Here is a 55,331-nt window from a genome sequence, read left to right as displayed (position 1 = left end):
CCCGTCGAGCGGTGTGCCTCGAAGGCCCAGCGGTCACCGGCGGTAGGAGGCCCCGCGGTGGTCGTCGGCCAGACGCGGACCGGCCCCGGTCAGCGCCTCGCGCAGCGTCCTGCCGGCGGGGACGGTGCCGGGTTCCGGCAGCAGGCCCCGGCGCCGCAGCTCCGGTGACACCATCGTGCTGAACCGCTCCAGGTCCGCCGGCCGCACGGCAGCCGAGATGTTGAAGCCGTCGACTCCGGCCTCCTCGCGCCAGCGCTCCAGCTCGTCCGCCACGGTGCCGGGGGCGCCGGCGATGACGGGCCCGCGGCCGCCGATGGCCACGAACTCGGCCAGGTCCCGCACCATCCAGGTCCGGTCGGGGGACAGCGAGGTGAACGCCGCGAGCGCGGACTGGTTGGCGTCGGTGGCCGCGTATTCGAGCGGCGCCTCGGGGTCCGCCCCGGAGAGGTCCACCCCGGTCCAGCCGCCGAACAGGGACAGCGCCCCCTCGATGTCCACGTGCCGGCGGTACCCCGCCAGTCTGGCGTGGGCCTCCTCATCGGTCTCGGCGACCACCACCGTGGCCATGGTGAAGGTCTTCACGGCGTCCTCGGCCCGCCCCCGCTCGGCGAGCTCGGCCCGGACCCCGTCGGTCCACCGGCGCACGAGCTGCGGGGTGTTGCCGATGAAGAAGATGGCCTCTGCGTGGTCGACGGCGAACTGCTGTCCGCGCTTCGAGGCGCCGGCCTGGAACAGCAGCGGGGTGCCCTGGGGCCCGGGGTGGGTCAGCGCGTGGCCGGGCACGGAGAACCAGGTCCCCTCGTGGCCGACGGGGTGCGCGAGGTCGGGGTCCACGAAGACCCCGGCGCCGGCGTCGGCCTTCACGGCCCCGGGTTCGAAGGATCCCTCGAGGAGCTTGTACATGACCTCCATGTACTCGTCGGCGCGGTCGTAGCGCTCGTCGTGCGGGATCTGCCGGTCCATGCCCAGGTTCCGGGCGGCGGAGTCCTGGTAGGAGGTGACCACGTTCCACGCCACCCGGCCGCGGGTGAAGTGGTCCAGGGTCGCGAAGGTGCGGGCCAGCAGGTAGGGGGCCTCGTAGGTGACCGAGGCGGTCACCCCGAAGCCGAGCCGCTCGGTCGCCGCGGCCATCGCCGGCACCGCGACGAGCGGGTCGAGCAGCGGGTACTGCACTCCTCCGCGGGCGGTGGCCTCGGTCCCGCCGCCGTACACGTCGTAGACGCCGGGGATGTCCGCCAGGAACAGCGAGGCGAAGCCGCCCTCCTCGAGGGTGCGAGCCAGGGACGTCCAGTACTCGAGCGTGTCGAACCGCGTGACCCCGGCCTCGGGGTGGCGCCACAGTCCCGGTGACTGGTGCACGGGCACCATCATGTCGAAGGCGTTCAGCAGCAGGGGGCGGCTCATACGGTGCTCCTCGCAGGGGTTGTCTCGGGGGTGGTCCCGGGGGTGGTCCCGGCGTCGGCGGCTCGGGTCGCGCCGAGGGCGCTGCGGATGTCGTGCAGGTCGGTGAGCTCGGTGCCGCGCTGCTCGCGGGCGGGGTCCTTCGCGGCCAGGGCGGCGACGATCGAGAGCACCGCCAGTCCGGAGAGGTAGCCGGCGATCAGCCACGGGGTGCCCCCGCCGGCGGCGAAGAGCAGGGCGGCGATCATCGGCATCAGCCCGCCGCCCAGGACGGTGCCGACCTGGTAGCCGAAGCTCACCCCCGAGTAGCGCACGTGCACCGGGAACTGCTCGGCGAACCAGGCCGCCTGCGGCCCGTAGATCGCGTCGTGGACGAGGTTGATGCCCAGGATCACCACGAGCGGCAGCAGGGCGAGCGGGCCGGTGTCGAGGAAGGCGAACAGCACCCAGCCGAAGACGCCGATCGCCGCGTAGGCGGTCACCGAGACGACCTTGCGGCCCACCCGGTCGGAGAGCCAGCCCCAGAACGGGGTCGAGAACAGGCCGATGGCCGAGGCGATCATCACCGCGGTCACGCCCGCGGCGCTGTCCCCGCGCACGTCCCGCAGGTAGGTCAGCATGTAGACCGTCACCAGGTAGTAGACGGCGTTCTGGGCCAGGCGCAGGCCGATCGTGACCAGCAGTGGGCGGCGGTGGTGGGTCAGCAGCTCCCGCAGGGGCGCGGTGGCCACGTTGCCCGAGGCCCGGTGCGCCAGGAACTCCGGGGCGTCGGCCACGCCGAGGCGGATCCACAGGCCGATCGCCACGAGCAGGGCGGAGAGCAGGAAGGGGATGCGCCAGCCGTAGGCGGCGAACTGCTCCTCGCTCATGACGTTCTGCACGATGAAGAACGCCCCGGTGGCCAGCAGCATGCCGGCCGAGGAGCCGATCTGGGTGAAGGACCCGAAGAACCCGCGGTGCCGGGCCGGTGAGTGCTCCACGCTCAGCAGCGCGGAGCCGCCCCACTCGGCGCCGGCGGACAGGCCCTGGAGGATGCGCAGGACCACGAGCCCGACGACGGCCCACCAGCCGATCACCTCGTAGGTCGGCAGCAACCCGATCAGGGTGGAGGCCACGCCCATGAGCATCAGGGAGGCCACCAGCAGGGCCTTGCGGCCGATCCGGTCGCCCAGGTGCCCGGCGATGATCCCGCCCAGGGGCCGGGCGATGACCCCGACCGCGAGCGTGGCGAAGGACGCGACGATGCCGCCGACCTCGGTGGCCATGGGGAAGAACTGGACGTTGAAGACCAGCGCGGCGGCGGTGCCGTAGAGGTAGAAGTCGTACCACTCGATGGTGGTGCCGGCGAAGGCCGAGGCCAGGACGCGCTTCTTGCCGTGGACGATGCTGCTGCGGCCCGCGGCGGCCGTGCTCGTGGTGGTCATGGGTCAGGCTCCTGGGGTTCGGTCGGCGGGGGTCTTCGCGTCGCCGATGGCGTTCAGGCCCTCCGGCAGGGTGCCGTTGATGAGGTAGTCGCCGAGGGCGCGGGCACGGAAGGCGATCGGGTTGTGGGTGGCCACGGTCTGGGCGTTGCGCCAGTGCCGGTCCAGCCCCTTGGCCGTGGACGTGGCGGAGGCGCCCACGGTGAGGAACAGGTCCTGGGCCGCGCCGAGCGCCAGCTCCGGCACGGTGACCTGGGCGTGCTCCACGGCGATCTCGGACTGGTGCAGCGCCGCCGGGAGGGTTCCGGTGAACTCCGGCCGGTCGGCGCCGGCCGCGGCGGCGGCGGCGATCCCGGCGTCCAGGGCACGGGCGGCGTGCAGCACGGTGGCCTCCGCGGCGAAGGCCTTGGCGGAGATCCGTCCGGTGGCCTCCTGGATCAGCGGGTCCTCCCGGAACGGCAGGCCGAGCCCGGTGTTGAAGGTCCGCCGGCGGGCGGCAATGGTGTCCACGGCGTCCCGCCGGGCGGCCCGGGCGATGCCGGCCAGCACGGCCAGCAGCACCAGCTGGAAGAAGGCGGCCTCGTGGACGGCCTCCGCGCTGCCGGCGGTGCGGTCCAGCACGGCGTCGTCCGGGACGCGCACCCGGTCGAAGACCGCGGTGCCGGTGCCGGTGAGCTTCTGCCCGAAGCCGTCCCAGTCGTCCTCGAGCGTGACGCCCTCGGCGTCCGTGGGGACGACGGCGAAGCGGCGGCCGTCCTGGCCGTCCAGGGCGGCCGAGACGCGGGTGTAGTCGGAGAAGACCGAGCCGGTGGCGTAGTACTTCCGGCCGGTGAGCTCCCAGCCCCCGGCGGTCCGGCTCAGCACGGTGTTCAGGGTGCCGAGCGCGTTGCCGCCCTTCTCCGTGGAGGCGTTGCCCACGGTGGCCCCGGCCAGCACCCGCGGGTACCAGACCTCCTGGAGCTCCCGGGGCAGGAAGCGCAGGGACTCCACGAAGCCGGCGTGGGAGCGGTAGAGGTGGGCGATGTTGGAGTCGGCCTCGGCCAGGTCGATCAGCAGCCGGGTGAAGTCCTCGAGGCCGACCTCCGGACCGCCGTGGGCCGCCGGGACGCGCAGGGCGCCGAAGCCGGCCCGGTCCAGCCGGCGGACCTCCGCGTGGGGCAGCACGCGTTGGAGGTCCCGGTCCAGGGAGCCGGCGGCGATCTCCGCGAACAGGGGCCGGAAGTGCTCCTGGAGCCCGGCGTAGTCCCGGGGCAGGCCGGCGGCGGGGTTCGTGCCGGCGCGGGAACGGACAGCGGTCCTCTCGTCCGTGGTGCGGGTCATGCGGTGGTCCTCTCGGTCGCACCGAGGAGTGCCGGTCGCGCCAGGGTCCGGCCCGGTGACGGCAGCGCCGGGCGCCGACGTCAGGGACCGGCTGCAGATCCGGGATCTCCATCGGTTCTGGCCTTAGCACCCTGGCCCCGGGGGAGGGCGGGTTGCTGCGGCGTCGTCGAGCCAGATCTCTCAGCCGCTCTGAATGGGACGTCCGACATCGCACCAGACCACCCGGGTCCGGAGCCAGCCGATGACCTGTGCGCGTCATCGGATGTCACGACGGCGTCACAGACGGTCATCTCGTCCGGAGTGGTGTATCGACCCGGTCGTCCGCCCGGGGAAGGAGGGGAGTGCGGCGGACCGCCTCAGTAGACCTGCTGGTCCGGGGCCACCTGCTCCACCCAGGCGAGCACCCCGCCCTCGAGGTGCCGGACCCGCTCCTCCCGCCCGGCGTAGAAGGGCCGCAGCGCGGCGAGCGCGGTCGCGGAGCGGGCCCCGGCCTTGCAGTGCAGCACGAGGTCCGCGCCGCGGGCCTCCGGGGGCAGGGCGTCCGCGCCGCGGTCCAGGATCTTCTGCAGGGGCACGGGCACGGCGCCGTCGATGGCCACGAGCTCCCGCTCCCAGTCCTCGCGCACGTCCACCAGGGCGAAGGACGCCTCTCCGCGGGAGCGGCGCTCGAGCAGCCGGGCCAGCTCGGCCGCCCCGACGGTCTCGGCGGGGTCCGCCCCGGGCAGCGCGCAGCCGGCGGCGGGCCGGGCCACCGCGGTGACCGGGGCGGCCGCGGGGTCCGCGGTCAGGCGCATCTCGCGCCAGGTCATCGCGAGCGCGTCGTGCAGCAGCACCCGCCCGAGCAGGGGCTCGCCGGTGCCGGTGACGAGCTTGACGGCCTCGGTGACCATGACCGAGCCGATGGTCGCGGGGAGCATGCCGAAGACCCCGCCCTCGGCGCAGCTGGGCACTTCGCCGTCCGGCGGGGCCTCGGGGTAGAGGTCCCGGTAGGTGGGTCCGTGCCCGGCCCAGAAGACGCTGACCTGGCCCTCGAAGCGCAGGATGGAGCCCCACACGCAGGGGGTGCCGGTCAGGGCGGCGGCGTCGCTGACCACGTAGCGGGTCGTGAAGTTGTCGGCGCCGTCCAGGACGAGGTCGTACCCGCGGATGATGTCCACGGCGTTGTCCGCGTCCAGCCGGACGGGATGGGTGCGGACCTCGACCAGCGGGTTGAGCGCGGTGACGGCCTCGGCGGCGGAGACGGCCTTGGGCCGGCCGACGTCGGCGGTGGTGTGCACCACCTGGCGCTGCAGGTTGGAGAGCGCCACGACGTCGTCGTCGACGATCCCGATGGTCCCCACCCCCGCCGCCGCGAGGTACTGCAGGGCCGGGGCGCCCAGTCCCCCGGCGCCGACGACGAGCACCCGGGCGTTCCCGAGCCGGCGCTGGCCCAGCGGCCCGATCCCGGGCAGGGTCAGGTGCCGGGCGTAGCGCTCGAGCTCCTCGCGGGTCAGCTCGGGGCCGGGTGCTACGAGCGGGGGCAGCGGGCTCACGGCCGCTCCCCCACGGGTGCCCAGTCACCGCGCGGGACGTCGGCCGAGCCGGCGGCGCGCCCGTCGTCGGGGGCGTCCGTGCCGACCCGCCCGGCCATGGGCGAGGACGCGTGGGCGTGGCGGCGGGCGGGGATGCGCCCGGCCCCGGCGGCGAGCCGGCCGGCGAGCACGGCGTGGCGCATCGCGGTGGCCATCGCCACCGGGTCCTGGGCGCGGGTGACGGCGCTGGCGAGCAGCACGGCGTCGCAGCCCAGCTCCATGGCCAGGGCGGCCTCGGAGGCGGTGCCGATCCCGGCGTCGAGCACCACGGGCACCGACGCCCGGGAGGCGATGAGCTCGATGTTGTGCGGGTTGAGGATGCCCAGGCCCGTGCCGATGGGGGCGCCCAGGGGCATCACCGCGGCCGCGCCCAGGTCCTCGAGGCGCCGGGCCACGGCCGGGTCGTCCGAGGTGTAGGCGAAGACCTTGAAGCCGCGGGCCACGAGCTGCTCGGTGGCGTCGAGGAGCTCCACCACGTCGGGCAGCAGCGTGTCCTCGTCGGCGATGACCTCGAGCTTCACCCAGTCGGTCTCGAGCGCCTCCCGCCCGAGCTCGGCGGTCAGCAGCGCGTCCCGGGCGGTGTAGCAGCCGGCGGTGTTGGGCAGGATCCGGATGTCGTTGCGCTCGAGCATCGCGAACAGCGAGTCCCCCTGGCCGGGGGCGTAGCGGCGCAGGGCCACGGTGGTCAGCTCGGTGCCGGAGGCCAGCAGCGCCTGCTCGAGGGTGTGCAGCGAGCTGAGGCCTCCGGTGCCCATGATCAGCCGGGAGGACAGTTCCGTGCCGTCGAGCACCAGCGGGTCGTGTATGGGGTGGGGGTGCGGGTGGGTCACGTCAGCCTCCTTGGACAGCGGTGATGATCTCGACGGCCTGGCCCTCGGCCACGGGCGTGCGGGCCCAGCGGCTGCGGGGGACGACCGCGGCGTCCACGGCCACGGCGACGCCGAGGCGCCCGCCGTCCCGCGGGGCGCCGTCCGGGCCCAGGGCGCGGCCGACGGTCTCGGCGACGAGGTCGACGACGGTGGCGTCCTCCGCCGCCGTGTGCGGCCGGCCGTTGAGGATGATGGCGGTCATCGGGTGCTCCTGTTCCCGGGGCCGGGCCCGGCGGCGGCCGGGGCGGGGTCCCCTCGACGGGCCTCGACGGGGCGGTCGAAGCGGTGCGGGTCGGTGGTGGCGAGGTGCTCGGCGTCGGCGCCGGGGTCCGGCCCGGCGCCGCCGGCGACGAGCTGCGCGGCGAGCCGGGCGGCCAGCGGGGCCAGCAGGACGCCGTGGCGGAAGTAGCCGGTGGAGACCACGAGCCCCGGCACGGGCGTGCCGTCCGGGTCGCGGACCCGCCCCAGGTACGGGATGTCGTCCGGGGTGCCGGGCCGGGCGCGGGCCAGCACCTCGACGAGCTCGAGGTCGGCGACGCCGGGCACCAGCGCCTGGGCGTCGCGCAGCAGCCGGAACACGCCGCCGGCGCTGGGTCCGGCGAGGTCGTCCTCGCGGGAGGTCGCCCCGATCACCACGGTCCCGTCGGTGCGGGGCACCAGGTAGACGGGTGTCCCGTGCACCAGGCCGCGGACGGTGCGCTCGAGCAGCTCGGGCGCTCCGTCCGGGGCCCGGGCGCGCAGGATGTCCCCGTGCACCGGGCGCAGGGGCGGGTGCCAGCCCTCCGGCAGCTCCTCGAAGTCGCCGAGGCCGGTCCCCGGGGCGAGCACGGTCCAGGACGCCGAGACCATCCCGCCGTCGGCCAGGCGGACGCCGGTCACGGCGCCCTCGGCGCTGCGGCGCAGTCCCGTGGCGCGGCCGTGGACGAGGCGGGCCGGGCCGCCGTCGCGCCCGCCCGGGAGGCCGGGGAGCCCGGTGCCCTCCGGGGACCGCGGGGGCCCCGGAGATTCAGAGGATTCCGGGGATTCCGACGAAGCCGGGGTCCGGGAGGATCCCGGGGATGCCGGGGGCTCCGGGGGCTCCGGGGGCTGAGCGGACTCGGAAGGCTCCGAGGGTTGCGGGGCGGTGAGGGCGGCGAGCAGTCCGGCCACGAGGCCGCGCGGGTCCACCTGGTGGTCGTCGGGGATCCGGAACGCGGCGGACAGCCGGGGGCTCAGGGCCGGTTCGAGGGCCCGGGCGGCCCGCAGGCTCAGCTGCTCCACGGTCATGCCGTGCCGGGCCTGCAGCTCGCGGAGGTCCGCCAGGGCCTGCCGGTCGGCGGCATCCACGCCGCAGACCAGGGTCTCGGTGGCCCGGTGGCCCACCGTCCCGCCGGCGGCCTGCTCGAGGGCGGCCACGAACGCCGGGTACTCGGCCGCTGAGGCGGTCATGAGGGGGTAGAGGGGCTCCTGCTGGTACTGCACCTCGCTCACCGGGGCCAGCATCCCGGCCGCGGCACGGCTGGCGCCGGAGCCCGGCTCGGGGTCCACCACGGCCACGGAGCGGCCGCGGCGGCGCAGCTCCCAGGCGGTGGCCAGGCCGATCACCCCCGCGCCGACCACGACGACGTCGGCCCGGACGTGCATGGGCTGCTCGACCAGGGGATGGGGCGCGGTCGCCGGGGCGGGGTGCGCAGACGTCACTCGGGCTGTCCTTTCCTACGGCGGCATGACCCGCATCAGGTGTGGCGGTCGGCGCTGGACGCCCTCTCAGCCCCCGGTGGGGCTCCCGCAGAACCGCTGACCTATCATCAGCGTGTGACCCAGCATACCCGTGCCGCCTCCTCCCCCGCCGACTCCGTCCCCGCCGACTCCTCCCTGCGCGACGCCCGGACGGCCGCGCTCCACGCCGCCCGGCTGTACGTGTGCACGGACGCCCGCCGGGACCGGGGCGACCTCGAGGAGTTCCTGCACGCGGCGTACGCCGGGGGCGCGGACATCGTCCAGCTGCGGGACAAGAGCATCGACGCGGACCAGGAGATCGCCGCACTGCGGCTGCTGGGCCGGGTGGCCGCCGAGTACGACGCCCTGTTCGCCGTCAACGACCGCGCCGACATCGCCGCCCTCGTGGGCGCCGACGTCTTCCACGTGGGCCAGCACGACCTCTCTCCCGCGCAGGCCCGGCAGCTGCTGGGCCCCGACGTGCTGATCGGGCGGTCCACCCACGACCTCGGTCAGGCCCGGGAGGCGCTGGAGGATCCGGACGTCGACTACTTCTGCACGGGCCCCGTCTGGGCCACCCCCACCAAGCCGGGGCGCCCCGCCACCGGCCTGGAGTTCGTCCGCGCGGTCGCCGAGCTCACGGAGGCCCGGCTGGACGCGGACCCGGAGATCCTGCCCGTGCCGTGGTTCGCCATCGGCGGCATCGACGAGCCGCGGCTCCCGCAGGTGCTGGCGGCCGGGGCGCGCGGCGTCGTCGTCGTCCGCGCCGTCACCGAGGCCCCCGATCCCCGGGTCGCCGCGGGGCAGCTGCGCAGCCTGCTCCCCGCCTGATCCCTCCCCGGCTCCCCGCCTGCGCTCAGCACGTTCTGAGAGCATGGACCCACGGACGACGACGGAGGATTGGCCCATGGACCCCGAGCTCGACCCCCAGGTGCGGCACGCGGTGGAGCGTCCCGCGGAGACCGCCCGCGGCCCGGAGGACGTGCAGCTGCGCGTCCGGCTGGCCGGTGAGCCCGCCCGCCGCGCGCTCGGCACCCACTGGGAGCAGGGCGCCCCGGAGGACGCCGCGCCGGGCGACGACCGGCTGGCCGCGGCCGTGCTGCTCGCCACCCTCTTCGGCGACACCTTCTGGCTGGAGCGCGCGGCCCGGCTGCCCAGCGACGTGCCGGGGTGCCCGTCCGCCCCGCCGAGCGGGCTGCTGGAGCTGACCCGGGTGCCGGGCGCCCGGGCGGCGCTGTCCTCGGTGCTCGAGCGCCCGCTGCTGACCGGGCTCCTGGAGTGGGGCACGAACCCCCTGCCGGAGCAGCCCCCGCTCGCCGTGGCGCGGGCCGCCCGGGACCTGGGCGTTCCCGACGACGGGCGCGTCTACAAGGTGGTGCGCCGCCGCGCCGAGCGCTTCCTGGCGCGGGAGCACGACGGCTCCGAGCCGCTCGAGCAGTTCGTGACCCTGCTGACCGAGGCGGAGAAGGGCCACCGCGAGGACGGCCCCGTGCTCTCGGGCGAGGCCCTGCCGCCGACGCCGGGCCCGGTCGCGGGACCGCCGCCCGCCCCGGCGCCGCCCGCGGCGGGCGGTCCCGGCGCAGGGTCGCCGCCACCGGAGGCCCCGCCCGCGGACCCGCCCGAGGCGCCGCGGTGGGGCGTGAGTCCCGCGACGCCGGCTCCCCCGCCGCCCGGGCAGTACCCCGGCCAGGGGGCTCCCGGTCAGGGCGCACCGGGATACGGCGGACCCGGGTACGGCGCCCCTCAGTACGGCGCTCCCGGGCACGGCGCCGAGCAGGGAACGCCCGCAGGACCGGGAGCGGGTGGGCAGGGACCCTCCGGACCGGTGTTCGGCCCCGGTCCGGGCGGCTGGCCGCCGCGCCCGGCCGAGCCCGAGGAGGACGACTCCGACAACCTCAAGGCCTGGGGCATCGTCTTCCTGGTGATCCTGGGCGTCATCGCCGCCCTGATCTTCGTCCTCTGACCGGTCCTCCGGCCACGGGGCTGCCACGGGGCCGCCACGGGTCCGCCGTGGCTCCGGCGCGGCTCGGGCCGCGGCGAGCGCGGACGGCGCGGCGGCCCGGTCACGGCGCCCGCGCCCGTGACCGGGCGGCCCCCGGAGAGTCCTACCGACCATTTACTTGCCTCGGAAAGCTTCTCGGGCTAGCATTGGGGACACATCAACCAATGCGCTGCCCACGCCGACGGAGAACCCCGAGATGCCGATCTTTCCCCAGAACCCCGCCCCCGAGAGCCTGACGAGGCGTCCCGCCGAGGACCTGCTGTCCGCCGGCACCCGCATGGGCGCCGTGGAGCTGCTGGTCTGCGACCTGGGCACGATGGTCGCCTACTACTCGGATGCCATCACCCTCGACGTGCTCGCCCACTCCGGGGACACCGCGGTGCTGGGCCGGGACGGCCGGACGGTGGTGCGGCTGCGCCAGGTCAAGGAGCTGCCGCCGGCCCGCCGCGGGCAGGCCGGGCTGTTCCACACCGCGGTGGTCTTCGAGGACGAGCCCGCCCTGGCCGCGGCGCTGGCCTCCGTGGCGACCGTGGCGCCCCGCTCCTTCACCGGCAGCGCCGACCACCTCTACAGCCAGGCCTTCTACTTCGACGACCCCGAGGGCAACGGCGTGGAGCTCTACGCCGACCGCCCCCGCGACACGTGGCGGCGGGAGGCCAACGGCCTCCTGACGCTGGCCTCCAACCCGCTGGACCCGAACGGCTTCCTGCAGGAGCACCTGGTCCCGCAGGACGGGCAGCGCCCGGCGGCGCCGCCCGCCACCCTGGGCCACGTCCACCTGCAGGTGGGCGACATCCCGCTGGGCCGGCAGTTCTACGTGGACGTCCTCGGCTTCGAGGTGATGAGCGACATCGGCTCCGCGCTGTTCATCGCCGCCGGCGGCTACCACCACCACATCGCGCTCAACACCTGGCAGAGCGCCGGGGCGGGCCCGCGCGCGGCCTCCCTGGGGCTGGGCCAGGTCAACATCGACCTGCCGGGCGCCGACGACGTCGCGGCCCTCGAGGCCCGGCTCGCGGACCACCGGGTCCCCACCCGGCACGACGGCGCCGTGCTGCGCTTCGAGGACCCCTGGAACACCCTGATCCAGGTGGGCGTCGCCGCCTGAGGCCCCTCCGCGCACGGGTGTGCCCCCGGTCCTGCCAGGACCGGGGGCACACCCGCAGCAGAAGCCGGTGGCTCAGCCGCCGGTGAGGAGCACCAGGGCGAAGTAGAAGACCGAGGGCACCAGCAGCACGCCCATCCCCGTGAAGAACGTCGCGGTCATGGCGCCGTACGGCACGAGCCGCTCGTCCGTGGCGGCCAGCCCGCCGGCCACTCCGGAGGTGGTGCCCCTCAGCCCGCCGAACGCCATGGCCGACTTGTAGTTGTCGAGCTTGATCAGCGGGGCGATGAACGGCGTGCCGATCATCACGACCACGGACTTGACCAGGCCGGCGGCGACACTGAGCGCGATGACCTCGCTGCTCGCGCCCAGCGCCGTGCCGGTGACCGGGCCGACGATGTAGGTGGCCGCGCCGCCGCCGATCGTCGCCATGCTGACCGGGTCGGTGTACCCGAACCCGGCGGCGATGGCCGCACCGACGACGGCCGAGACGAAGACGCCCAGCAGCACGGCGAGCACCCCGGTGACGCCGGCCTTCTTGATCACGTCCAGGTCCACCCCGTAGGCGGTCGAGACGATGGCGAAGTCCCGCAGCATGGAGCCGCCCATGAGGCCGAGCCCGGCGAAGACCGCGATGTCCGCGAGCCCGCGCTCACCACCGGTGTGCAGGCCGCCGAAGTACGCGAGGACGAGGCCGACGGTGATGGCGATGGCCGAGCCCTGGAGCCGGCCGCGGGTCAGCCGCCGGGAGAAGTAGTTCGAGACCAGGATGAGCACCCCGACCACGAGGAACGCGAAGACGAGCCCGTTGGACTCCAGCAGTTCTGCGACGACGTCCATCAGGAGACCTCCTCCATCGCTTTGTCCTGCTCCCGGGGAGGCAGCGGGTCCGCCTGCCCCCCGATCCGGGCGAGCACCGGGACCAGTGCGGCCCCCGCGGTGAGCGCCGCGAGCCCGACCAGCAGCGCCATGGGGCCGCCGCTCACGGCGGAGACCACGTTCTGGGTGGCCGCCATGGCCACCACGATCGGGATGTACATCACGCTCCAGAAGAACACCCCGTGCTCGGTCGCCGAGGGCAGCATGCCCGCCCGGCGCATCCGGTGGGTGACGAGCACGAGCAGGACCATGGCGAAGCCGACACCGCCCACATTGGCGTCGACCCCCAACAACAGCCCCAGGAATTCACCGATGAGCATTCCCGTCAGGAAGCACCCGGCCAGTACCGCTACGCCTGTGATGATCATGTCCGCCCCTCAGCCCTTCGGTCCGGTCGGTGCCTGCTGGAACAGCGCCGCGTGCTCCTGGCGCAGCGCCGCCTTCTGGATCTTGCCCATGACGTTCCGGGGCAGCTCGCCGGCGAACTCGACCCGCCGGGGCTGCTTGAACCGCGCCAGCCGCGGCCGGATGCTCTCGAGGATCTCCTCCGGGTCGGCCGGAGCGCCGTCCTGGGGCACGACGACGGCGACGGGCACCTCCCCGAGATCGGGGTGCGGCACGCCGACGACCGCGGACTCCCGCACGGCGGGGTGCTCGTCGATGAGCTCCTCGATCTCCTTGGGGTAGATGTTGTAGCCGCCCGAGATGATGAGGTCCTTGTCCCGCCCCACGATGGCGAGGTAGCCGTCGTCGTCGACCACGCCCAGGTCGCCGGTGACGAAGAACCCGTCGTCGGTGAACTCCTCGGCGGTCTTCTCCGGCTGGTTCCAGTACTCCCGGAACACGTTGGGGCCCGCGACCTGGATCGAGCCGACCTCCCCGGCCGGGAGCTCGGCGCTGCTCCCGCGCTCGGCCACGCGGATGCTGATGCCCGGCAGGGGCGGGCCGACGGTTCCGGCCCTGCGCTCACCGGCGTACGGGTTGGAGCACATCATGCCGGTCTCGGTCATGCCGTAGCGCTCGAGGATGGCGTGGCCGGTGCGGTCCTGCCACTCGTGGTGGGTCTCGGCGGTCAGGGGCGCCGACCCGCTGACGAACAGCCGCATGGTCCGCGTGCGCTCGGCCGTCAGGTCCGGGTGCCGGAGCAGACGGGTGTAGAACGTGGGCACCCCCATGAGCACCGTGGCCTCGGGCATCAGGTCGAGGACCGCCTGCGGGTCGAACTTCGGCAGGAAGTGCATGGTGGCCCCGGTGGTCACCGACATGTTGACGGCCACGAAGAGCCCGTGGATGTGGAAGATCGGCAGCGCGTGGATGAGCACGTCGTCGTGCGTGTACTGCCACGCCTCGGTCAGGGTGGCACAGTTGCTGGCGAGGTTGCGGTGGGTCAGCACGGCGCCCTTGGAGCGCCCGGTGGTGCCCGAGGTGTAGAGGATGGCGGCCGGCGCGTCGAGGTCCACGGCGGCCGGGGGCCCCGGGCGGGCACTCCCCTGCGCGAAGAGCGTGCCGGTCCGGTGCGGGCCCATCGACAGGTAGCGGACGCCGTCCGGGCTGTCCCCGGCCAGGTCCTCCTCCTCGCCGGGGATGCAGACGAACAGGGCCGGCCGGGCGTCCTCGACGAAGTACCGGAGCTCGCTGCCGGTGTACGCCGTGTTCAGCGGCAGGTAGATCGCGCCCACCCGCAGGGTGGCCAGGTAGAGCGCGACGACCTCGGGCAGCTTCTCGGTCCTGACCGCGACCCGGTCGCCGGGCCGCACGCCGAGCGCGGTCAGGGTGCCGGCCAGCTCCTCGGTCAGCGCGTGCACCGCGGCGTAGGTCAGCCGGCGCCCGTCCGGCTCGATGCTGAGCGCCTTCTCGCCGTGTCTCTCCACGGCGTCCTCGAACAGCTGGTGGATGGTCCTCATGTCGTCTCCTCGGTGGTGGTCGGTCGGTGGGCCGCTGCCGCGGCGCGGGACGCCGGGACGGCGGCCCGTTCGGTGTCGTCCCTCGCGCGCTCGTCGCTGCCGCTGGGTGCGTCGTAGAGGTAATTGACCATGAGCCCGAAGGACTGGTCGAGAACGTGCGGCTCCGTGCTCGCCGGCCAGTTGATGCGGTCCAGCACGGCGCCGTTGCGCAGGTGGAACCGTGCCACGCGGTCCAGGGGTCTGCCGCGGCCGTCGGTGCTCTCCAGGAGGTAGCTGCGGGCCGCGGCCACGATCGCCGGCCGGACGGCCTCGACGGCGCCGGCCGGGGCTCCGGGGCGCAGGGCGTCGTCCGCCTCCGCGGCCAGGCGCCTCCCCCCGGTCCCGCCGGCCGGGCGCGTCTCGAGCCACCGGCGGAACCCCGGCACCGGCGAGAGCGTCACGAACGTGGTCACCTCCGGGTCGTGCCGCCGCACGTGGGCGATCACCTGCTTGATGAGGTGGTTGCCGAACGGGATGCCGCGCAGCCCCGGGAACGTGTTGTTGATGGAGTACAGCGTCGCCACCGTCCTGCCGGAGCCCTGCCGCGCCCGGTCGAGGTCGGTGATGAAGTCCGTGGAGGAGGGGATCTCCTCGGTCACGGCCACCTCCACGAAGATCAGCGGGCGGTCCCCCATGGAGGGGTGCAGGAAGGCGAAGCACTGGCGGTCCGCCGGCTGGAGCCGGGACCGCAGGTCCGCCCAGCCGCCGAGCGGGTGCACGGACTCGTACTCGAGGACGTGCTCCACGAGCGAGCTCGGCGAGTCCCAGGAGAGCTCGTGCAGCTTGAGGAAGCCGGCGTTGAACCAGGACCGGAACAGGTGCAGGAAGTCCTGGTCCACCGGCTCGAGCTCCGGGTGCTCGGCCAGCACCGCCAGGAAGCGCGAGCGCATGGAGACGAGACGGAAGGTGCCGTCCTCCGCGAGGTTCAGGGCGCGCAGCAGCGCCTGGCGCGGCGACTCGCTGGCCGCGTGCAGCCGCTGGGCCGACTGCTGGGAGGGCGCGTCCCGCCACCGGGCGATGGCGTCGTCCACGGCGGCCGGGGCCGCCCCCAGGTCGCCGTGGAGGTGGCGGAAGAACGCGAGCTGACCCTCGGGGCCGAGCCCCTCGAACCCGTCCAGCACGGCGGAGGCCAGGGTCGGCTTGAAGTGGCCGTCGCCGACGTCGAGCAGCGCGGCGCACTGCTCGGTCAGCCGCCTCGGCAGATGGGGTGACGCGTCCATGGTCAGCTCCTGACGGGAATGATGTGTACATCTCGAGCGCTGTTGTATATATCACGGCACTGTAGAGCATTCGTGTGAGCTGCACCACAGCTCGGCTGGGATAGATTTGGACCACTCGTCGAAGGAGCAACGATGACCGAAGCCGTGCGCGTGCGGCGGGGCCTGGAGGAGGCCATCGTCGCCGGCCGCTACCGACCGGGCGACAAGCTGGACCTGACGAGCATCTCCGCCGAGTACGGGTGCTCCCGGACCCCGATCCGCGACGCGCTCCAGCACCTCAGCAACTCGGGGATGGTGCAGATCCGGCCCAAGCACGGGACCTTCGTCTCCCGTCTGGGCGTGCGCGAGCTCGCGGAGCGGTTCGAGGTCATGGCGGACCTGGAGGGCCTCTGCGCCGAGCTGGCCGCCCGGCGGATGCCCCCCGGGACGGCCGCGGAGATGACCGCGGCGCTCGAGGCGTGCCGGCGCTTCGTGCAGGAGGGCGACCCGGACGGCTACTACGACGCCAACAGCCGCTTCCACCGGGCGATCTACGCGGGCTCCGGCAACGAGTTCCTGCGCGCGGAGGCGGAGAAGCTGCAGGGCGTCCTGGAGGTCTACCGCCGCCTCCAGCTGCGCGTGGGCGACCGGATGGCCAGGAGCCTGGACGAGCACCGGGCGATCGCGGAGGCCGTCCTGGCGCACGACCCGGAGACGGCCCGGGCGCAGGCGCGGGCGCACGTGCAGATCCAAGCAGACGAGTACACCGAACTGGTCCTGAGGAGCGAGACATGAGCAGCGGCGACGACACCACCGGCAAGGACTTCGACGAGGCCGTCAACATGACCGCCGGGCAGCTGTCGGACTGGCTGGAGACCGAGGTGTCCGCCTCGGTGGGCCAGGACGACGGCGGGGAGTCCGTGGGCCACCGCTCCGGGCGGCGCATCGTGGAGATCCTGCGGACGCCGAAGAGCGAGCGCACGGACGCCGACCACGAGCACATGCGCAAGGTCGTCGGCTACGTCCACCGCCACCTGGCCCAGCGGCCCGACGGGGACGTGCGGGAGACCCGGTGGCGCTACTCCCTCATGAACTGGGGGCACGACCCGCTCGAGGACTGAGCCGCCCGGCCCCACCCGTGCGGGCGAGCGGCCGGCCCAAAATATTGCAGTTGTGCAAAAAGTGCAGAAGTGCAAGAATATGGGCATGCCCACCGATCCTGCCCCCACCCTGCGCGCCCGCAAGAAGGCCGAGACCTGGTCCGCGATCCACGAGGCGGCCGCAGCCCTCGCGGTCGAGCACGGGGTCGAGGGCACCACGGTGGAGGCCGTCGCCGCCGCGGCCGGAGTCTCCCCGCGCACCTTCTTCAACTACTTCCCCGCCAAGGAGGACGCCGTCCTGGGCATGCGGGCCCCCTCGCTGGACCCGGAGCTCCTGGCGGGCTTCTCCCTCGAGCACGACCTGCTGGGCCAGGTCTCCCGCCTGCTCCTGGCCGTGTCCCGCAGCGCCTACGCGGGCCCGGACGCCGAGCGGCGCCGGAGGCTCCTGCAGGACCATCCGAGCCTGGGCCGCCGCCGGCACGAGCTGATGCTCGAGGCCGAGGCCCTGGTGCGCCACACCCTCGCGGAGCTGCTCGCCCGGGAGCCGGAGTGGTCCCCCGGGATCGGGGAGCACCCCGTGGACGAGGTCGCCCGGATGCTGGTGCTCCTCGCCGGGGTCCCCCTGCGCTTCGCCATCACCGCCGAGGGCTACTCCCCGGCACGCGGGCTGCCGACCGAGGACCACGAGTCGGCGCTCGCCCTCTTCCACCGCCTCCAGGAGAAGCTCTCATGACCCGCACCCCCACCCACCGGACCGAGCAGGCCACCGGCTCCCGGCACCTCGTGCTGCTCTTCGTGGGCCTCATGCTCTCCATGCTGCTGGCCGCGCTCAACCAGACCGTGCTCAGCACCGCGCTGCCCACGATCGTGGGCGAGCTCAACGGGGTCGACGAGATGCTGTGGGTGATCACCGCCTACATCCTGGCCTCGACCATCATGATGCCCGTCTACGGCAAGCTCGGGGACCTGATGGGCCGCAAGCCCCTGCTCCTGGGCGCGATCCTGGTGTTCATGGCCGGCTCCGTGATCGGCGCGCTCGCGGGCAGCATCGAGGTCCTCATCGCCGCCCGCGCCGTCCAGGGCCTCGGCGGCGGCGGGCTGATCATCCTCTCCCAGGCCGCCATCGCCGACGTGGTCCCCGCCCGGGAGCGCGGCAAGTACATGGGCGTCATGGGCGGCGTCTTCGCCCTCGCCTCGGTGGCCGGCCCGCTGCTGGGCGGGTTCTTCACCGAAGGTCCCGGCTGGCGCTGGGTCTTCTGGATCAACCTCCCGCTCGGGCTCCTGGCGCTGGCCGGGGCCGTCCTGTTCCTCAAGCTCCCCCGGCACAGCGGCCGGCCGCGCCTGGACATCGGCGGCATGGCGCTGCTGGCCGTGGCCACGACCTGCCTGGTGCTGTTCGCCACCTGGGGCGGCGGCAAGTACGCCTGGACCGACCCCGTGATCCTCGGCCTGATCGCCGGGACGCTCGTGACCTCCGCGGCCTTCGTGGCCGTGGAACGGCGCACCGCCGAGCCGATCATCCCGATGCACCTGTTCCGCGAGCGCAACTTCGTCCTCACCACCCTGGCCGGGCTGCTCACCGGCGTGGCGATGTTCGGGGCCCTCGGCTACCTGCCCACCTACCTGCAGATGGTCTTCGGCATCGACGCCACCCGCTCCGGGCTGCTGATGGTGCCGATGATGGGCACCATGCTCCTGACCTCGGTGCTCGCCGGGCGGGCAGTGAGCCGGACGGGCCGCTACAAGTGGCTGCCGGTGGCCGGGAGCGTGCTCGTGGCCGTGGCCATGGGTCTGCTCGCGACCCTGACCTCCGAGCAGGGCGTGTGGCACGTGTGCCTCTACATCGCGGTCCTGGGCCTCGGCCTGGGCCTGTCCATGCAGGTGCTGGTGCTGATCGTGCAGAACACCTTCCCGCTGCGGCAGGTCGGCACCGCCACCGCGGCGAACAACTTCTTTCGCCAGATCGGCGCCACCCTGGGCTCGGGCGTGGTCGGCAGCGTCTTCGCGGGCCGGCTGGCCGATCTGCTGGCCGAGCGCCTGCCGGCGGCCGCGCTCGAGGGTGGCACGGGCGGGACCAACTCGCTGACCCCTGCCGTGGTCGCCTCGCTCCCCCAGGCGCTGCAGGACCCCATCGTGACCTCCTACAACGACGCCCTGACCCCCATCTTCCTGTGGATCTTGCCCCTGGGGCTGCTCGCGGCCGCCCTGCTGTGCTTCGTGACCGAGAAGCCGCTGGCCACGACGATCGAGCAGGACGTCGAGCCCGAGGCACTCGCCGAGGGCCGCCTCGGGGGCACCGCCGGCCGGCCTGCCGACCGGCGGACCGGTGACGAGGACCGGGACACCGGAGGACGCGGTGCCCGCACGTCGCGCGAGGGCCCGGCCACCCGCGAGCCCGCCGCCTCCGCCCGGTAGCCGGCGGCGCGGCAGCGGCGGCCCGGCCGACGTGACCTGCCCCCGCCCTGCGCCCACAGACCCTCGCCAGGGCCCCGATCCGTCGGTAGGTTGGGCCCCACACCCGGGAGTGCCCGGCCGCCGAGGGCGCGCCGCGGCGGCCGGGACCGGCGCAAGGATGCACGGACGCCGGCGCGGACGAGCACGGGAGAAGGAGCAGCTGATGGGTCTGAGCAAGGGCACCAAGGTCACCTGGAACACCCCCCAGGGCACCACCGAGGGCACCGTGGTCGAGAAGAGGACCGAGGACTTCGAGTTCGACGGCCGCACGTACCGCGCGAGCACGGACGACCCGCACTACATCGTGGAGTCCGCCGACACCGGGGCCCGTGCGACCCACAAGGCGGACGCCCTGACCGAGGCGTGACGCCGCGGGCCGGGCACGGCGCTCAGTCGCGGACGCCGGGCGTGCCCCAGACGAACGGACCGGAGGACGGTCCGACCGGTTCGAGGTACTCGACGTCGGCCGCCGGGATCAGGGCGCCCGGGGTGTAGCCGTCGACCTCGCAGCGGACCAGCACGACCATCCCGAGCTCGACCGGCTCGTAGGGGGCGCACAGCACCGCCTCACCGGCGCGGAGGTCCAGGCCGGCACGGTCGGTGCGCATGCGGTACCGGGCGACGTGGGAGACGGTGATCGACGCGACCGGCTCGACGGCCGGACCCACGCCGATGCCCGGGAGGACGTCGAGGGCACCGGTGTCGTCGGGAACAGGGCTCAGTGCGGAAAGGCTCATGGCGGGGATCTCCAGTCGTGGAAGCGCACGGGGACCTGCTGAGGTCCCCGTGCCGGGCGGGGTGCTCGACCACGCTGTCCCTGTCCATGATAGAGATCCACGTCACACGGGGGAAGAGTCCTTCGCATCGGTCCAGGGACCGCGGCCCGTGGTGCACGGACGTTCAGGCAGCCGTGCCCGGGATCCGCTCAGCGGATCCCGGTGAGGCGGCCCGCCTGCTCCGCCCCGAGGTGGGCCTGGCGGCCGGCGCCGACGATGCCGGCCGCGTTGCGCAGCTGCGCGGGGGCCACGCGGGCGCGCAGCCGCAGGTGGGGCAGGAACTCCTGGTGCCGCTCGCTGATGCCCCCGCCGAGGACGATCAGGTCCGGAGAGATCAGGCGCTCGAGGTGGGACAGGTAGCGCTGGAGCCGGTCCGTGTAGGTCGGCCAGTCCAGCGCCTCCACCGTCCGGGCGGAGGCGCCGGCCCAGCCGTCCACGTCGCGGCCGTCCAGCCAGACGTGGCCGAACTCGCTGTTGGGGATCAGCTCCCCGTCCAGGAACAGCGCCGAGCCGATCCCGGTGCCCAGCGTGATCACCAGCACCGTGCCCCGGGCGTCCCGGGCGGCGCCGAAGCGCACCTCGGCCAGCCCGGCGGCGTCGGCGTCGTTGAGCACCGCGACCTGCCGCCCCAGCCCGGTGGCGAGCAGCTCCCGGGCGTCCGCGCCGATCCAGGAGTCGTCGAGGTGGGCGGCCGAGCGGGCGATGCCGTGGTCGATGATGGCCGGGACGCCCACGCCGACCCCGGTCAGGGGCCGGTCCAGCTCCGGTGCGTCCTCCAGCCCCGCCAGGACCCCGCGCAGGGCGGCCACCACTGCCGCCGGGGTCGCCGGCGCCGGCGTGGGCACCCGGCGGACGGGGCCGACGGTGGTGCCGCGGACCGGGTCCACGACCGCGTACTTGATGGTCGTCCCGCCGATGTCCACCCCGAGGCAGCGGGCGTCGTCGTCCCCGCCGGGAACGGGCAGGGGGACGGTCGGGGGCGTCCGGAAGGACGGCAGGGCACAGGTCATCGCACGGTCCTGGATCGAGGCGGGAGCGGCGCGCCCTCGCACGGGCGGCGCCTGGTCGAGTGTACAACCGGGCGGGGGCGGCAATTATTCTCCGGGCCCTGCTCCTCGGCCGGGGCGCCCCGGCCGGTCCCGGGATGCGCCCCGGTCGTGCTCGGCGCTGCAGGGCTCCGGGCCCCCGGCCGGACCGTCCGCGTGCAGATGGGCGCGCTCGCCGTCGTGGTCGAGCACGGTGAGGATCTCCACCGGCCCGCCCTGCGCCACGATGGCGTGCGGGACCATCGTGGAGAACTGCGCCGCCTGACCCGCCTCGACCACGATCACCCGCTCCCCCAGGTGCAGGCGGGCGGTCCCGGAGAGCACGGTGAACCAGTCCCGGCCGGGGTGCACCGCGAGCCGCTCCGGGGCGGGCGGGCGGCCCGGCAGGATGCGCATCTTGGCCACGGTCATCCCGTGCAGCGCCCGCTCGGTGGACAGCAACCACGTGGTCAGCCCCGGCGTGCTGCTGGGCTGCGGGCGGATCACGACGTCCTCGTCCTCGGGGGACTCGACGAGCTGGTCCAGCGAGGTGTCGAGCGCGCGGGCGATGGGCACCAGCTGGTCCAGGGCGATCCGGCGGTGCCCGGTCTCGAGTCGGCTCAGCGTGGACGGGCTGAGCCGGCACCGGGCCGCGAGCGCGTCCAGGGACCAGCCGCGCGCCAGCCGGAGGCCGCGGATGCGCCGGCGGATCACGGCGTCCAGGTCCAGTTCTTGCGTCATGAGCAAGATGCTATGTCGTGTACGCACAGTGCGTCTACCGTGGTGCTGTGGCCGGGAGTTCCCGGCCGGACGAGAGCGCAGGAAAGCCTGAGGTGTGCCATGAGCCCGGAACCGACCCATGACGTGGTGGTCGTCGGCGGCGGCGCCGCCGGCCTGAGTGCCGCCGTGGCCCTGGCGCGCTCGCGGCGCTCGGTGGTCGTGGTGGACGCCGGCGAACCGCGCAACGCCCCGGCCGCCGGCGCGCACAACCTCCTCGGCCGCGAGGGGATCTCGCCGCTGGAGCTGCTGGCCGCCGGCCGGCGCGAGGCGGAGCAGTACGGGGCGCCGATCGTGGCCGGCCGGGCCGTGACCGCCCGGGCCGGGGCGGACGGGTTCACGCTCGGCCTCGCGGGCGGCGGCGTGCTGCGGGCGCGGCGGCTGCTGCTCGCCACCGGGCTGGTCGACGAGCTCCCCGACGTGCCCGGGGTGGCCGAGCTGTGGGGGCGCAGCGTGCTGCACTGCCCCTACTGCCACGGCTGGGAGGTCCGCGGCCGGCGCATCGGGGTGCTCGGCGCGGTGCCCATGAGCATCCACCAGACGCTGCTGTTCCGGCAGCTCAGCGAGGACGTCACCTTCTTCCCGCACCGGATGCCGGATCCCGGCGCCGAGGCGTGGGAGCAGCTCGACGCCCTGGGGGTCCGGGTGGTCGAGGGACCCGTCCGGCGGCTGCGCCTCGAGGAGGGCGCGCTGCGCGCGGTGGTCCTCGACGACGGCCGGGAGGTCCCGGTGGACGCCGTGGTCGTGGCGCCCCGGTTCGTGGCCCGGGCGGAGCTCTACGAGCAGCTCGGCGGCACCCTGACCGACCACCCCGCCGGGACGCTGATCGCCACGGGTCCGATGGGCGCCACCGAGGTCCCCGGGGTGTGGGCGGCCGGCAACGCCGGTGATCTCTCGGCCATGGTCTCCTCCGCCGCGGGAGCGGGGCTCGGCGCGGCCGCGGCGATCAACGCGGATCTCGTGGCCGCGGACGCGGCCGCCGCCGTGCGGGCCCGGGCGGCCGTGTGACGTCGGCGGGGTCCGGCCGGACGCATCGGCCGGAGCCCGCCGCACCGTGGGACGGGATCAGCCCGCGAAGACCTCGGTGCGGAACGACATCTGCGGTCGCTCCTCGACGACCTCGAAGGTCAGCCACTCGGTGCTCTCGCGTCCGTGGCGGTCCGTGGCCGTCACCTCCGCGGTGTGCACGCCGGGCTCCAGGCCGGCCGGGAGCTCGAGCTGCCAGAGATGGGTCGTGCTCCGGGCGACGTGGTAGCCCGGCCGCGGGGCCGCCGGGCCGGCCTGGATCCCGTAGAAGGCCTGGAACCCCTGGGCGTCCTCGTTCCCGGAGGTGGACTCGAAGGCGTGGCGGGCGATCATCAGCTGGCGGGTGGCCGCGTAGGGGTCCGCCACCTCGGCGCCCTGGGCCTTCTCCTCGCCGGCGCCGGGCTGGGTGTGGGTGGCCTCCAGCGGCTCCCCGCCGTCGACGGAGATGGTCACGCGGGCCTCCCGGGTGCCGTTCCACACGTTGGCGGACAGCCGGGTGCCGCCCCGCAGGTCCTCGGCCGTGACCATGCCGGGGTCCCCGAGGTCGTTGACGTTCACCGGGGGCACGGCGTCCCAGTTGCCCAGGTTGGCCTCGCCCCACGCGGCGAGGGTGTTGTACCAGTCCCGCCAGTGCGGGGAGTTCACGGCCAGTCCCATCCGGTCCCCGTCCCGGCCGATCGCGTGGAAGTCCTCCCGGTAGCCGGTGCCGTGCACGTCGAGCGAGAACCAGCCGGGCGGGGCCCCGTCCCGCTGCAGCGCCATGGGCACGCCGTCGACGTCGAGATCGCCGATGTACCAGTCGCCGCTCGGGGCGCCGGCCACGATGTGGTGGAAGGGCAGCTCCTGGACGCCCGTCGACTCCTGCCACCCGGCCACAGCGGTGCCGGCCGTCATGTTCTCGACCGAGTGGGTGTGCCCGGAGAAGGAGATCGCCTCGCGGCCCTCGAGCAGGGCGTAGAGCTCGGTGACGTCGTCGGTCTGGTGCATGGTGCTGGAGGAGTCGGCGTAGGAGACCAGCGGCACGTGCGTGGCGACGACCACGAGCTTGTCCTCCGGCACCGTGGCGAGGTCCGCCTCGATCCAGGCCAGGGTCTCCTCGCCGAGGACACCGTTGTACTGGGGGTCGTTCTCCGGATCGGCGCACTGGCCGTGCCTGCCGTCGGCGTTCTCCTCGGGCCGGCACGGGTAGGAGAGGTTGTTCAGTCCGACGACGTGCATCTCGCCCACGTCGTAGGAGAAGTTCTCCGGGCCGACGTGCTGCTTGAAGGTGTCGAAGGACTCCTCGGGGTCCGTGGAGTCGATGTCGTAGTCGTGGTTGCCCGGTACCGCGCGGATCGGGGCTCCGGCGCCGGAGAGGATTTCCTTCAGCCGCGGGTACAGCCCCAGGTCGCCGCCGGCCAGGTCGCCCAGCAGGAGCAGGCCGCAGTCCTCCAGGTCCTGGCGCGCGGCGAGGTCCCGCACCAGCCCGGTGCGGGCGAAGCCGATCTCCTGGTGGGAGTAGGTCTGCACGTCGCCCAGGAACCCGCAGGTCTGGTCCCGGCGAGCGCTGTCCTCGTTGCGCGCCAGGGGGAAGTTCAGGGCGTCGGGGGCCTCCCCCGTGGCGGCCAGACCGCCGAACCGCAGGTCCTGGGCGGTGCCCTCGGGCTCGTGGTGGTAGTGGAACCGGGCGAAGTTCGTCTCGTCGACCGGGGTGTCCCAGCCGGCGGGCTTGGTGACGAACACGGTCTGCCCCTCGGCCAGCGGCAGCTCCCAGTACCCCTGGCGGTCGGTGCGCACCACGTCCAGGCCGTTGGACACGGCGACGTCCTCCAGGCCCTCCTCGTGCTCCTGCCGGACGCTGTCCCTGTTGCTGTCGTCGAACACGTGGCCGCTGATCCGCCCGGCGGAACCGTCGGCGTCCGCACCGTCGCGCAGCACCTGCGGTCCGCCCACGTAGGAAATGGGGTCGACGTCGTCTGCCTGCCCCTGGGGCTCCTCCCGGCCGTGGCCCACCCCCGGGGACGGGTGCTCCGCGACCGCAGGAACCGGATCGGCGGGGAGCCGGGGAAGGACTGTTGCGGCTGCCGGTGCCAGCACGACCACGACGGCGGTGCCGGACAGCAGAAGTCGGCGCAGGGCGATGGCTGGCATGGTGCCGCCTCCGGGATCGGTCGGTCACGTGCGGTCCAGACTAGAAGAGATCCCGCAGAACATGCCCGGAAGAACATAAACCCACGTCAACATGACGCGACGGCCGTTCGCCCCGTGCTGGAACACCGCACGGGCCCGGACCGGCGGCGGAGGGGCCGACGGCCGCCGTCCGGGACGCCCGTGGGAAGAGGGGCCCTAGGCTGGGTGCAGCCCACCAGATCGTTCCACCGGCGAGGAGCCCCGTGCACCGCATTCCCGACGCAGTCGACACCCCGGACGTCCTGATCGACCGGGACGTGCTCCAGCACAACATCGAGCGGATGGCCGCGGCCGTGCGCGAGCGGGGGCTGCACCTGCGCCCGCACGCCAAGACGCACAAGGTCCCGCAGATCGCGGCGCTGCAGCTCGCCGCGGGCGCGGCCGGGCTGACCGTGGCCACGCTCGGGGAGGCCGAAGTGTTCGCCGCGCACGGGGCCGGCGACCTGTTCGTGGCGTACCCGCTGTGGGTCGGCCCGCGCCAGGCGGATCGTCTGCGCCGGTTGAGCGCCACCGCCCGGATCAGTGTGGGGACGGACTCGGCCGAGGCGGCCGCCGTCATGGGCGAGCAGCTGGGGGACGCCGCGGGGGACGTCGCCGTGCTCGTGGAGGTCGACAGCGGCCACCACCGCAGCGGGGTCCACCCGGACGCCGCCGCGGACGTCGCCCGCGCCGCGGCCCGGGCCGGGCTGCGCGTCGAGGGCGTCTTCACCTTTCCCGGCCACAGCTACGCCCCGGGCATGCCGGTCGAGGCCGCCGCGCAGGAGCAGCGGGCCCTGGACCGGGCCTCCGGGCAGCTGGAGGCCGCGGGGTTCGAGGTGCTGCGCCGCAGCGGCGGGTCCACGCCCAGCGCGCTGCTGACCGACAGCACCGCCGCCACGGAGGTGCGGCCGGGGGTCTACGTCTTCGGCGACGCCCAGCAGCTGGAGCTCGGCCGGTGCGCCCCGGAGGACATCGCCCTGACCGTGGCCGCGACCGTGGTCAGCCGGCACGAGGGCGGCACTGCGAGCAGCGCCGGGGGCGGTGGCGAGGACGACGTGCCGCGGCGGGTCGTCCTCGACGCCGGCAGCAAGGTCCTCGGCAGCGACCGCCCGGCCTGGGCCACCGGGTACGGGCGGCTGATGGACCACCCGGACGCCCGGATCACGGCCCTGTCCGAGCACCACGCCACCGTCGTCTGGCCCGAGGACGCCCCGCTGCCCGCCCTCGGCGAGCGCCTGCGGGTGATCCCCAACCACGTGTGCCTCACCATGAACCTCGTCGACGACGTGGCCGTGGTGCGCGGCGGGACGCTGCTGGAGCGCTGGACCGTGGCCGCGCGGGGCAAGAACTCCTGACCCCGCCGCCGCCGGCGTGCCATCCCCGACGCGCCGGACCGGTGAGCCGTGTCAGGCGGCGGGCAGCCCTGTCAGCTGGGCGGCGGCGGCGGAGCGGGCGCACCCTTCGGCGGGGCGATCTTGGGGAACACCCGGGAAGGGCTCGCCGCCTGGGCCGCCGCGGTCTCCTCGCCGGCCGCATTCCCAGGCCAGGCGCGGCCGGGGGACGGGTCCCAGTGTGCGTCGACCACCTTGCGCTGCACGAGCACGGCCAGTGCGAGCAGGCCGAAGCCGATGAGCGCGATGAGCACGATGCCGCCGACGGACCCGATCTTGGCGGCGGAGCCCACGGCGATGCCGAACCACCCGAAGTCGGCGTCCCCGAAGGTGGTGTTCTCGGAGCCGAAGGTCCCCAGGACCGAGAGCAGGAACGCGGGCAGGAACGTGATGATCAGGCCGTTGACGAACCCGCCGGCGAGGGCGCCACGGCGCCCGCCGGTGGCGTTGCCGTAGACACCGGCCGCGCCGCCGGTGAAGAAGTGCGGCACCAGGCCGGGCAGGATCAGCGCGATGCCGAGGGCGGGGTTGAGCCACACGGACAGCACGAGGAGCCCGATCAGCCCGCCCACGAAACTGGAGATGAAGCCCAGGAGCACGGCGTTCTGCGCGTACGGGAAGACGATGGGCGCGTCGAGGGCCGGGATGGCGCCGGGGACGACCTTCGCGGCGATGCCCTGGAAGGCCGGGACGAGCTCGCCGAGGATGGTGCGCACGCCGAAGAGGATGACGGCCACGGCCACGCCGAACTGCAGGCCCTGGGTGATGGACATCATGATGTAATTGCCCACGCCGGTGGCGCCGCCGTCGAACGCGGTGAAGGCCTCCTCGGTGCCGGCTCGGACCAGGAAGAGCACGGCGAGGACCACGTACATCAGCGCCATGGACAGCGCGGTGGCCACCATGGAGTCGCGCAGGAAGCGCAGGCCCTCCGGCAGCTTCGTGTCCTCGGTGGACCGGCTCTTCTTGCCCACCACCTGCCCGACGGCGCCGGCGGCGATGTACCCGGCGGTCCCGAAGTGGCCGATGGCCACGCTGTCGTCGCCGGTGATCCGGCGGGTCCACGGGTGGGCGAGCGCCGGGAGCGAGACCATCAGGATGCCCAGGAGCAGGGCGCCCAGCGACACGGTCACCCAGGCGTCGTAGCCGGCGGTGGCCAGGATGATGGTCAGCATCGTAGCCATGAACAGGACGTGGTGGCCGGTGAGGAAGACGTAGCGCAGCGGGGTGAAGCGGGCGAGCACCAGGCTGACGGCGAAGCCGAGGATCATCAGCCAGGCGACCTGGGCGCCGTACTCGGCCTGGGCGATCCCGGCGATGGCCTCGTTGGTGGGGATCACGCCCTGGGCGCCGGTGGCGCCCAGGATCATGGCGCCCAAGGGCTCCAGGGAGGCCACCACGAGGGTGGCCCCGGCGCCGATCAGGAGGAAGCCCAGCGTCGCTTTGATGGCGCCGCCGATGATCTGGCCGGTGCTCTTGCGCAGGGCGGCCAGGCCCACGGCGGTGATGATGCCGATCAGGAACGCCGGGACGGCGAGGATCTCGCTGACCAGGAACTCGGGAATGCTGACGAGCCAGTTCACGGGGTGCCTGCCTTCAGACGTCGTAGAGCTCGCGCAGGGCGGCGTCGAGCTCGGAGGTGCTGGTGAAGTTCTCGATCACCTTCACGGGGACGCCGACGTCCCCGAGGGTGCGGGCGATTTCCCCGGAGGTGAGGATCAGGTCGGTCTCCTTGGCCTTGCCGCGCGCGGAGATGGTGTCAGTGGCCTCGACCGTGAGGTACTTGCTCCAGCCCCAGCGGTCGAGCACCTGCTCCAGGGTGTTCTTCAGGAACAGGCTGGTGCCGAGGCCGTTGCCGCACACGGTCAGGATCTTGTTGCGGCTGTCCGGGCCGCCCCCGTTCCGCTCCCCCGCCGGTTCGACGGCGGGCGCCTCCGCCGTCGAGTCGTGGGTGGGCGCCTCCGCCGTCGAGTCCCGGGCGGGCGCCGCCGGGGCCTCCTGGGTCAGCACGGCGAGCACCTCCTCGGGCGTCGCGGCGGTGTCCAGGGCGGTCCGGGTCTCCGGCGAGCCCAGCAGCGTGGCCAGCGTGCGCATGGCCTGCAGGTGATCCTTCTTGTCCTTCGCGGAGAGGGCGACGACGAGGGTCACGGGGTCGTTCGCCGCGTGCCCGAACTCCACGGGCTGGGCGAGCCGGACCCAGGACATGGCCGTGCGGTGCACGGCCTCCGAGGGCCGGGCGTGGGCGAAGGCGAAGCCCGGCGCCACCACGATGTAGGGCCCCTTCTCCTCGACGCTCGTGATCATGGCCTGGGTGTACTCGGCGGTGATGGCGCCCTGCCGCTCGAGCACCTGACCGGCCAGGGCGATGGCGGTGCGCCAGTCCCCGGCCGCTTCGTCCAGACAGATGGATTCGAGGTCCAACAAGCGGCTGATCTCAGACATGAAACATATCGTAGCGTACTTGACATACTACACAGTAGTTATCTTTGTAGATCTTCCATGGACGATATACGTCGTTCGCGCTCGCCCGAGGCATGTGCCCCGATCGGGATCTGGCAGGCTGGCAGTGGCACCTGCTCCACCGGCAGGAGGCCACCGGAAGCGCCTCCGCGCCCACGCCACGCCTCGTCCTGTCCCAGGAGCCGCCATGAGCATCCCGTCCCAGTCGTGCCCGGAGACCGCCGCGCACCGCACCGCCCGCCGGTCCCCGCAGCCCCACTCCGTCCGGGGCCGCTGAGATGACCTCGCGCACTTTGACGCCGCGCGCCCTGCCGTGGGTCGTCGTCGGCATCGTGCTCGTCGCGCTGAGCCTGCGCGGGCCGATCATCGCCCCGACGCCGGTGATCACGCAGATCCAGTCCGAGCTGGGTCTCTCGGCGGCGACCGCGGGCCTGCTCACGGGCCTGCCGGTGCTGCTCTTCGCCCTGGTCACCCCGCTGGCCTCCAAGCTGATCGGACGCTTCGGGCCCGAGGCTGCCGTCCTGGCGTGCCTGAGCGGCGTGCTGGCCGGGACCGTGATCCGCTCGGCGGGCCCCACCGCGGTGGTCCTGGCCGGCGCCGTGGTCATCGGCGCCGCGATCGCCGTGGGCAACATCGTGGTCCCGGTGATCATCCGCCGCGACGTCCCTTGGCGCCGGATCCCCACGGTGACCGCCGCCTACACCGCCGCCCTCAACGTCGGGTCCATGATCACCGCCCTGGGCACCGCACCGCTGGCTGCGGCGGTCGGCTGGCGCTGGGCCCTGGTCGCCTGGGGCACCCTGACCGTGGTGGCCCTGGTCTTCTGGCTGGTCGTGGCGCGCCGCCGGACCGGCGCACCCCCCGCGGCCCCCACCCCCACCGAACCCAGCACGGCCACCGGAGCGCTGAGGCAGGCCCGGGGCGCCGCCCAGATCCGGCGCGTCGGCTGGTGGCTGACGTTCGCCTTCTGCGGGCAGGCCTTCTCCTACTACTCCATCACCGCCTGGCTGCCCACCCTGCTGGCCGACACCCGGGGGCTGAGCCTGGCCGCCTCCGGAGCCAGCGCTTCCCTGTTCCAGGTCGCCGCCATCGCCGGCGCCCTGGGGGTGCCCCTGCTGGCCGACCGGGCCCCGGCGTGGACGCCGGTGGTCCTCGTCGGAGGGCTGTGGATCGCGCTGCCCGTCGGGCTGCTGCTCGCCCCCGACGGCTATCTCCTGTGGTCCGCTGTCGGCGGCATCGCCCAGGGCGGGGGCTTCACCACGATCTTCTCCATCGTCGCGCGCATCGTGCGCTCCGACGCCGAGGCCGCGGGGACCTCCGCCCGCATCCAGGGCAGCGGGTACCTGGCCGCGACCGTCGGTCCACCCCTGATCGGCGCACTGAACTCCGGCACCGGGGGCTGGACCGTCCCCCTGCTGGTCGTCCTCGGTGCCACGGTGGCGTTCCTGGCCGGCGGCCTCCTGGCCGTCCGGGAGTCCCAGGACCGTTCCCGGTAGGGGTGCGCCCCGTCCTCGGGCTCCTCGACGGGGCGCGCGGAGCCGCAGGACCTGTCGGCAGGACCCGTGCGCGGGACGGCCGCGGCGCCGAGCACGCCGGCCGACGCACACCTTCGCGGGAATTAGGGCAGGGATGTGTCAGCTAATCCGGATCGACCTGCTACAGTTCCCTCCACCACCAGGTAAGGCTCACCTCACCTGCCCCCATCCGCCCGACCGAAGGCCCCGCGCATGACCCGTGGCACGACGCCTCCCGCCGTGGCGCTCGCCCCCCTCCCCCCGGAGACCGCACCGGCTGCGGGCCTCGACAGCGACCTCGTGCTCGCGGGCCGCCGTGGGGTCCTCTTCGCGCGGCGGGACCGGACGCTGCCCGCCGCCCCGATCACCGGCAGCGGCATCGAGGCGGCGCTGGCCCGCCTGGGCGAGGCCACCTGCGAGGCGTTCGACTCCGGCGCCCGCCGCGCCACGGGGCCGGTGCTGTGCGGAACCGTCCCCTTCGACCCGGACGAGCCGGCCGACCTGTTCCTCGCCGAGCGGCCCGTCTGGTCACCCCGGCCGGCGCCGGAGTCCTCGGTGCCCCTGGTCCGGCAGCTCGCACCCTCCGTCCCGGCGCCGGACGCGGACCACCGCGAGGCGCTCGCCGAGGCCCTCGACCGGATCGGCCGCGGCGCCGCGCAGCACCTGGTGCTGGCCCGCGCCCTGGACCTGGAGCTGCCCGCCCCCGTGGACCTGGACCGGCTGTGGGAGGAGCTCGTGGCCCGCGCCGCGGGCGGCCACGCCTTCCTGGTGCGGCCCCGGGACGGCGGCGCAGTCCTCGGAGCGGGCCCGGAGCTCACGGCCGAGGTGGGCCCGGTCGGTTTCGCCGCCCACCCCCACACCGGCTGCGCCGCGCGCCACCCCACGGTCTCGGGCGACGCGGCCGCTCAGCAGTCCCTGCTGCGCTCCCCCGCCGCGCGCCGGCGGCACCAGCACGTCGTCGAGCACCTGGCCCGCGGCCTGGCACCGTACGCCGCGTCGCTGCACGTGCCTGCGCAGCCCAGCGTGCTGGGCACCGACGCCGCCTGGCATCTCGCGACCCGCCTCACCGGCCGGCTGCACCGGGGCACCAGTGCGCTGCACGCCGCGGTGGCGCTGCACCGTGCTGCCGTCGGCACCCCGGGCCGGGAGGCCATGTCCCTGATCCGTGAGCTCGAGCCGCGCCCCCGCGGCGCCTTCGCGGGGCTCGTGGGCTGGACCGACGCCGCGGGGCACGGCCAGTGGGTGCCGGTGCTGCGCAGCGTCCACCTGCACGGCACGCTGGCCCGGCTGCACGCCGCCGCGGAGCTGGACGCGACCTCCACCGTGGACGGCGCCGTGGCCGAGACCGCCGCGAACTTCGGCACCGTGCGCGCGGCTCTTGCGGCCGCCGGCGCCCGGGAGCGGGACGGCCTGTGCGCCGGTGTGCCGGACGCCGCCTGACCGCTCACGCCCGCGACGCCGCACAGCCCGTCCGACCGGGGCCTGAGCTCAGTCGAGCTCCACCACGGTGACGGGCAGGGGCAGGGACTCCGCGGTGAACGTGGTCTGCTCGGAGAACGGCACGCCCGCCTCGTCCCGCCCGAAGCACAGGGCCAGCACCTCCCCCGCGTCGGCACCGGCCATCAGGGTCCAGTGCTGGCCGACGGCGTCCACGGCGTGGGCCTGGTGGTCGAGGTCCGCCTCCCCCTCGACGTCGGTGAAGCGGGCGCGGTAGGCCTCGAGCTCCTCGGGGGTCTGCAGCACCCCGGCGGAGACGACCGCCTCCTCGTCGCCGGTGACCGAGGGAGCCACGGGGTAGGCGATGCGGAACGGCGGCTCGAGCACCTCCAGCAGCTCCCGGGCGGGGGTGGCGTCGTCGCCCCGGAGCCAGAGCCGGCCCGTCCCGTCGGCGAAACCCGCGTACTCCTCGTCGTTGGGGTAGAAGCAGAGGAAGCCCGATCCCGGGATGCGCGCGGCCAGCCCGCTGAGGTCCGCGGCGTGCTCCACGGTCAGGAAGCGGGTGAGGGGCTCCAGCGGCAGGGGTTCCACGGGCGTTGTCTCCTAGCGGTGCGGCGGGTCGGTCCGGGAACGGCCTGGTGACCGCTCCCGGACGCTCTACGCTACGCCGCCGCCGCCCGGCCGCTGACCGGGCACGCCAGGCCGGGCACGCCGGGCCGCGTCAGGCGGCCTGGTAGGTGAGGCAGTCGGCCTCGTCGGCGCCCGCACCGATCTTCACGTCGTGGGCGGTGCACATCAGGTGCTCGTTGTGCACGCACTCCCCGCGCTGGCACGCGCCCACTTCCGCGTGCACGGTGGGCAGACCGCCGTCGGGGCCCAGCGAGATGAACGTGCCGCAGTGCGCGTGGCCGGCGCTGCCGGTCACGGTGATCGCGTGGGCCGTGCACTCGTGGTCGTGGTTGAACGAGCACTGGCCCACGGTGCAGTCGGAGACGGGAGCGAACTCGGTGGTGGCCATGACTTCTCCTCCAGGAGGATCTCCGGGCCGGTGCCTGTTGCCCCGACCAGGTCGGACCCTTCCAGGATGCGCCTCACCTGGGACAATGGATAGCGAATTTTTCCGTGCCGCAATTGCCGTGGACGCGCCGGTGGTCAGTCCGCGGCGATCCGGGCCAGCGGGATGACGTGCGGGCGGCCGCTGACCGGCTCGGGAACGACCTGCGCCCGCAGGCCGAAGACCTCGGCGAGCAGCTCCGCCGTCACGACCTCCTCGGGCGTGCCCCGGGCGACGACGCGCCCGCCGGCCATGGCCACGATGTGGTCGGAGAAGCGGGCGGCCAGGGAGATGTCGTGCAGCACCATGACCACGGTCCGGCCCAGGTCCCGGTTGAGCCGGTGGACGAGCTCGAGGATCTCCACCTGGTGGGCCAGGTCCAGGTACGTGGTGGGCTCGTCCAGGAGCACGATCTCGGTGTCCTGCACGAGCGTCATCGAGATCCAGGCGCGCTGGCGCTGTCCGCCGGAGAGCTCGTCGACCGGGGTCCCGGCGAGCTCGGCGATGCCGGTGGCCTCCAGCGCCCGGTGCACGGCGTCCTCGTCGGCGTGCGAGAACTGCTGGTACCAGCGCTGCCGCGGGTGGCGTCCGCGGGAGACGAGGTCGGCCACGGTGAGGCCCTCCGGGGCCGTGGGTCCCTGGGGCAGGACGGCCAGCCGCTGGGCGATCCGCCGGGTGGAGAGCCGGTCGAGCGGTTCGCCGTCGAGGGTCACGGTGCCGCCGAGCGGGCGCAGCAGGCGCGCCATCCCCCGCAGCAGGGTGGACTTGCCGCACCCGTTGGGGCCGAGGACCGTGGTGACGCGGCCCTCCGGGACGGCCAGGGACAGGCGCTCGACGACGGGCCTCCCGTCGTAGCCCAGCGTCAGGTCCCGGGCCTCCAGCCGGGCGGTGGCGGGCAGGGGGCTCATGCAGTCCTCCGTTGGGATCGCAGGACGAGGTGGATGAGGTACGGGGCGCCCAGCACGGCCGTGGCGACGCCGACCGGCAGGGGCACCGCCAGCAGGTGGGCGGCGGCGGTGTCGGCGACCAGCACGAACAGCGCCCCGACCAGGACCGAGACGGCCACGGGCGGCACCGGGGCCCGCGTGAGCAGACGGGCGATCTGCGGTGAGGCCAGCGCCACGAACACCAGCGGACCGCCGACCACGGTGGCGACCGAGGCCAGCAGCACGGCCAGACTCAGGGCCACCACCCGCACCCGCCCCAGCCGCAGCCCCAGGCCCACCGCGGTGTCCTCGTGCAGGGACGAGAGGAGCAGCCACCGGCCGGACAGCACCGCCGCGCCGACCAGGGCGGCCGCGACGCCCGCCATGGGGCGCACCAGGGTCCAGTCCTTGCCGTTGAGCGAGCCCGTCATCCAGGTCAGGGCCTGGGCGGCGCTGGTGACGTCGCCCAGGGTGAGCATCCAGGTGGTCAGCGCGGTGGTGAACCCGGAGACCCCCAGGCCCACCAGGATCAGCCGGTAGCTGTCGACCCCGTGCCGGTAGGCCAGCAGGTAGACGGCCACGCCGCTGACCGTGCCGGCGGCGAAGGCCGCGGCGGGCATGCCCACGGTCGCGGCCGCGCCGCTGAGTCCGGCCGCCCCGCCCTGCCCGAGGATCAGCACGGCGACCGCGCCCGCCGAGGCCCCGGAGGTCACACCGAGGATGTCGGGGCTGGCCAGCGGATTGCGGGCGACCGTCTGGGTGATGGCACCCGCCGCGGCCAGGCACGCGCCCACGAGCACGGCGGCCACCGTGCGCGGGGCGCGGAACTCGACCACCGCCAGCTGGACGGCGGCGTCCGGCGCCCGGCCGGCGAGCGCGGCGAGGACCTGCGGGTACGGGATGGGGGTGCCGCCCACGGCCACGTGGAGGGCCGCGGCCGCGGCCACCAGGACCACCAGCACGGCCGAGACCGCCAGCGCCCGGGGGTGCACCCGCACGGAGACGGGCCCGGCGCGCAGCGCCCGGACGGAGCGGAACGGTCCCGGCGGCGGGGCCCCCGGAGCGGCGGGCGGCGTGCGGGCCCGGGTCGGGGCGGCGGGGGACGAGGTCATGCGGTGGCCGGCTTCCGGCGGCGGGCGAGATGGACGAAGAACGGTGCGCCGACGGCGGCCAGCACCACCCCGACCGACAGCTCCCCCGGCCGGGCGACGACCCGGCCGGCGGTGTCGGCCAGCAGCAGCACGGCCGCCCCGGCCAGCGCACCGGCGGGGACGAGCCACCGGTAGTCCGTGCCCATCACGGCACGGGCCACGTGCGGGACCACGAGCCCGGCGAAGGCGATCGGCCCGGCCAGGGTCACGGCTGCACCGGCGAGCAGCGTGATCGCCGCGATCCCGGTGATCCGGGCCCGCAGCACGGAGACCCCGAGGCCGCGGGCGACGTCCTCGCCCAGGGAGAGGCTGTTCAGCGCGCCGACGTTGGCCGCGGTCAGGGCGAGCCCCAGGGCCAGGAAGGGCCAGAGCACCTCGAGGGAGCCGTTGCGGACCGCGACGGAGCCCACCTGCCAGAAGCGCAGGGTGTCCAGGGCCTGGTCGTCCAGCAGGACGATGGCCGAGACCAGCCCGGTGCACAGGGCGGAGACGGCCGCCCCGGCCAGCACCAGGGTGATGGGCGTGGCCCCGTGCCGGGCGGCGGAGCCGATGAGGAAGACCACCACCACGGCCGCCAGGGCCCCGCCGAAGGCCAGCAGCGCCTGGGTCAGCGGGGCCACGGCGCCGGCCGCGGCGGTCACGCCGACGATCGCCAGGGCGGCGCCCTGGTTGATGCCCAGCAGGCCGGGGTCGGCGATCGGATTGCGCGTGTGGCCCTGCACCAGCACCCCCGCCAGGCCGAGACAGGTCCCCACCACCACGGCGGTGACGGTGCGCGGCCAGCGCAGTTCGCGGATGGTCACGTCCATGACGGTGCCCGTGGGGGTGAGCACGGCGTGCCAGGCCTCGGCCGGGGTGGAGGGCCGCCCGCCCACGCACACGCTCAGCACCACGGCGCCCAGAGCCACCGCGAGCAGCACGGCCAGCCACTGCCCCCGGCGCAGCACCGGGGCACGTGGGGGCCGGGTTGCCGGGGACAGGGCCATGCCACCTCGATTACGTCAGGGATGTGTGAGCTAATGCCGAGCGGACTGCTACAGTCTGCCACAGTGAGGTGAGGCTCACCTCACCTGCCGCCCGATCCGCCCGACCGAAGGCCCTCCCCATGACCCCTGGAAAGACCCTCCCCGCCGCCGTTCTCGGCCTGTCCCTGCTCGCCCTCACGGCGTGCGGCGGCACCGAGCCTGCCGCCGGCCCTGCGACCGGGTCCCCGGCGCCGGCCTCGGCCGGGACCGGCGACACGGCCGCCGGATATCCCCTGACGATGACCCACGCGATGGGCGAGACCGTCATCGAGGAGGAGCCCCGGCGCGTGGTCGCGCTGGATCCCAGCTACGTCGACGCGGCGCTGCTGCTCGACGCGGAGCTGGTCGGCTACGCCGAGTACCGGCAGGACCCGGAGGACCCGTTCGCCGACTACCTGGGGGACGTCTCGGCGGAGACGGCCGGCGCCGTGAACGTCGGCACGATCGCCGAGCCGGACCTGGAGCAGATCGCGGGGCTCGGCCCGGACCTCATCGTCTCGGCCAAGGTCCGCCAGGAGGCCCTGTACCCGCAGCTGGAGAAGATCGCCCCCACGGTCTTCTCCGAGTCCACCGGGCCGACGTGGAAGGAGAACGTGGTCCTCCTCGGAGAGGCCCTGGGCAAGCAGGAGCAGGCCGAGCAGGAGGTCGCCGACTACGAGGCGCGCGCCGCCGCGGTGGGCGAGGCGATCCTGGCGCAGGACCCCGACGCCACGTACTCGCTGCTGCGCTTCGCGGGCGAGGACACCGCACGCCTGTACTCCTCGGACTCCTTCATCGGCGAGATCATGGCCGACATGGGCATCCCCCGCCCGGACGGGGCGCCCGACACGACCGAGAGCATCTTCGTGCCCCTGTCCCAGGAGCAGATCCTCGAGGCGGACGCGGACCTGGTCATGGTGAGCACCTGGGCGCCGGACGGCGCCGAGGGCGAGGCCTCCCGGGAGCAGGAGGAGCGCTTCACGACCAACCCGCTCTGGGAGCGGCTCGAGGGCGAGGTCCTGCCGGTCGACGACGAGACCTTCGTGGCCTCCGTGAGCATCCAGGGCGCCCACGCCGTGATCACGCAGCTGGCCGAGCACTACGGCGTGGACCCGCAGCTGCCCTGACCCGGCCACCGCTCGGTCGCGACCGGACGACGGCCGGGGTGCGCCGACCCTCGCCGCCCGGAGAAGCTTCATGGAATCTTGAGGATTCCGCGAGGTCACCGCCAAACGCGGACGACACCCTGAAGACAGATCGGCCCCGAAGAGGGCCGGCTCGATCAGGGGGGAGTCATGAGCGCGATGCCACGAGCGGAGAAGACCGATCCAGCGGGACCGGGAGAGGCCCTGATCCGGCCCACCCGCCGGCTGGTGGGCATCGACGCGGCCCGGGGCCTGGCGCTGGTCGGGCTGATGGCCATCCACATCCTGCCGTCCTGGAACGAGGAGACCGGGGAGGCCAGCTTCACCTGGCGGGTGTTCTCCGGGGACTCCGCGGCCCTGTTCGCCCTGCTGGCCGGGGTCGGGCTGGCCCTGACCTCCGGGGGACGCCACCCGCACACGGGGAAGGCGATGACCGCCGACCGGATCGGCCTGGCCGTGCGTGCCGTGCTGATCGCGGCCGTGGGACTGTGGATCGGCACCCTGATGCCCGAGGACCCGCCCGCCTACAACATCCTGATCTACTACGGGGTGTTCTTCCTGCTGGCGATCCCGTTCCTGCACGCGGGCCCGAAGGCGCTCTTCGGCTCCGCGGCGGTCTTCGGGCTCGTGTCCCCGCTGCTGATGCAGGGCCTGCTCGACCAGCTGCCCGCCTGGAGCTCCTACAACCCCACCCTGACCACCCTCGTCACCGAGCCGGGCGCCACGGCCTCCCAGCTGCTGCTCACCGGGTCCTACCCGGCCCTGCCGTACCTGACCTATCTGCTGGTCGGCATGGGGCTCGGGCGGCTGAACCTGCGCAAGCAGGAGGTCCAGATCCGGCTGCTGGTCACCGGCATCGGGGTGGCAATCTTCGCCCAGGCCACCTCCTACTTCCTGCTCTACGCCTTCGGCGGCTACCAGCGGCTGCTGGACGCCTCGGCGATGGGCGAGGAGGAACTGGCCGAGGTCCTGATCTGGGGCCCGGACTCCCTGCCCACCTCCACGGTGTGGTGGCTGGCGATCGCCACCCCGCACACCAACACCCCGCTGGCGATCGCGGCCAGCCTGGGCGTGAGCCTGGCCGTGCTGGGCGCCTTCCTGCTGATCGCCCGCAAGACCGAGGCCTGGCTGCTGCCGCTGGCGGCGATGGGGGTCATGACCCTGACCCTCTACACCGCCCACCTGGTGGCCCTGTCCTTCGAGGCCCACTACGACCAGCCCTACCTCTGGTACGTCATCCACCTGGCGGTCGCGGCGCTGTTCGCGGTGGCCTGGCACCGGGCTCTCGGCCAGGGCCCCCTGGAGCGGGTGATCGGCCTGTCCGTGAAAGGCACCCGCCGGCTCGTGCTCGGCGGGACCTCCGGGACCTCGCGCCGGTAGGAGCCGCTGCACCGCACGGGCCGTGCCCGCCGCCGCTGGTCGACGAGTGGTGGGGCACGGCCCGTCGTCGTGCCCAGGCGTCGTCGTGCTCGGGTCCCGGGGCCTCGGCGCCCCGGGAGGAGGCTCAGCCGGTGGGCCGGTTCCGGGGCAGCCGGATCCGGAAGCTGGCCCCGTGCCCGGGACCGTCGCTGGTGGCCTCCAGGGTCCCGCCCTGGGCCTCGACCAGTGCCTTGCTGATCGCCAGTCCCAGCCCCGAGCCGCTGCGGTGGGCCTCCCGGCCGGTGTTCGCGCGGTAGAAGCGCTCGAAGACGTGCGGGAGGTTCGCGGCGCTGATGCCCTCCCCGGAGTCGGTGACGGTGTAGGTGACCGCCTCCGGGGAGTGGTCGGTGCGCAGCACGATGGTGCCCCCCGGCGGGGTGTGCCGCAGGGCGTTCTCCAGCAGGTTGCTCAGCACCTGGCCCATCCGCTCCGGGTCCAGCGGCACCGGGGTCACCTCCGGGCCGGTGCTCACCGAGGTGATCGACACGCCCTTGCCGACGGCATCGGGCTCGATGGCCGCGACCGCCTGGTCCGCCAGGTGCTGCGGGTCCTGGGGCGTGAGCTGGAGCCGGGTCGTGCCCTCCTCGGCGGCCGTGAGCTGGCGGATGTCGCGGGCCAGTCGCTCCAGCCGGGTGATCTGGGCGTGCAGGATCCCGATGGTGTGCTCGTCGAGTTCCACCACCCCGTCCTCGACGCCCTCCAGGTGTCCCTTGAGGCTGGCCAGCGGGGTGCGCATCTCGTGCGCGAGGTCGGCCAGCATCTGGCGGCGGGTGGTGTCCACGGAGGCGAGCCTGGCGGCCATCTCGTTGAAGGAGGAGGCCAGGGAGTCGAACTCCGGTCCCAGTTTCGCCGAGGCCACGCGCACCTCGTAGTTGCCCGAGGCCACTTCCTGGGCGGCGGTGCTGAAGGAGTCCAGGGACCGTCTGATGGTGCGGTAGAGGTAATAGGTGAGCAGCCCGGCGATGTAGAGCGCCGGCAGCCCGCCGATGGCCAGCGCGGTGAGGCTCACCGAGCGGAAGGCGTCGTCCAGGTGCACCAGCCCGGTGGCCTCGTCGGCGTGACCGGCCTCGATGAGCTCGTGGTAGAACATGGTCGGCCCGATCAGCACCGCGGCGACCACCACGATCACCAGCCCCACCAGCAGCACCGCGGTCTGGGCCAGCATCAGCCGCACGGTCAGCGGCCCCCAGGCCCGGGCGCGGCCGGTGGCGGTGGTGCTCATCGCCCGGCGCCCATCCGGTAGCCGATGCCGCGCACGGTGTGGATGAACCTCGGGCTGGCGGCCTCGTCGCCGAGCTTCTTGCGGATCCGCCCGATGTGCACGTCCACCAGGTGAGGATCCCCGGTCCAGGCGGTGTCCCAGACCAGCTCCACCAGCTGCCGGCGCGAGAGCACCAGCTGCGGGCGGGCGGCCAGCGCCGCCAGCAGATCGAACTCGATCCTCGTCAGCGCCACCGGCTCCCCGGCCAGGCGGACCTCGCGGGAGTCCTCGTCCACCACCAGGTCACCGATCACCAGCTCCTGCCCCGGCGTGGGGGGTGGCCCGGGAGCAGGCTGCGTGCGGGCCCGGCGCAGCATGGCCTGCACCCGGGCCACGAGCTCGCGCGGGCTGAAGGGCTTGGTCACGTAGTCGTCGGCGCCCACGGACAGCCCCACGATCTTGTCGACCTCGTCGTCCCGGGCGGTGAGCATCAGCACGTGGCAGTCCGAGAAGGTCCGCACCTGGCGGCACACCTCGATCCCGTCGACCCCGGGCAGCCCGAGGTCCAGGACCAGCACGTCGGGGCGGAACTCCCGCACCGCGGCCACGGCCTCGGATCCGTCGTGGCGCACCGCAACCTCCAGTCCCGCCTTGCGGAGGTAGCCCGCGATCAGCTGCGCCAGGTCGACCTCGTCGTCGACCACCAGCACGCGACCGGTCGGAAGTGCGGACATGGTGACTCCTTCGTCGGGATGCCGCTCCGGGCCGGGCGGCCGGGCACAGCGTCAGTCGTGGACCGGTTCGCCGGTGATCCGGTGGTCGGTGTGGTTGACGATCTCGCGGATCAGACGGACCAGGTGGCCGTCGGGCACGGAGTAGATCACGTGCCGGCCGGAGCGGTGCGTCTCGACCATCCCGGACAGCCGCAGCTTGGCCAGGTGCTGACTCACCGCGGTGCGGGGCGCCCCCGTGGCCCGGGTCAGTTCGGTGACGCTGCGAGCGCCGTGGGTGAGCAACCACAGCAGGTGCAGACGGGTCGGCTCGGCCAGCATCCGCAGCGTCGCGGTGGCCGCCGCCAGGTGCTCCGGGGCCGGGGCCACCTCGTGCCGCAGGGAGGCGGCACCCGTGGTGCTCTCAGACGTGGTGTTCACGGGCCCCATCCTCCCCCACCACGCTGGTGCGCGGTGGGCACCGCGGCCAGGAGGCGATCGCCGCCCCGGCCCCGAGCGCGGCGATCAGGGTCAGCACGGCCGCCGACCAGCCGAGTCCCGCGGACGCGCCGACCCACCCGGCCACCGGGTAGGTGAGGATGAAGCAGGCGTGGGAGAGCGAGAACTGGGCGGTGAACACGTAGGGGCGGGTGGCCTCGTCCGAGGCGTCCCGCAGCAGCCGCGCCGAGGGGGTGAGCACCGCCGAGGTGGCCGCCCCCAGCAGCAGCCACAGGCCGAGCAGGACCCACCACCCGGTGTCCTCGCCGGCCCGGAAGGACAGCAGCGTGGTCACCAGCATCACCGGAGGGACGGCGCCGGCACCGGTGAGCATCACCGCTCGGTTGCCGAAGCGATCGAGCGCCGCGGGAGCGCAGAGCGCCACCACCATGGAACCGACGCCGAAGGCCGCCAGGGCGAGCGCCAGGTCCGTTCCGGGACGGCCCAGTGCCTCGCGGACGTAGACCACCGTGTTCACCAGCACCAGGGCGGTCGGGGCGGCCACCGCGAGGTCCAGGGCCAGCAGGGAGCGCAGCCGGGGCGTGCCCCAGAAGATCCGGGTTCCCAGGGTGGTCCGGCGCCACAGGGAGCCCTGGTCCCCGGGGCCCGCGGCTCGTGCCGGCAGCGCCGCGGAGAGCACCAGCGCGGCGGAGGCGGCGAACCCGGCCGCGGTGCCCAGGAACAGGTCGTGGTAGCCGAGCACGCTCAGTGCCACGGCGGCCAGCGCCGGGCTGACCAGGGCCTCCAGGTCGTGGGCGAGCCGCGAGAGGGACAGCGCGCTCGTGTAGTCGCGCTCTCGCGGCAGGACCGCCGGGATCACCGACTGGAACGCCGGGGTGAAGGTGGCCGAGGCCGCCTGCAGCACGAACACCACCAGGTAGATCTGCCACACCTCGGTGATCAGCGGCAGGCACAGGGCCATCGCCGCCCGCACGACGTCGGCGCCGACCAGCACCGGTTTCACGGGCAGACGGGCCACCACGGCGTTGACCACGGGGGCCACCGCCACGTAGGCGATCATCTTGATCGCCAGTGCCGTGCCCAGCACCGCCCCGGCGCGGGCTCCGGCCAGGTCGAAGGCCAGCAGGCCCAGCGCCACGGTCAGCAGCCCGGTGCCGAGCAGGGCCACCACCTGGGCGGTGAACAGCCGCCGGTAGACCTGGTGTCCCAGAACGCCCAGCATGCCGCCTCCTCATGTGCACATGTACGCCACCGTGCACCTGTACTCTAGCAGTGCGGAACGCCCGGGAGGCCCCGGCCCTGCAGACGACGACGGCGGTGCAGCAGTCCGGAGGCGACCGCCTCGGCATCCGTGGCCGGCACGCCGCCGGTGCCGCCGTCGTCACCCCGACGGGGCCGGGGGTCTAGGCGCAGTCCAGCGCGGTGCGCAGGGCCTCGAGATTGGTGCGCATGACCTGCTGGTAGTCGGCGTCTCCGTCGACCTGGCCCTCCACCGGGTCCAGCACCGCCGTCTCGATCCCGTGCTCGGCCGCGAGGGTCTCGGCGACCTTCGGGTTGACCGTGGACTCCGAGAACACCGTGGTGACGCCCTCGGCCTCGACGACCTCGCCGATCTCGGCCAGGCGGGCCGGGGAGGGCTCGGTGTCGGGCTCGAACCCGGCCACGGACACCTGCTCGAGGTCGTACTTGTCGGCCAGGTAGCCGTAGGCGTCGTGGGAGACCACGATGGTGTCCCGCTCGCAGGTGGCCAGGCCCTCGGTGAACTCCTGGTCCAGGGCGTCCAGCTCCGTGGTCAGCTGCTCGGCGTTGGACTCGTAGGCCGCCGCGTTGTCCGGGTCGACCGCGGCCAGCTCGTGGGCGACCTCCGTGGCCACCGCGGCCAGCCGCTCGGGGTCCAGCCAGAAGTGCGGGTCCTCTCCCGCGTGGCCGTGCCAGTCGTCGCCGGCGCCCTCCTCGGCAGGGGCGTCGTCGCCGTGGGCCTCTCCGCCGTGGGACGACCCGGCCCCCTCGTGCTCCTCGGCCGAGTGCGCCTCCTCGCCCTCCACGCCGGCATGCACCGCGTCGAGGACGTGCTCGGGGGCGGCCTGGGCCACGGCGTCGTCGACCGCCGGCTGGAACCCGGAGAGGAACACCACCGCGTCCGCGGTGCGCAGTCCGTCGACGGCGGCCGGGGACAGCTCCAGGTCGTGCGGCTCGGCCCCGGCGGGGGTCAGCGACTCCACCTGCACGTGGTCCCCGCCGACGCGCTCGGTGACGTACTGCAGCGGGTAGAAGGAGGCCTGCACGTCCAGCGTCCCGCCCGAGCCCCCGGCCGTGGCAGCGGGATCAGCCGAGCCGGTGGCGCAGGAGGACAGCGCGAGAGCGGCGATCAGGGACAACGGGACGGCGAGGCCGCGCGAGAGGTTCATGAGAACAATTCTCAGACAAATCGAGAATCGTTGTCAAAACGCTCCGGGCCGGCCGGCTCAGGAGCCGCGTCGGCAGGTGTCGCAGATGCCGTGGAGCTCGATCTCGTGGGAGACCTCCGAGAACCCGTGCCGTCGGGCGGTCCGGGCGGCCCACCGCTCGACCGACGTCTCGGCGACCTCCACGGTGTGCCCGCAGCGGCGGCACACCAGGTGGTGGTGGTGCTCGGTGCGCACGCACCGGCGGTACCTGCTCTCGCCGCCCTCGGTGGCGAGCACGTCCACCTCCCCGTTCTCGGCGAGGGCGTTGAGGTTGCGGTAGACGGTGGCGAGGGAGACGGGCTCCCCCTCCTCCCCCAGCATCGCGTGGATCTGCTGGGCGGAGCGGAACTCCGGGGTCCGCGCGAGCAGCTCGGCCAGGGCGGAGCGCTGCCGGGTGGTCCGGGACATGGTCATGCTCCTCGAAGTTGCAGGTCGTCCTCGGCGTCGTGCAAACGGTCCGCGCCGTGGGCACCGTGGCGCCGGGTGCCGCCCACGAGGGGGCGGACGAGCAGGGTGAGCACGTAGCAGGCGATGGCCAGCACCACGATCGTCGCCCCGGGGGACAACGGGTAGAAGTAGGTGACGGACAGGCCGGTCACGCAGACCCCGACCCCCACGGCCATGGCCACCCCCATGGTGCCGGCGAAGGACCGGGTGACCAGCTGGGCGACGGCCACCGGGACGATCATCACGGCCGAGACCAGGAGGACGCCGACCACGCGCATCGACACGGAGACGGTCAGAGCGGCCATGACGGCCACCAGGATGTTCAGGAACCGCACCGGCAGCCCGGTGGCGAGGGCGAACTCCTCGTCGTGGCACAGGGAGAACAGGGCCGGGCGCAGGCCGAGCCCCACACCGAGGACCACCGCCGCCAGCCCGGCGGTGAGCCACACGTCCAGGGGCGTGACGGTGGCGATGGACCCGAAGAGGTACCCGGTGAGATTGGCCGAGGTGCCGCCGGCGATCCCGATCAGCAGGACGCCGCCGGCGATGCCGCCGTAGAACAGCAGGGCCAGGGCCACGTCCCCGCTGGTGCGCCCCTTGGTGCGCATCACCTCGATGAGCACCGCGCCGACGACGGCCGCGACGACCGCCCCGGGAACGGCCAGCGCGTCGCGCGAGGTCAGCCCGGCCGCGGAGCCGGCCAGCCAGCCCATGGCCACGCCGGTCAGGGCCACGTGGCCGATGCCGTCACCGAGCAGGGCCAGGCGCCGCTGCACGAGGTAGGTGCCGATCACCGGCGCGGAGATCCCCACCAGGGCGGCGATCAGCAGACCGCGCTGCATCAGTGGACTGGCCAGCATGGCGGTGAGGGTGTCGATCATGGTCACTGCGGCTTTCCGTGGAGGTCGGGAGCTGCCGGGACGGCGGCGGGCGCATCCCCGTGGGGGTGCAGGTGCTCGTGGTCGGGGGCGTCGTGGCCCGGAGCCGGCAGCGGGGGGCTGCCATCGTGCACGATGCGCCCGTGGCGCAGCACCACGGCGCGGTCCAGCAGGGGGGCCAGTTCGCCCAGCTCGTGCAGCACGACCAGCAGCGTGGTGCCACCGGCCTGGAGCTGCGCCAGGATGCGGGCGATGGCCTCCTTGGAGACCTGGTCCACCCCGGAGAGGGGCTCGTCCAGCAGCAGCAGCCGGGGCTGCCGCACCAGGGCCCGGGCGATCAGCACCCGCTGCTGCTGACCGCCGGAGAAGATGGCCACGCTCTCGCGGGCCCGGTCGGCCAGCCCGACCTGCTCAAGGGCGTCGAGGCACACGCGCCGGGCGCCGGCGCCCGGGCGCAGCCGGCGGTGCCCCGTCAGCCCCGAGGCGACGACCTCGAGCGCGGTGGCCGGCACCCCGGCGCCGACGCCGACGCGCTGGGGGACGTACCCGACGCGCGACCACGGCACGTGCCGGCGCGCGCCGGTGACGTCGGCGCCGAACAGCCGGGCCTCGCCGGAGGCGACGGGCACGATGCCGAGCAGAGCCTTGAGCAGGGTCGACTTCCCGGATCCGTTGCCGCCCATCAGGGCCACGGCCTCGCCGTCGGCCACGGTCAGGTCCACCCCGCGCAGCACGGGAGCGGCGCCGAGGACCACCGTGAGGTCCTCGGTGCGGATCGCCGCGCGGTCCTCCGGGGCGGCGACCGGCGGGGCGGAGGAAATTTTCATGAGACCCATTCTCAATCCAATGAGAACGGTGGTCAATTCGGCGTGCGGAGCGAGGTCGGGCTCGGCAGGGCGAACAGCCTGTCGCCGATGGAGGCGGGGGCACGGCCCCGTCACCCCGCTCCGGCCCGTGACGCGGGATCTTCACAGAATCTTCAACGACGGGGACTTCAATCCACCGAATCAGCAGTCTACTGTCGATTGCACGGTGGACCGGTTCCGGCCGGTCCGCGCCACGGCAGAACGGACGAAGGAGCGAGACCATGACGCATGTGACCTCGATGCTGGAGACCTACCCGAAGGAGCTGGGGAACATCGACCGGCAGAAGCTGGCCGGGTGCATCGCCGCCTGCTTCGAGTGTGCCCAGACCTGCACCGCCTGCGCCGACGCCTGCCTGGCCGAGGACAAGGTCGCGGAGCTGACCACCTGCATCCGCAAGAACCTCGACTGCGCCGACGTCTGCGCCTCCACCGGCAACGTGCTCTCGCGTCAGACCGGCAACAACGTGGAGGTCACCCGGGCGGCGCTGGAGGCGTGCCGCGCCGCGTGCAAGGCCTGCGGCGACGAGTGCGAGCAGCACGCGAGCATGCACGAGCACTGCAAGGTCTGCGCCGAGGCCTGCCGCCGTTGCGAGCAGGCCTGTGCCGACCTTCTCGCCGCACTGGGCTGAGCACGGTCGAGCACCTGACCGACGGCCGGAGCGGCTGCCGCTCCGGCCGTCGCGGTGACCACCGGGCCGACACGCCTCGACCGGTGGGAGGTCGCCGCCCGACAGGGTGATCTCCCCGCCGCCCGGTGACAGACTGCGAGGTGACGGCGGACGGAGGAGACCCTCATGTATTCCGGGATCGTGGCGATGGCCCTGGTGGCACTGTCCCTCGTCGTCCTTCTCTACGCACTTCACCGCGCTGCCACTGTCGCGGCCGCCCCGCTGACGGCGCTGCCCGCTCAGTCCGGGTGGATGCCCCAGGAGCACGCGCTGTCCCGGTTCCACGCCCGCTGGTACCTCGCCTCGATCGTGTTCCTGGCCTTCGACGTCGAGATGCTCTTCATGTATCCGTGGGCGGTGGTGGTGATCGAGAAGGGGATCTCCGCGGTGGTGGAGATGTTCCTGTTCCTCGGAGCCCTGCTCGTCGCCGTGGCCTGGGCCTGGCGGGAAGGAGCCTTCCGATGGGCCTGAACGAACTCCTCGCCCGCTTCGCGGTCCGGGCCGCGCAGGTCCTCGTCGTCGAGGTCCCGGGGCACTGGGACGCGCGCATGGAGCTGGAGCAGCAGATGCTCCGCCGCGGGTGGCGGCTGGCCTGGGCACCAGCGGACGCGGACGTTCTCGCGGTGTGTGGCACGCCCGGTCCCGAGCTCTCGGAGCTCGCGGACCGGCTCTGGGAGCAGATGCCCGGTCCTCGGGTCCGCGCCGACATCACCTCGCCGGGAGGGGTGGGACCAGCCCTCGACGACGCCGCAGCGCTGCTGCTCGACACCCCGCACCACCGGGCGGACGCCCGCGAGCGGCCGCAGGAGCCCGAGATCCCCGACGACGTGGATCATGGGGGCCACGGGGGCATGGACCACGGCGAGATGGACCACGGCGAGATGGACCACGGCGAGATGGACCACGGCGAGATGGACCACGGCGGTCATGACGGCATGGACCACGGCGAGATGGACATGGCCCCGGGGGGAATCCCCCTGGCCGAGGGCGGAGAGGACCGTGACGGGCTGGAGATGGACGTGCTCCGTCTGCCGCTCGGTCCCGTGCTGCCGTTCTGGCCGGCCGGGCTCGTGCTGCGCTGCACCCTGCAGGGGGATGTCGTGGTGGAGGCCGAGGCCTCCGTGGTCGACGGCCGGAACAACACCCAGGACGACGGCGCCGCAGCGGCCGGGCCGCACCCCGGTCCCGCACCTGCTGCGGTGGTGGGGTGCGACCAGGTCATGGCGCTGCTGGCCCTGGCCGGGGCCGAGGACGCGGCGGCCTGCGCCCGGCGCACCCGGGACGCCCTCCTGCACGGCGATCGGGGCGCCGCCCGGGACGCCGTCGAGCGGCTGCACCGGACGGTGCGGAGATCGCGGCTGCTCCACTGGTCGCTGCGGAGCGTGCTCCCGCTCGGCCCGCCCGCTCTGGAGCGCCACGAGCTGCCGCGGCACTGCCTCGGGGACGCCCACGACCGGCTGCTGTCCCGGGTGGAACGGATCCGGGCCGAGGCCGGTGGCGCGGAGCCGGCCGCAGTGGCGCAACCGGCCCGGGAGGACGACGGCGCGGTGCCGTGGGCGGTGCTGCCGGACCTGGTGACCGGGCTGGAGCTGGCCTCCGTCCGGCTGGCCGTGGCGAGCCTGGACCTCGAGCCGCATCCTGCCGTCCAGGCGGTGGGGCATGGCTGAGAGCGTGGTGACGACCGTCCCCGGCGGATGGGCCGTGCTGGCGGGGATCCTCCTGTGCGGCCTGGCCTTCTTCGCCGTGGCCCTGGACGCGGCGCTCTCGGCCCGCGCCCAGGGCACCGGCGGCGGGTGGGGCGCGCCGGTGAGCCGCGCGGCGCGGCTGCTGCGGCAGCGGCGCCGGACCACCGTGGCCGCGGACACCTTGCTGTGGCGGGTCGGCGGGGCGGGCATGCTGGTCGGGGCGTTCCTGATGATCGCGGTGCTCCCGCTGGACCGGTGGACGCTGGCGGACCTGGACGTCGGCGTCGTGTGGTTCAACACCGTGGACGTCATGGTCTGGGCGCTGGTCTGGCTGGCCGGCTGGGGCGCGAACTCCGCCCACGGCCTGGTGGGCGGCTACCGTTTCCTGGCGCACGGGCTGGCCTACGAGCTGCCCCTGATGTTCGCGTTGGTGGCCCCGGCGATCGCCGCCGGCAGCCTGGCCGTGGGGGACGTCGCGGCCGCGCAGGACGGACTGTGGTTCGTGGTCTGGATGCCGGTCGCCTTCCTCGTCTTCCTCATCGGCGTGACGGGCTTCTCCGTGTGGGGGCCCTTCGCCCCGGCACTGGCCGCCGACATCGGCGGCGGCGTGCTGGCCGAGCTCTCGGGGGTCGACCGCCTCGTGCTGCAGGCCGGGCGCTACCTGTTCCTGACCGCCGGCGCCGCCTTCTCGGTGCCGCTCTTCCTCGGCGGTGGCGCCGGGCCGGTCCTGCCCGGCTGGGCGTGGGTCCTGGTGAAGACCACCCTGGTGCTGGCGGTGCTCGTGTGGCTGCGGCGGAAGCTCCCGCTGCTGCGCCCGGACCGGTTCATGGAGATCGGGTGGATGGTCCTGCTCCCGGCCGCCGTGCTCCAGGACCTGGTCGTGTCCCTCGTCGTCGTCTGGAAGGGCTGAGCCGTGCTGGTCGGAATCGTGTTCTGGGTGCTCGCCGTGGTGGCCGTGGCCGCGGGGGCGCTCGTGTTCGTGGTGGACTCCATGGCCCGGGCCACCTACGCCCTGGCACTGTCCTTCATCGCCGTGGGCGTGCAGATCCTGCTACTGGGCCAGAGCTACCTCGGGATCATCACGATCCTCATGATGGTGATGGAGATGGCGGTGATGGCCGTCTACATGGTGATGTTCATGGGCATGAACCCCGCACTGATGCCCATGGACATGACCCACGGGAAGAAGACCGCGATCGGCGCCTCGGCCGGGGTCTTCGTGCTGCTGGCCGCCGGTGCCCTGCTGATCCCGTGGCCGCAGCGGCGCGGCGCCCCGCCCGAGGACCTCACGCACGCACTGGGCCTGGAGATCATGGGCGAGAAGATGCTGGTGATGGCCGTGGTGGGGCCGGTGATGGTGGCGACCATCGTGGCCGGGGTGGTCCTGGCCGCCCACCGCACCCGCTACGACCGGTTCGGTGACGACCTGCGCCGCCGCCCGGCGGACGACCCCCAGCCGGGCGGTGTGGGCCGATGACCCTGGAAGCCGTGCTGGTCGTGGCCGCCGCGCTGTTCGCGGTGGGGCTCTACGGCGCCCTGTCCCAACAGGTGGTGGTGATGGTGATGATGGGCCTGGAGCTGATGATCAACGGGGTGCTCCTGGCCGCGGCGGGGTTCTGGTGGTTCCTCGCCCCGGACCCCTCCGGGCAGGTGCTGCTGCTGGTGGTCCTGGCGGCCATGACCGTGGAGATGGCCATGGGCTTCGCCGTGGCCACGCTGCTGCACCGCCGGCGGCAGACCGACATGACCGACATGGCCGAGGAGCTCGCCCGATGACCGCGGCCCAGGCCGTGCTGCCGGCCGTGCTGCTGCTCCCGGCCACCGTGGGGGCAGTGCTCGCCCTCACCCGGGCGGAGCGGGCCGCGGCCCCGGTCGCGGTGCTCACCGCCGCGGTGACCACGGTGCTCGCCGCCGTCGCCGCCCTGGCCCGGCCAGCCCTGTCCGTCCCGTTCGTGGCCGGCGCCGAGTTCGCGCTGGAGGTCGACGCCCTCGCGGCGCTGACCCTCCCGATGGTCGCGGGGGTGACGCTGCTGGTCCTGGTCTTCGCGGCCGGCAGCATCCGGGCGGCACGGCCGCGCTTCCACGGGCTGATGCTGGTCTTCGCCGCCGCCGCCCTGGCCACGGTCACGGCCGCGAGCCTGCCGGCGCTGCTGTTCGCGTGGGAGCTGATGGGCGCGACCTCCTACGCCCTGATCGGGTTCTGGTGGCGGGACGCCGATCGCGTCTCGGCCGGGCTCACGGCCTTCGTCACGACCCGCACCGCGGACCTGGGGCTCTACGTCGCCGCCGGCGCCGCCCTGGCCGGCGGCGCCGGAATGGCCCTGTCCGCCCTGCCGGGCGCCGAGAGCCCGTGGCGGCACGTGATCGCGGCCGGGATCCTGGTGGCGGCGCTGGGCAAGGCGGCGCAGCTGCCGTTCTCGTTCTGGCTCTCCGGGGCGATGAAGGGTCCCAGCCCGGTGAGCGCACTGCTGCACTCGGCGGCCATGGTGGCCATGGGCGGCTACCTGCTGCTGCGCGTGGAGCCGCTGCTGGCCTCCACCGGGTGGGCGGGCCCGGCCGCCGCGTGGGCCGGGGTGGTCACCGCGGTGCTGATGGGGATCGTGGCACTGGCCCAGCGGGAGCTCAAGCAGCTGCTGGCGGCGTCCACGGTGGCGCAGCTGGGCTTCGTGGTGCTGGCCGCCGGGGTGGGCGCGGTCAGCGGCGGCGCGGCGCACCTGGTGGCCCACGCCTCCACCAAGGCCCTGCTGTTCCTGGCCGCCGGGGCGTGGCTGACGGCGCTGGGCACCGAGGAGCTCACGGCGCTGCGCGGGGCCGGCCGCCGGTGGCGGGTGGTGGGCATGACCGCCACCGTGGGGGCGCTGGCCCTGGCCGGGATCGCCCCGCTGTCCCTGTGGGCCACCAAGGACGCGGTGCTGGCCGGGGCCCTCGAGGTCTCGGGCCTGCTCTACGCCGCGGGGCTCGTGGCGGCGGCCCTGTCCGCCGCCTACGCGGGGAAGGTCCTGTGGACCGTCTGGCGCCGCGGTGCCCGCGCCGAGGCGGAGCCCGGCGGCACTGGGCGCGTGGGCGCGCTGGAGCAGGCCCCGCTGGTCGTGCTCGCGGCCGGGGCGGCCGTGCTGGGGGCCCTGGCCCTGCCCCCGGTCAGCCGGACGCTCGCCGGGGCCCTGGGCGGGCACGGTGCGGTGGCGCCCGCCGAGCTGCTCGTCTCGGCCGCTCTCGCCCTGGTGGTCCTGCTGCTGATGCTGCGCCTGCGCGCCCCCGAGCCGGGCTGGGCCGTGCGGTGGCTGGGGCTGGAGGCCGCCGCGCACGCCGTCGTCGTCCGCCCCGCGCTGGGCCTGGCGCACGCGCTGGCCCGGTTCGACGACCGCGTCCTGGACCGTGCCGTGACCGCCGCAGCCGGCGCCGTCCCGGGACTGGCCCGGGCCGCGGCCCGGTTCGACGACCGGGTCCTCGACGCGGGGGTCGACGTCACCGCGCACGCCGCCTCCGCGGCCGGCCGGGGCGCGGCCCGCATCGACGACGACGTCGTGGACGGCGCCGTCGAGGGCTTCGCCGGCCGGGTCCGCCGGCTCGGGCAGCTGGCCCGGGCCCCGCAGACCGGGGCCGTCCACCAGTACTTCCTCCAGGCCGTCGCGGTGCTCGCCGTCGGCGTCATGGCCTGGTCCGTCTACGCCGTGTTGGGATGAGCATGCTGAGCCTGATCGTCTTCCTGCCCCTGCTGGCCGCCGCCGTCCTGGCTGTGGTCCCCGCGATCGGGCCCGCGGCCGCCCGATGGACGTGGGTGGCGGTGAGCGTCGTGGAGCTGCTGCTGGTGGGCGTGCTGTGGGCCGGCTACGAGGACCCGGGGCCCAACGGGCTGGCGTTCGAGGAGCAGGTCCCGTGGATCCCCGGCGTCAGCAGCAGCTACCACGTGGGCGTGGACGGGCTCTCCCTGCCGCTGCTGGCCATGACGGCCGTGGTGTTCCTGGCCTGCGCCGTCCACGCCCTGCGGGACGCGGACCGCCCGCGCGTGCAGGCGGCGCTGTTCCTGTTCCTGCAGGGTGTGAGCCTCGGGGTGTTCGTGGCGGCCGACCTCATCCTGTTCTTCGTCTTCTTCGACCTGTCCATCGTGGGCATGTACTTCGTGATCGCCGGATGGGGCCACGGCAACGCGGCCCGGTCGGCGCTGAAGTTCTTCCTCTACACCTTCCTGGGCTCCCTGGCCCTGCTGCTGGGCTTCATCGGGCTCTACGTGGCGGCGGCGCCGCACACCTTCGACATCCCCGAGCTCGTCGCGGCGGCGCCCCTGGCGGGCGACCCGCTCACCGGCGGGCTGGTGCTCGCGGCGATCCTGGTGGGCCTGGCCGTGAAGACCCCCACCGTGCCGTTCCACACCTGGCTCCCCCCGGCGCACACCGACGCCCCGGCCACCGGCTCGGCCGTGCTGGCGGGCGTGCTGCTGAAGATGGGCACCTACGGGTTCGTGCGCATCGCCATGCCGATCCTGCCGGAGGCGTGGCGGGCGTGGGCCTGGGTGATCGTGGCCGTCGGCGTCGTCTCGGTGCTCTACGGGGCGTTCGTGGCTCTGGCCCAGACGGACCTCAAGCGGATGATCGCCTACACCTCCGTTAACCACATGGGCTACATCGTCCTGGCCCTGGGCGCGGCCGGGCTCCTCGCCGAGGACGCCGCCCAGGCCCGTTCCGTGGCGGTCACCGGCGCGGTGGTGCAGATGGTCAGCCACGGGCTGATCACGGCCGCCCTGTTCCTGCTCGCCGGGGTGATGCAGGACCGGGCCGGCACCTACGACATGGGCTCCTACGGCGGGCTGGCCGCTCCCGCCCCGCGCTACGCGGCGCTGTTCGCGGTGGGGGCCTTCGCCTCCCTGGGCCTGCCCGGGTTCTCCGGGTTCATCGCCGAGTTCCAGATCTTCGCCGGCAGCGTGGCGGTCGCCCCGGTCACCGCGGTGGCCCTGCTGGGCATCCTGGTCACCGCCGCGCTGTTCCTGCGGGCGCTGCAGCGGGTCTTCACCGGCCCCGCGGCCGGGCACACCCCCGGGTTCGAGGACCTCCGGGCGCCGGAGCTGTGGTCCGCCGGCCCCCTGCTGGCGCTGTCCCTGCTCATCGGCGTGCTGCCCCGGGTGCTGCTCGAGGTGATCGAGCCGGCCTCGGCCGCCCTCGTGAGCCTGGTGGGACGGTAGCCGGTGGAGGCCTCGATGCAGATGCGCCCCGAGCTGCTGCTGCCCGAGATCGTCGTCTTCCTCGGCGCGCTGGTGGTGCTGCTGGGCGGATCCTTCCTGCCCCGCGACCGGCAGTGGATCGCCCGCGCCGCGGCGGCCCTGGCCCTGCTGGGCGCCGCGCTCCTGGCCGCCCTCGCCATGGCCGGTCCCGCGCAGAGCGCCTTCAGCGGCACCTTCGCCGTGGACACCGCCACCGGGGCCGCCCGGGTGATCGCCGCCCTGACCACTCTGCTGATCCTGGGCGTGGCCTCCGGGGAGATCGCCGGGTCCCCGCGGGAGTCGGACACGTGTGCGCTGCTGCTCCTCACCACCACCGGGGTGATGGTCCTGGCCGGGGCCACCGACCTGCTCGTGCTGGTCGTGGGGTTCCTGCTGGCCAGCATTCCCCTGTACGGGATCGTCGGCCTCACGGGCGGCCGCGCCGGGGCGGAGGCCGCCATGAAGACCTACCTCATGGGGGCGCTGTCCGGGATCCTGCTCATGCTCGGGGTCACCGTGCTCTACGCCCTGGCCGGCGGCACCGACTACGCCCTGCTCCAGGAGGAGCTGCCCGCCGCCCCGGCAGCGGCCGTGGGCGCGGGCGTGCTGGGCGTGCTCGCCGGACTGCTCTTCAAGGCCGGCGGGGTGCCCTTCCACTTCTGGGTGCCCGACGCCGCCCAGGGCACCGGGGCCACCGCCGCCACGTTCCTCACCACCGTGCCCAAGGTGGGGGCGCTGGTGGCCGTGTACCGGCTCGTGGCCGCGGTCTCCGCCGGGGACGGCTCCTGGCTGCTCGTCGCGGCGCTGCTCGCCACGGCCTCGATGCTCCTGGGCAACCTCGCGGCCTACTGGCAGACCGACCCCCGCCGGCTGCTGGGCTGGTCCACGGTGGCCCAGGTCGGGTTCCTGCTCGTGCCCGTGGCCGCGGCCGGGCGCAGCGACCTGGCCCTGCCCTCGCTGCTGTTCTACCTCGCCGCCTACGCCGTCACCAACGTCGCCGCGTTCGCCGTGACCGCCGCGCTGCCCGGGCACCGGGAGCTGGCCGCCTACCGGGGCCTGGCCCGTTCCCGCCCGGGCCTGGGGCTGGCGCTGCTCGTGGCGCTGCTGGGACTGGTGGGGACCCCGCCGCTGGCCGTGTTCGTCGGCAAGCTCACCACCGCCACCGCGGCCTGGGACGGCGGGCACGGCTGGTTGGCCCTGGTGGTGGTGCTCAACAGCGTGCTCAGCCTCTTCTACTACCTGCGCTGGTTCGCTCCCGTCTTCGCCCGCCCGGACCAGGACGCCGCGGGGTTCCCCCGCCGCGGAGGGGCGGCCGCCTGGCCGGCCGTCACCGCCGGGGCCGCCGCGATCGCGAGCCTGGTGCTGGGCGTCCTGGCCGGCGCCCTGTGGGCGGCCCTCGACGGCCCCCTGCTCATGTAGGTGCGGCGACCTCCGCGCCCCGGACCGCCCGTGCGCAAGACCGAGACGGCGAACTCAGGCCCGGGTGTTCTGGCCGTGCTCGGCCGCATAGGCGGCGAAGACCTCACCGGGGTGCTCCCCGGTGCCCACGAAGTCGTCCTTGATCTCGGACCCGAGCTGGTCCAGGGCCGAGGACAGCCGCTGGGCGCTCAGCCGCACCGCCGGCTCGGGCCGGGCCATGGCCGCATCGCGCATCCGCAGCGCATACGGCAGCTGGCGGGCCAGGGACAGGTCGGGGTTGCTCTCCTGGAAGTAGAAGCCTTCGGTGTGCTGGGTGAAGTCCACGGAGATCTTCGTGAGATCCGCCTGCAGGGAGTCCAGGACCCGGGAGGCGATGGCCGGCTCGACCTCCCCGATCGTCTCGGCACAGTCGGCGTCGGCCAGGCCCTTGAGGTCCAGGGCCAGCGCCCGGCGCCGCATCAGGGGAGGATAGATCTGCGTGAACCACGTCAGTGCCGCAGTCAGCAGCGCGAACCCGGTCAGGGCCTCGAACGGGGAAGCGACCCGGATCCACGAGTCGGTGGCCACCACGTCCCCGTAGCCCAGCGTCGACAGCGTCACCACGGAGACGTAGACGGCCTCGACCGCGTCCGGGTAGGCGGCCGCGTCGATGCCGGAGGAGTACATGAACCCGCCCGGGATGTGCGGGTAGTAGATCAGCGCCCACCCCGCTGCTTGCAGCACCACCCAGAGGAGCACCACAGCCACCATCGCCGCCGGCCCCACGGCGGAGCCGGCCCGGTGACCGATGGCCTTCGAGACCTTCCACACCGCGGAGAGCATCAGCCGGCTCAGACGTCCTTGACCGCTGGGGTGCAGCAGGGTGTGGAACATGTCCATCAGCCCGGCCACGATGACCACGATCCCCAGAGATGTCAGCAGTACGTCCATGATCGACCTCCGTCGTTGGTTCTTGCTCTTCCGGTCCCCGGGTCCCGGGGCGGCTCACCGGTCCTCAGTGCTGCTCGTGCTCGCCCTGCCGCGCGTCATCGTCGGAGCGGTGCCGCACGGTGAACCACTGCGCCACGACGATGACCAGAGCCACCACGGCGGTGACCCCCAGGGTGAACGGGTCCGACTGGGCCTTCAGCAGCACGAACGGC

General features: G+C 74.1%; 54 protein-coding genes and 2 riboswitches. Of the genes, 23 read left to right on the top strand and 31 right to left on the bottom strand.

Translation table 11 applies throughout. From position 1 onward, the window contains the following. Positions 1–33: 33 nt before the first annotated feature. From AVL61_RS10320 to AVL61_RS10290, 7 genes are all read right to left on the bottom strand, one after another. Positions 34–1,404, bottom strand: coding sequence for an LLM class flavin-dependent oxidoreductase (locus AVL61_RS10320; protein ID WP_058874243.1), 1,371 nt, complete (start codon positions 1,402–1,404; stop codon positions 34–36). Beyond that, a complete protein-coding gene (locus tag AVL61_RS10315) occupies positions 1,401–2,825 on the bottom strand; it encodes an MFS transporter (protein ID WP_082697078.1) in 1,425 nt (474 codons plus the stop codon). The genes AVL61_RS10320 and AVL61_RS10315 overlap by 4 nt, the downstream gene beginning before the upstream one ends. 3 nt (positions 2,826–2,828) lie before the next feature. Then, a complete protein-coding gene (locus AVL61_RS10310) occupies positions 2,829–4,142 on the bottom strand; it encodes an acyl-CoA dehydrogenase family protein (RefSeq protein WP_058874242.1) in 1,314 nt (437 codons plus the stop codon). Between the two features lie 105 nt (positions 4,143–4,247). Beyond that, positions 4,248–4,342, bottom strand: a riboswitch (SAM riboswitch). A gap of 156 nt (positions 4,343–4,498) precedes the next feature. Next, the gene (moeB, locus tag AVL61_RS10305) at positions 4,499–5,674 is read right to left on the bottom strand and encodes a molybdopterin-synthase adenylyltransferase MoeB (RefSeq protein WP_197412683.1); all 1,176 of its coding nucleotides are present in this window, start codon (positions 5,672–5,674) and stop codon (positions 4,499–4,501) included. After that, the gene (locus tag AVL61_RS10300; protein ID WP_058874240.1) at positions 5,671–6,543 is read right to left on the bottom strand and encodes a thiazole synthase; all 873 of its coding nucleotides are present in this window, start codon (positions 6,541–6,543) and stop codon (positions 5,671–5,673) included. The genes moeB and AVL61_RS10300 overlap by 4 nt, the downstream gene beginning before the upstream one ends. Before the next feature lies 1 nt (position 6,544). Continuing rightward, positions 6,545–6,784 carry a sulfur carrier protein ThiS gene (gene thiS / locus AVL61_RS10295; RefSeq protein WP_058874239.1) on the bottom strand — a complete coding sequence of 80 codons (240 nt, stop codon included), beginning with the start codon at positions 6,782–6,784 and terminating at the stop codon, positions 6,545–6,547. Then, positions 6,781–8,262, bottom strand: coding sequence for an FAD-dependent oxidoreductase (locus AVL61_RS10290; protein ID WP_082697077.1), 1,482 nt, complete (start codon positions 8,260–8,262; stop codon positions 6,781–6,783). Before AVL61_RS10290 ends, thiS begins: the two co-directional genes overlap by 4 nt. Then, a riboswitch (TPP riboswitch) is annotated at positions 8,258–8,361 on the bottom strand. Its footprint overlaps the gene before it by 5 nt. 120 nt (positions 8,362–8,481) lie before the next feature. On the opposite strand from AVL61_RS10290, the gene thiE reads away from it, so the two are divergent. From thiE to AVL61_RS10275, 3 genes are all read left to right on the top strand, one after another. Next, entirely contained in the window at positions 8,482–9,111 is a 630-nt protein-coding gene (gene thiE, locus AVL61_RS10285) for a thiamine phosphate synthase (RefSeq protein WP_231738374.1), read from the top strand. A gap of 76 nt (positions 9,112–9,187) precedes the next feature. Beyond that, positions 9,188–10,243, top strand: a complete 1,056-nt coding sequence (locus AVL61_RS18185; protein ID WP_058874238.1) for a hypothetical protein — start codon at positions 9,188–9,190, stop codon at positions 10,241–10,243. 235 nt (positions 10,244–10,478) lie between these two features. Further along, positions 10,479–11,390, top strand: coding sequence for a VOC family protein (locus AVL61_RS10275; RefSeq protein ID WP_058874237.1), 912 nt, complete (start codon positions 10,479–10,481; stop codon positions 11,388–11,390). Between the two features lie 72 nt (positions 11,391–11,462). On the opposite strand, the gene madM is transcribed toward AVL61_RS10275, so the two are convergent. From madM to AVL61_RS10255, 4 genes are read right to left on the bottom strand one after another with little or no spacing between them, the layout of a single operon-like run. Beyond that, positions 11,463–12,227: a malonate transporter subunit MadM gene (madM, locus tag AVL61_RS10270; protein WP_058874236.1), complete on the bottom strand. Its 765-nt coding sequence runs from the start codon at positions 12,225–12,227 to the stop codon at positions 11,463–11,465. Beyond that, on the bottom strand, positions 12,227–12,634 hold the full coding sequence (gene madL, locus AVL61_RS10265; protein ID WP_058874235.1) for a malonate transporter subunit MadL: 408 nt from the start codon (positions 12,632–12,634) through the stop codon (positions 12,227–12,229). Before madL ends, madM begins: the two co-directional genes overlap by 1 nt. A gap of 9 nt (positions 12,635–12,643) precedes the next feature. After that, positions 12,644–14,170 (bottom strand): AMP-binding protein, encoded by a 1,527-nt coding sequence (locus AVL61_RS10260; protein WP_058874234.1) that lies wholly within the window; start codon positions 14,168–14,170, stop codon positions 12,644–12,646. Further along, the gene (locus AVL61_RS10255) at positions 14,167–15,429 is read right to left on the bottom strand and encodes a malonyl-CoA decarboxylase domain-containing protein (RefSeq protein WP_058874233.1); all 1,263 of its coding nucleotides are present in this window, start codon (positions 15,427–15,429) and stop codon (positions 14,167–14,169) included. The genes AVL61_RS10260 and AVL61_RS10255 overlap by 4 nt, the downstream gene beginning before the upstream one ends. A gap of 132 nt (positions 15,430–15,561) precedes the next feature. Here AVL61_RS10255 and AVL61_RS10250 point away from each other — a divergent pair, with 132 nt between their 5' ends. The 5 genes from AVL61_RS10250 to AVL61_RS10230 all read left to right on the top strand — a co-directional run bounded on the left by AVL61_RS10250 (position 15,562) and on the right by AVL61_RS10230 (position 19,329). Next, positions 15,562–16,203, top strand: coding sequence for a GntR family transcriptional regulator (locus AVL61_RS10250; protein ID WP_058874232.1), 642 nt, complete (start codon positions 15,562–15,564; stop codon positions 16,201–16,203). Further along, entirely contained in the window at positions 16,200–16,529 is a 330-nt protein-coding gene (locus AVL61_RS10245) for a DUF3140 domain-containing protein (protein WP_058874231.1), read from the top strand. Before AVL61_RS10250 ends, AVL61_RS10245 begins: the two co-directional genes overlap by 4 nt. Positions 16,530–16,614: 85 nt before the next feature. Next, a complete protein-coding gene (locus AVL61_RS10240; protein WP_231738371.1) occupies positions 16,615–17,241 on the top strand; it encodes a TetR family transcriptional regulator in 627 nt (208 codons plus the stop codon). Beyond that, on the top strand, positions 17,238–18,923 hold the full coding sequence (locus AVL61_RS10235; RefSeq protein ID WP_082697076.1) for an MDR family MFS transporter: 1,686 nt from the start codon (positions 17,238–17,240) through the stop codon (positions 18,921–18,923). Before AVL61_RS10240 ends, AVL61_RS10235 begins: the two co-directional genes overlap by 4 nt. Positions 18,924–19,125: 202 nt before the next feature. Then, the gene (locus AVL61_RS10230) at positions 19,126–19,329 is read left to right on the top strand and encodes a hypervirulence associated TUDOR domain-containing protein (protein ID WP_058874229.1); all 204 of its coding nucleotides are present in this window, start codon (positions 19,126–19,128) and stop codon (positions 19,327–19,329) included. A gap of 22 nt (positions 19,330–19,351) precedes the next feature. Here the strand turns inward: AVL61_RS10230 and AVL61_RS10225 are convergent, their stop codons facing one another. The 3 genes from AVL61_RS10225 to AVL61_RS10215 all read right to left on the bottom strand — a co-directional run bounded on the left by AVL61_RS10225 (position 19,352) and on the right by AVL61_RS10215 (position 21,504). Further along, entirely contained in the window at positions 19,352–19,699 is a 348-nt protein-coding gene (locus tag AVL61_RS10225; RefSeq protein ID WP_058874228.1) for a hypothetical protein, read from the bottom strand. Between the two features lie 188 nt (positions 19,700–19,887). Beyond that, on the bottom strand, positions 19,888–20,748 hold the full coding sequence (ppgK, locus tag AVL61_RS10220; RefSeq protein ID WP_082697075.1) for a polyphosphate--glucose phosphotransferase: 861 nt from the start codon (positions 20,746–20,748) through the stop codon (positions 19,888–19,890). Between the two features lie 84 nt (positions 20,749–20,832). Further along, positions 20,833–21,504: an XRE family transcriptional regulator gene (locus AVL61_RS10215; RefSeq protein WP_231738370.1), complete on the bottom strand. Its 672-nt coding sequence runs from the start codon at positions 21,502–21,504 to the stop codon at positions 20,833–20,835. A gap of 99 nt (positions 21,505–21,603) precedes the next feature. On the opposite strand from AVL61_RS10215, the gene AVL61_RS10210 reads away from it, so the two are divergent. Beyond that, on the top strand, positions 21,604–22,548 hold the full coding sequence (locus AVL61_RS10210) for an NAD(P)/FAD-dependent oxidoreductase (RefSeq protein WP_058874227.1): 945 nt from the start codon (positions 21,604–21,606) through the stop codon (positions 22,546–22,548). A gap of 57 nt (positions 22,549–22,605) precedes the next feature. Here the strand turns inward: AVL61_RS10210 and AVL61_RS10205 are convergent, their stop codons facing one another. Continuing rightward, positions 22,606–24,696 carry a calcineurin-like phosphoesterase C-terminal domain-containing protein gene (locus AVL61_RS10205; RefSeq protein WP_082697074.1) on the bottom strand — a complete coding sequence of 697 codons (2,091 nt, stop codon included), beginning with the start codon at positions 24,694–24,696 and terminating at the stop codon, positions 22,606–22,608. Between the two features lie 242 nt (positions 24,697–24,938). On the opposite strand from AVL61_RS10205, the gene AVL61_RS10200 reads away from it, so the two are divergent. Continuing rightward, positions 24,939–26,069, top strand: a complete 1,131-nt coding sequence (locus AVL61_RS10200) for an alanine racemase (protein WP_058874225.1) — start codon at positions 24,939–24,941, stop codon at positions 26,067–26,069. A gap of 71 nt (positions 26,070–26,140) precedes the next feature. Here the strand turns inward: AVL61_RS10200 and AVL61_RS10195 are convergent, their stop codons facing one another. Next, positions 26,141–27,688: a PTS ascorbate transporter subunit IIC gene (locus AVL61_RS10195; protein WP_058874224.1), complete on the bottom strand. Its 1,548-nt coding sequence runs from the start codon at positions 27,686–27,688 to the stop codon at positions 26,141–26,143. Between the two features lie 13 nt (positions 27,689–27,701). Next, on the bottom strand, positions 27,702–28,547 hold the full coding sequence (locus AVL61_RS10190; RefSeq protein ID WP_058874223.1) for a PTS sugar transporter subunit IIAB: 846 nt from the start codon (positions 28,545–28,547) through the stop codon (positions 27,702–27,704). Positions 28,548–28,843: 296 nt separating this feature from the next. On the opposite strand from AVL61_RS10190, the gene AVL61_RS10185 reads away from it, so the two are divergent. Continuing rightward, positions 28,844–30,061, top strand: coding sequence for an MFS transporter (locus AVL61_RS10185; protein ID WP_058874222.1), 1,218 nt, complete (start codon positions 28,844–28,846; stop codon positions 30,059–30,061). Positions 30,062–30,292: 231 nt separating this feature from the next. Next, positions 30,293–31,519, top strand: coding sequence for a chorismate-binding protein (locus tag AVL61_RS18610; protein ID WP_082697073.1), 1,227 nt, complete (start codon positions 30,293–30,295; stop codon positions 31,517–31,519). A 48-nt stretch (positions 31,520–31,567) separates the two neighbouring features. On the opposite strand, the gene AVL61_RS10175 is transcribed toward AVL61_RS18610, so the two are convergent. The 5 genes from AVL61_RS10175 to AVL61_RS10155 form a co-directional block, all read right to left on the bottom strand. Then, on the bottom strand, positions 31,568–32,107 hold the full coding sequence (locus AVL61_RS10175) for a hypothetical protein (RefSeq protein WP_058874220.1): 540 nt from the start codon (positions 32,105–32,107) through the stop codon (positions 31,568–31,570). 130 nt (positions 32,108–32,237) lie between these two features. After that, positions 32,238–32,534 carry a DUF1540 domain-containing protein gene (locus AVL61_RS10170; RefSeq protein WP_058874219.1) on the bottom strand — a complete coding sequence of 99 codons (297 nt, stop codon included), beginning with the start codon at positions 32,532–32,534 and terminating at the stop codon, positions 32,238–32,240. A gap of 134 nt (positions 32,535–32,668) precedes the next feature. Next, positions 32,669–33,478 carry an ABC transporter ATP-binding protein gene (locus AVL61_RS10165; protein WP_058874218.1) on the bottom strand — a complete coding sequence of 270 codons (810 nt, stop codon included), beginning with the start codon at positions 33,476–33,478 and terminating at the stop codon, positions 32,669–32,671. Continuing rightward, entirely contained in the window at positions 33,475–34,608 is a 1,134-nt protein-coding gene (locus AVL61_RS10160) for a FecCD family ABC transporter permease (protein ID WP_082697072.1), read from the bottom strand. Before AVL61_RS10160 ends, AVL61_RS10165 begins: the two co-directional genes overlap by 4 nt. Beyond that, the gene (locus tag AVL61_RS10155; protein WP_058874217.1) at positions 34,605–35,633 is read right to left on the bottom strand and encodes a FecCD family ABC transporter permease; all 1,029 of its coding nucleotides are present in this window, start codon (positions 35,631–35,633) and stop codon (positions 34,605–34,607) included. The genes AVL61_RS10160 and AVL61_RS10155 overlap by 4 nt, the downstream gene beginning before the upstream one ends. A 119-nt stretch (positions 35,634–35,752) precedes the next feature. Here AVL61_RS10155 and AVL61_RS10150 point away from each other — a divergent pair, with 119 nt between their 5' ends. Together AVL61_RS10150 and AVL61_RS10145 are read left to right on the top strand one after the other, a co-directional pair. Continuing rightward, positions 35,753–36,778: an ABC transporter substrate-binding protein gene (locus AVL61_RS10150; RefSeq protein WP_058874216.1), complete on the top strand. Its 1,026-nt coding sequence runs from the start codon at positions 35,753–35,755 to the stop codon at positions 36,776–36,778. 168 nt (positions 36,779–36,946) lie between these two features. Next, complete coding sequence (locus AVL61_RS10145) at positions 36,947–38,176, top strand: heparan-alpha-glucosaminide N-acetyltransferase domain-containing protein (protein ID WP_231738369.1); 1,230 nt, start codon at positions 36,947–36,949, stop codon at positions 38,174–38,176. 124 nt (positions 38,177–38,300) lie between these two features. Here AVL61_RS10145 and AVL61_RS10140 read toward each other — a convergent pair whose 3' ends face one another. The 8 genes from AVL61_RS10140 to AVL61_RS10105 form a co-directional block, all read right to left on the bottom strand. Continuing rightward, positions 38,301–39,437: a sensor histidine kinase gene (locus AVL61_RS10140; protein ID WP_231738368.1), complete on the bottom strand. Its 1,137-nt coding sequence runs from the start codon at positions 39,435–39,437 to the stop codon at positions 38,301–38,303. After that, a complete protein-coding gene (locus tag AVL61_RS10135) occupies positions 39,434–40,150 on the bottom strand; it encodes a response regulator transcription factor (protein WP_058874214.1) in 717 nt (238 codons plus the stop codon). The genes AVL61_RS10140 and AVL61_RS10135 overlap by 4 nt, the downstream gene beginning before the upstream one ends. A 51-nt stretch (positions 40,151–40,201) precedes the next feature. Further along, a complete protein-coding gene (locus AVL61_RS10130) occupies positions 40,202–40,567 on the bottom strand; it encodes an ArsR/SmtB family transcription factor (RefSeq protein WP_231738367.1) in 366 nt (121 codons plus the stop codon). Then, a complete protein-coding gene (locus AVL61_RS10125; protein WP_058874213.1) occupies positions 40,551–41,807 on the bottom strand; it encodes an MFS transporter in 1,257 nt (418 codons plus the stop codon). Before AVL61_RS10125 ends, AVL61_RS10130 begins: the two co-directional genes overlap by 17 nt. Before the next feature lie 181 nt (positions 41,808–41,988). Continuing rightward, entirely contained in the window at positions 41,989–42,993 is a 1,005-nt protein-coding gene (locus tag AVL61_RS10120) for a metal ABC transporter substrate-binding protein (RefSeq protein WP_058874212.1), read from the bottom strand. A 57-nt stretch (positions 42,994–43,050) separates the two neighbouring features. Next, positions 43,051–43,440, bottom strand: a complete 390-nt coding sequence (locus AVL61_RS10115; protein WP_058874211.1) for a Fur family transcriptional regulator — start codon at positions 43,438–43,440, stop codon at positions 43,051–43,053. A 2-nt stretch (positions 43,441–43,442) separates the two neighbouring features. Then, positions 43,443–44,366, bottom strand: coding sequence for a metal ABC transporter permease (locus tag AVL61_RS10110; protein ID WP_082697070.1), 924 nt, complete (start codon positions 44,364–44,366; stop codon positions 43,443–43,445). Further along, entirely contained in the window at positions 44,363–45,184 is an 822-nt protein-coding gene (locus AVL61_RS10105; RefSeq protein ID WP_058874210.1) for a metal ABC transporter ATP-binding protein, read from the bottom strand. The genes AVL61_RS10110 and AVL61_RS10105 overlap by 4 nt, the downstream gene beginning before the upstream one ends. A 260-nt stretch (positions 45,185–45,444) precedes the next feature. On the opposite strand from AVL61_RS10105, the gene AVL61_RS10100 reads away from it, so the two are divergent. The 9 genes from AVL61_RS10100 to AVL61_RS10060 all read left to right on the top strand — a co-directional run bounded on the left by AVL61_RS10100 (position 45,445) and on the right by AVL61_RS10060 (position 54,189). Continuing rightward, positions 45,445–45,852, top strand: a complete 408-nt coding sequence (locus tag AVL61_RS10100; protein ID WP_058874209.1) for a four-helix bundle copper-binding protein — start codon at positions 45,445–45,447, stop codon at positions 45,850–45,852. Positions 45,853–46,017: 165 nt separating this feature from the next. After that, entirely contained in the window at positions 46,018–46,362 is a 345-nt protein-coding gene (locus AVL61_RS10095) for an NADH-quinone oxidoreductase subunit A (protein ID WP_058874208.1), read from the top strand. Beyond that, complete coding sequence (locus tag AVL61_RS18425; protein WP_231738366.1) at positions 46,353–47,558, top strand: hypothetical protein; 1,206 nt, start codon at positions 46,353–46,355, stop codon at positions 47,556–47,558. Before AVL61_RS10095 ends, AVL61_RS18425 begins: the two co-directional genes overlap by 10 nt. Further along, positions 47,551–48,486 (top strand): complex I subunit 1 family protein, encoded by a 936-nt coding sequence (locus AVL61_RS10085; RefSeq protein WP_058874207.1) that lies wholly within the window; start codon positions 47,551–47,553, stop codon positions 48,484–48,486. The genes AVL61_RS18425 and AVL61_RS10085 overlap by 8 nt, the downstream gene beginning before the upstream one ends. A 3-nt stretch (positions 48,487–48,489) precedes the next feature. Next, positions 48,490–49,053, top strand: coding sequence for an NADH-quinone oxidoreductase subunit J (locus AVL61_RS10080; protein ID WP_058874206.1), 564 nt, complete (start codon positions 48,490–48,492; stop codon positions 49,051–49,053). After that, on the top strand, positions 49,050–49,352 hold the full coding sequence (locus AVL61_RS10075; protein ID WP_058874205.1) for an NADH-quinone oxidoreductase subunit NuoK: 303 nt from the start codon (positions 49,050–49,052) through the stop codon (positions 49,350–49,352). Before AVL61_RS10080 ends, AVL61_RS10075 begins: the two co-directional genes overlap by 4 nt. After that, entirely contained in the window at positions 49,349–51,259 is a 1,911-nt protein-coding gene (locus AVL61_RS10070) for a proton-conducting transporter transmembrane domain-containing protein (protein WP_058874204.1), read from the top strand. Before AVL61_RS10075 ends, AVL61_RS10070 begins: the two co-directional genes overlap by 4 nt. Positions 51,260–51,261: 2 nt before the next feature. Further along, on the top strand, positions 51,262–52,752 hold the full coding sequence (locus AVL61_RS10065) for a complex I subunit 4 family protein (protein WP_058874203.1): 1,491 nt from the start codon (positions 51,262–51,264) through the stop codon (positions 52,750–52,752). A gap of 15 nt (positions 52,753–52,767) precedes the next feature. Next, the gene (locus tag AVL61_RS10060; RefSeq protein WP_197412682.1) at positions 52,768–54,189 is read left to right on the top strand and encodes an NADH-quinone oxidoreductase subunit N; all 1,422 of its coding nucleotides are present in this window, start codon (positions 52,768–52,770) and stop codon (positions 54,187–54,189) included. Positions 54,190–54,243: 54 nt separating this feature from the next. Here the strand turns inward: AVL61_RS10060 and AVL61_RS10055 are convergent, their stop codons facing one another. After that, positions 54,244–55,119, bottom strand: coding sequence for a potassium channel family protein (locus AVL61_RS10055; RefSeq protein ID WP_058874202.1), 876 nt, complete (start codon positions 55,117–55,119; stop codon positions 54,244–54,246). Positions 55,120–55,331 lie beyond the last annotated feature (212 nt).

Source organism: Kocuria rosea subsp. polaris (assembly GCF_001483755.1).
GTDB lineage: Bacteria > Actinomycetota > Actinomycetes > Actinomycetales > Micrococcaceae > Kocuria > Kocuria cellulosilytica.
This window is presented reverse-complemented; position numbering and strand designations above follow the sequence as displayed.

Coding starts and splice junctions, on each gene's coding strand:
- AVL61_RS10170 (WP_058874219.1), bottom strand. CDS start 32,534: ATGGCCACCACCGAGTTCGCTCCCGTCTCCGACTGCACCGTGGGCCAG.
- ppgK (WP_082697075.1), bottom strand. CDS start 20,748: ATGACCTGTGCCCTGCCGTCCTTCCGGACGCCCCCGACCGTCCCCCTG.
- AVL61_RS10310 (WP_058874242.1), bottom strand. CDS start 4,142: ATGACCCGCACCACGGACGAGAGGACCGCTGTCCGTTCCCGCGCCGGC.
- AVL61_RS10095 (WP_058874208.1), top strand. CDS start 46,018: ATGTATTCCGGGATCGTGGCGATGGCCCTGGTGGCACTGTCCCTCGTC.
- AVL61_RS10165 (WP_058874218.1), bottom strand. CDS start 33,478: ATGAGCCCCCTGCCCGCCACCGCCCGGCTGGAGGCCCGGGACCTGACG.
- madM (WP_058874236.1), bottom strand. CDS start 12,227: ATGGACGTCGTCGCAGAACTGCTGGAGTCCAACGGGCTCGTCTTCGCG.
- AVL61_RS10320 (WP_058874243.1), bottom strand. CDS start 1,404: ATGAGCCGCCCCCTGCTGCTGAACGCCTTCGACATGATGGTGCCCGTG.
- AVL61_RS18185 (WP_058874238.1), top strand. CDS start 9,188: ATGGACCCCGAGCTCGACCCCCAGGTGCGGCACGCGGTGGAGCGTCCC.
- AVL61_RS10190 (WP_058874223.1), bottom strand. CDS start 28,547: ATGTCTGAGATCAGCCGCTTGTTGGACCTCGAATCCATCTGTCTGGAC.
- AVL61_RS10075 (WP_058874205.1), top strand. CDS start 49,050: ATGACCCTGGAAGCCGTGCTGGTCGTGGCCGCCGCGCTGTTCGCGGTG.
- AVL61_RS10275 (WP_058874237.1), top strand. CDS start 10,479: ATGCCGATCTTTCCCCAGAACCCCGCCCCCGAGAGCCTGACGAGGCGT.
- AVL61_RS10135 (WP_058874214.1), bottom strand. CDS start 40,150: ATGTCCGCACTTCCGACCGGTCGCGTGCTGGTGGTCGACGACGAGGTC.
- AVL61_RS10125 (WP_058874213.1), bottom strand. CDS start 41,807: ATGCTGGGCGTTCTGGGACACCAGGTCTACCGGCGGCTGTTCACCGCC.
- AVL61_RS10255 (WP_058874233.1), bottom strand. CDS start 15,429: ATGGACGCGTCACCCCATCTGCCGAGGCGGCTGACCGAGCAGTGCGCC.
- AVL61_RS10245 (WP_058874231.1), top strand. CDS start 16,200: ATGAGCAGCGGCGACGACACCACCGGCAAGGACTTCGACGAGGCCGTC.
- thiS (WP_058874239.1), bottom strand. CDS start 6,784: ATGACCGCCATCATCCTCAACGGCCGGCCGCACACGGCGGCGGAGGAC.
- AVL61_RS10230 (WP_058874229.1), top strand. CDS start 19,126: ATGGGTCTGAGCAAGGGCACCAAGGTCACCTGGAACACCCCCCAGGGC.
- AVL61_RS10235 (WP_082697076.1), top strand. CDS start 17,238: ATGACCCGCACCCCCACCCACCGGACCGAGCAGGCCACCGGCTCCCGG.
- AVL61_RS10250 (WP_058874232.1), top strand. CDS start 15,562: ATGACCGAAGCCGTGCGCGTGCGGCGGGGCCTGGAGGAGGCCATCGTC.
- AVL61_RS10140 (WP_231738368.1), bottom strand. CDS start 39,437: ATGAGCACCACCGCCACCGGCCGCGCCCGGGCCTGGGGGCCGCTGACC.
- AVL61_RS10210 (WP_058874227.1), top strand. CDS start 21,604: ATGAGCCCGGAACCGACCCATGACGTGGTGGTCGTCGGCGGCGGCGCC.
- AVL61_RS10055 (WP_058874202.1), bottom strand. CDS start 55,119: ATGGACGTACTGCTGACATCTCTGGGGATCGTGGTCATCGTGGCCGGG.
- AVL61_RS18610 (WP_082697073.1), top strand. CDS start 30,293: ATGACCCGTGGCACGACGCCTCCCGCCGTGGCGCTCGCCCCCCTCCCC.
- AVL61_RS10120 (WP_058874212.1), bottom strand. CDS start 42,993: ATGAACCTCTCGCGCGGCCTCGCCGTCCCGTTGTCCCTGATCGCCGCT.
- AVL61_RS10205 (WP_082697074.1), bottom strand. CDS start 24,696: ATGCCAGCCATCGCCCTGCGCCGACTTCTGCTGTCCGGCACCGCCGTC.
- AVL61_RS10240 (WP_231738371.1), top strand. CDS start 16,615: ATGCCCACCGATCCTGCCCCCACCCTGCGCGCCCGCAAGAAGGCCGAG.
- AVL61_RS10065 (WP_058874203.1), top strand. CDS start 51,262: ATGCTGAGCCTGATCGTCTTCCTGCCCCTGCTGGCCGCCGCCGTCCTG.
- AVL61_RS10260 (WP_058874234.1), bottom strand. CDS start 14,170: ATGAGGACCATCCACCAGCTGTTCGAGGACGCCGTGGAGAGACACGGC.
- AVL61_RS10155 (WP_058874217.1), bottom strand. CDS start 35,633: ATGGCCCTGTCCCCGGCAACCCGGCCCCCACGTGCCCCGGTGCTGCGC.
- AVL61_RS10225 (WP_058874228.1), bottom strand. CDS start 19,699: ATGAGCCTTTCCGCACTGAGCCCTGTTCCCGACGACACCGGTGCCCTC.
- AVL61_RS10150 (WP_058874216.1), top strand. CDS start 35,753: ATGACCCCTGGAAAGACCCTCCCCGCCGCCGTTCTCGGCCTGTCCCTG.
- AVL61_RS10215 (WP_231738370.1), bottom strand. CDS start 21,504: ATGACGCAAGAACTGGACCTGGACGCCGTGATCCGCCGGCGCATCCGC.
- AVL61_RS10315 (WP_082697078.1), bottom strand. CDS start 2,825: ATGACCACCACGAGCACGGCCGCCGCGGGCCGCAGCAGCATCGTCCAC.
- madL (WP_058874235.1), bottom strand. CDS start 12,634: ATGATCATCACAGGCGTAGCGGTACTGGCCGGGTGCTTCCTGACGGGA.
- AVL61_RS10185 (WP_058874222.1), top strand. CDS start 28,844: ATGACCTCGCGCACTTTGACGCCGCGCGCCCTGCCGTGGGTCGTCGTC.
- AVL61_RS10100 (WP_058874209.1), top strand. CDS start 45,445: ATGACGCATGTGACCTCGATGCTGGAGACCTACCCGAAGGAGCTGGGG.
- AVL61_RS18425 (WP_231738366.1), top strand. CDS start 46,353: ATGGGCCTGAACGAACTCCTCGCCCGCTTCGCGGTCCGGGCCGCGCAG.
- AVL61_RS10115 (WP_058874211.1), bottom strand. CDS start 43,440: ATGTCCCGGACCACCCGGCAGCGCTCCGCCCTGGCCGAGCTGCTCGCG.
- AVL61_RS10085 (WP_058874207.1), top strand. CDS start 47,551: ATGGCTGAGAGCGTGGTGACGACCGTCCCCGGCGGATGGGCCGTGCTG.
- AVL61_RS10105 (WP_058874210.1), bottom strand. CDS start 45,184: ATGAAAATTTCCTCCGCCCCGCCGGTCGCCGCCCCGGAGGACCGCGCG.
- AVL61_RS10070 (WP_058874204.1), top strand. CDS start 49,349: ATGACCGCGGCCCAGGCCGTGCTGCCGGCCGTGCTGCTGCTCCCGGCC.
- AVL61_RS10060 (WP_197412682.1), top strand. CDS start 52,768: ATGCAGATGCGCCCCGAGCTGCTGCTGCCCGAGATCGTCGTCTTCCTC.
- AVL61_RS10160 (WP_082697072.1), bottom strand. CDS start 34,608: ATGACCTCGTCCCCCGCCGCCCCGACCCGGGCCCGCACGCCGCCCGCC.
- AVL61_RS10145 (WP_231738369.1), top strand. CDS start 36,947: ATGAGCGCGATGCCACGAGCGGAGAAGACCGATCCAGCGGGACCGGGA.